This is a genomic window from Acinetobacter sp. OYA S30 (assembly GCF_033599315.1).
GTDB lineage: Bacteria > Pseudomonadota > Gammaproteobacteria > Pseudomonadales > Moraxellaceae > Acinetobacter > Acinetobacter baumannii.
On the sequence record NZ_JAWVAV010000010.1, the window covers coordinates 1 to 57671 of the forward strand.

Below are 57671 nucleotides of genomic sequence, written 5' to 3' on the forward strand. Positions count from 1 at the left end.
ATGTGCAAAGCCAACTCCTTTTTATTGGGAGTTCTGCCAAACATTTATAGAATTATGGTGGCAGAACGAAAGAGGGTTGACAGACTGGTGAAAGATATAACCAGCACACCCGTAGGTGTCCCTCTCCCGTCCTACCGCTACGGGAGGAGACTAGGAGTTTACACATAAGAGTATCCCTCAGATGGAATAACTCTGATGCGATCTTTCATTCAGCCTGTCAAAGCCGGCTGGCAATGTGGCCAGCAGGCAAAGGATAAGCTTCACATTTATTGCAGTCAAGCACACAAAATGACATTTGCTTTAATTTAGAACATTAAAAAAGTAAGGCTAAATAATGATTAAGTTATTGTTTAAGAGGGGTTTATAAAGGTGGGGTTAGGGTAATAGTTTTATAGGGTAAAGTTTTGGAAGTGTAACCATTAAAAAAAGTTTAAAGGTTACAGGATTCTGGGCTTACAAAGACTGATAGAACTTTCCTAATTTTCATTAAAAATTCAATCATATTCAGATTTACTATTAGAGTGAAATTTTACTAGAGAAATAGCTCCATATATATTCTCTATGATCAATCTCATCATTTATAAGCGACTGGATAATAGAACTATCAATGATATATATAAGTAATCTCGCTTCTTCAATAGAAGCATTGCTTTTAATATTTAATAATATTTCTAGTATTATATTAATTAACCATTCTCTATACTTAATAACTACTCGATGAGCTTGAGGATATATTTTTTGTATTTCGAATATAGCCTTAAATATTAAATGGTAGTGAGTTTTTAAATCAGCATGCAAAAAATAAATTTCTTTTAACTTATCTAAATTTTGGCTTTTTAAGTTTGCACTTAAGATTGAACTTACTTGTTGCATTAAAGTTTCCTGATGAAACTCAAGACACAGCTCAATTAGTTTCTCTTTACTTTTGAAGTATTTATAAAAAGTCATCTTGCTAACATTTGACTCTTTAGAGATACGGTCTACTCCAACATTATGAAATCCATGTTGATCAAAAAGATATCTTGAAGTATGGATAATCATTGATGAACTAAAGGGAATTTCCATATTTGACATAAATAAACCGCACTATAAAAAGATTGAAAAAAATATATGCAAGAACTTCATATATTCCATATTTATAATTATAAAATATAAAAAACACAAAAGTCAGCCAAACAATGTTTGTTTTTCATTAATCTACATTTTAGAATTATTATACAAGTGCCTTAAATATAAAACATACATCCTTATTATTTATTTAACTTTCATTAATTTAAATTTAACTCAATATTAACCCATGACTTTTTCTCATGCATTCATGCAAATTAATCCTTTGAAAATAAGCTAACCACTACCTAATTTAAATATAACGTTCACTATACCTCCTTTCTATATGAGCAAAGCCCAAGACATTCTCAATACTGCCGAGAGACTTTTTGACTATCAAGGCTTTCATGCAACTGGAATTGATCAGATTGTTCGTGAAGCTGAGGTAACTCCACGAACTCTTTATCGACACTTTCACTCAAAGGAACAATTGATTTTAAAAGTCCTTGAGGAAAGAGAATTACGCTTTTTTAGAAAGCTACAGCAATGCATTGAGAATAAAGAAAACTCTATTCCAAATTGGGTAGCCGTTTTTAATGAGTTGGAAAACTGGTTCACAGAAGAAAGTGACAGAGGATGTTTATTTTTACGTGCTCTAGCTGAGTATCGTCATAAAGAGACTGAAATAGTGCAGACCGTGCTTATTCATAAACAACGCACACTAGATTTTTTAATGGGCCAATTTGCTAAAACTTCATCTGATCATTTTAAAGATAGAGCTGAAAGTTTGATGCTTATCATTGAAGGTGCCGTTGCCTTAGCTCCTGTAATCGGTGGTAAAGCAGCAATTCAAAGAGCCAGTAAGTTAGCCCATCAATTATTACAACCTACAACCCACCCACTACTTCACTAGGAGAAACATATGGTACTGCCTACTAAAATGCATGCTGTGCTATTAAAGGGACACGGTGGTCTTGACCAGCTTGAATATCGTACTGATGTAACAGTTCCTACCCCAGCAGATGATGAAGTTTTAATTCAAGTTTCTGCAGCTGGTGTAAACAATACAGATATTAATACTCGTATTGGTTGGTACTCGAAGACAAATGAACAAGCTACAAATACAGGTGGTGCTAATGGTCTTGAAAGTATTAGCGATGATGATGCATCTTGGTCAGGTACACCTCTTAAATTCCCATTTATTCAAGGTGCGGATTGCTGCGGAAAAATCGTTGCAGTCGGTAAAAATGTAGATCCATCTCGTATTGGTGAACGAGTCATTGTCCGCACTATGTTACGTGCTTACGTTGATTATCGTCCTTATGAGTGCTGGACTTTCGGTAGTGAATGTAACGGCGGTTTTGCTCAATTTGCTACAGTTAAATCTGCCGAAGCTTACAAAATCAATTCAGATTGGACAGATGAAGAATTAGCTTCTATTCCCTGCTCTTATTCAACAGCTGAAAATATGCTACACCGAATTGGATTAGGTGCAGAAACTGTATTAATTACAGGTGCATCTGGTGGTGTAGGTTCTGCAGCAGTACAGCTTGCAAAACGCCGTGGTGCTCAAGTTATTGCTCTTTGCTCATTACCTAAAGCTGATGAAGTATTAGCTTGTGGTGCAGATCGTGTAATTGACCGTAATGCTGACTTAGTTAAAGAGTTAGGTAAAGAATCAATTGATGTAGTCATTGATTTAATTGGTGGACCACAATGGCCTTCTTTATTAGAAGTCTTACGTAAAGGTGGGCGCTATGCAAATGCTGGGGCAATCGCTGGTCCTATTTCGCAGATCGATCTACGTACTGTGTATTTAAATGATTTGACTTTGATGGGCTGTACATTCCAAGAAGATGAAGTGTTTACCAACCTCATTTCATATATCGAGAAAAATGAAATTCGTCCTTTAGTGGCTAAGACTTATCCCCTCAATGAAATCGCTAAAGCTCAAGAAGAGTTTCTAAGCAAGAAACACTTGGGCAAGCTGGTTTTGACTGTTCCAACAGTTGAAGCATAGATCGGATCTAAGTGAATGGTGTTACTTATGCTTCATTCTAATCAATAGAGATGTCATCAGTAACACCAAGAATAAATAGTCTTAAAGACAAGGATATATTCATGAAAATTTCTGAGATACATCTCTATCAATATGATTTACCTGTTGCTAATGCCCCTTACAAAATGGGACATGCTGAACTCTATAGCTTATCTACAATACTAGTGAAAGTCGTTGCTGATAATGGATTATATGGATGGGGGGAGACTTGCCCGTTGGGTTCAACTTATGCTGAGTCTTATCCGGAAGGAGCTTTAGCTGCTTTAAGTTTTATCGCAAAAGGGCTTATTGGCACAGAGATATTACCCATTAATCTTCATCATCGTATGGATAGTTTACTTAATGGGCATAATTATGCAAAAGCAGCATTTGATATCGCAGCCCATGATCTTTTAGGTAAACATCTCAATTTAAGTGTATCGGATCTTTTAGGTGGTGCTCTTACAGATCGGGTACCTTCCTATTATGCTCTTGTAATACGCAAACCAGAGGAGACTGCTCAACAAGCTGCAGAAAAATGTGCTGAAGGCTATCCTCGACTACAAATTAAAGTAGGAGGCCGAACAGTTGAAGAGGATGTTGAGACAATTCAACAAGTTTGGCAGGCTATACGTGGTAAAAATGTTCGGCTTGCAGTTGATGGCAATCGCTGTTTAACAAGTCGTGATGCTATTCACTTAAGTCAGGCGTGTGCCAATGTACCATTTATTTTAGAGCAACCTTGTAACACAGTGGAGGAGTTACAAAGGATTCGCTCTCAAATCAACCACGCTTTGTATATGGATGAAAACAGCACCAGTTTAAATATTGCCGTAAATGCAGTTAGTTCTAATTTAGTAGATGGCTTTGGAATGAAAGTTACTAGAATTGGCGGGTTACATCGAATGCGAACATTCAGAGATATATGCGAAGCTTATAGCCTCCCCCACACTTGTGATGATGCATGGGGTGGCGACATTCTTGCAGCTGCATGTACACATATTGGAGCAACTGTTAGTCCTAAATTACTTGAAGGTGTATGGATTGCTGACCCCTATATTGCCCAGCACTATGATGAAGAAAATGGTCCACGTGTTCAAAACGGCTATATTCAAGTTCCCAAAGGTCCTGGCCTAGGTATTGATCCAGACGTAACTCTCTTTGGCCATCCAGTAAATTCATTTTCATGATTAAATTTAGAATTAACTCTAGTTAAAATTTAGCTAGAGAAATAAAGCACTAAAAATATTTTTAAATACACCATTACAATGGTGTATTTACATTTGAATTTTAAAAAATAGTTTAAAAACTAAAATATAAAAAATTCAAATGTATGATTAAAACTCATCATATCTTGAAAATATATCCATTGAAGCGAACCGTACATTTCACCTATCTTGAGCATGTTTTAGTCAGGGAGAATACAGATGAAACAGTGGAATTATTCAAATGCTAGAGCACAACTTACCATGATTATGGATCAAGCTGTTGCTGGGCATCCTGTAGAAATTACTCGCAGAGGTCGGGAATCTGCAGTAATTATTAGCAAAGCTTCTTATGAGGCTTACAAGAAAGCCGAATACGATGTTGCTTACTATAAAATTTCAGCTTCTAAAGAAAATTCAGAAGCTTAAAGACATCTCCAAAAATATTCTTTATTCATGCAGCAAGGTTCCATGAAGCTCAATATTTCTTTAATTCAACTTGGTTCCTTGTTTGCATTTATCTCTGCATTTCTATTTAGCAGTAAAGCAATTTTTATTAAACAGGCATATAGTCTTACTCCATCATTAGATGCTATTACCCTAATGGCTATCCGTATGGGAATTGCTCTACCCTTCTTTTTAGTTATCTGTTGGTTTTGTCGCCATCAAAATCGGAATATCAAGCTAATAGATTTTCTATATCTACTTTCTGTTGGCTTGTTAGGCTATTACATTTCTAGCTGGCTCGATTTCTATGGACTCATGTTTATTACCGCATCACTAGAGCGAATTATTTTATTTTTATATCCCACTATGACCGTTTTAGCATCGAGTTTTATCCTCAAGCAAAAATTAAGTTCAAAAACGATATTTGCACTTGTCTTAAGTTATGGAGGAACAGTCATTGTGATGTTCCAAGAGCAAAAAACGCTTCCAGATCAACATAACTTCTGGTTTGGAGCAAGCCTAGTATTTGCTAGTGCAGTTGCTTTTGCTTGCTACCTTTTACTTACTCCACCATTAATCAAAAAATTTGGTTCATGGAACTTAACAGGACTATCTTTATCTGCAGCTTGTATTGGTACACTTATACATTTTCTAATGGTAACCAGTCATCCTGTACAACTACTTACTTCTTTACCTATACAAGTTATTTGGTACGGAATCTGTTTAGGTTTATTTGTTACGGTTCTACCCACCCTCTTATTAATATTGAGTATAGAGTACGTAGGTGCAACACAATCAGCAATTATTTCATCCATTAGCCCAATTGTTACTATTCTTTTTTCAGTCTTCCTTTTAAACGAGCATTTAAATACAATCCAGTGGCTAGGTTGTTTTCTTAATATTTTTGGTGTGATGCTGATTACACTTAAAAGAAAATAAGACCAACAATTAAATTATAAAAGATATATTTTAAGTATTTTTATTATTTATTTTTAATGATGATAAAAAGTCATTAACTCATGATTATTTATCGTGCTCGACTAACTATTAAAGTACCCATTTAAAAATTATGATTAGTTTTTTAATCGGGTCTATCGTATGAGCCGCCAAATCTCAACCTTAATCGGTGTTTCAGCTTTATTACTTTGGTCCACTTTAGTTGGCTTACTCAGGCTTTCTACAGAAAGTTTTGGTCCTATCTATACAGTGACTTATGTATATACCATCAGTGCTATTATTTTGTTCTTAACATATGGCCTGCCCGATTTAAAAAAGGTTTCAAAGAATTTTCTTATTTTATCTAGCTTGCTTTTTGTTGTTTTTGAATTATGTTTTGCCTTTTCAATTACTCTAGCAAATTCATCAGAAAAATCGATTGAAATGAATATTATTTTTAATATGTGGCCGACTTTAATTATTATTATGTTGGCAGTATTAAAAGAAGAAAAAGTAAACTTATTGACTATATTAGGAGTGATCGTAAGTTTTGCAGGAATAGTTATCATTAACTATCACCCTAATCTAAACTTTATTGATAACTTCTCAAAAAATCCGATTAGTTACTTGCTCATTTTTTTAGCTGCTATTCTTTGGGCCGTTTATTGTATTTATACCAAAAAGCAAAGTAATGGAACTAATGCTGTTTCGCTCTATTTTATATTAACTGCAATAGCTTTATGGATTCTTACTCTCTCTACTCAAGGTTTCCACCTACCCCATGCTCAAGGTATTAATGGCTATATATTTGTCTTAATTAATACTGTTTTTTTCTCTATGGGTTATCTGGCTTGGAATATTGGTATTATCAAAGGCAACATGCCCGTTTTGATTATGCTTTCTTATTTTTCTCCAATTTTCTCATCAGCATTCTCAGCTTTTGTTTTGAACTCCGATTTAACAATCAATTTTTGGTACGGTGCATTAACGGTTACTTTAGGATCATTAATCTGTTGGTACTCAATTCGAAAAAACCATGTTCAACATAACCAAGCGAAATTAGCTTCTTAATTTTTTAGTCACAGCCATACTATTTTGGCTGTGACTTTTTACTTTTATCAAACTTTATCAATCAAACGTGTAACACCATTTACAATCATATCGACTGCGATTGTTCCAATTAATAAAGCAGCTAACCTCCCTACAATATCAAAATAACGATCAATATATTTGGCATGGCTATAACGTAAGTGATCATGAGAAAATTTCATTGCTATCAAAACACTACAGCTCACAAATAGTACTAAAGCGATCACTATAGCCGCCTCTAAAAGAGACATACTCATGCCTGTCACTACAGCTGCACTAATTGTTCCAGGACCAATCATAAATGGCATAGCTACTGTGCCAGCCAAATGTTCAGGTGCTCCTCGCATTTCTCCAATAGTATCAGCACCCTGAAATACATACCGATATCCAATCACCAGAAAAATCAGGCCACCAAAAATTAGAAATGATTCAAACCTTACATTTAAGTACCGATTAAAAATTGCTTCACCACCCCATGCAAATAAAAGAAATACCACATATGCAATGAGGCTTCCTTGAATCAAAGCCTTATTAAACACTCTGGTTTCTGTATGACGGATTAGCCCAATCATATAGATACTCATGAGGAATGGATTAAGTAATGAGAAAAATAAAATAAATGTACTAATAAATGGTGAAGACATTTTTATTATTCCTAAACGACTTCAGGAAGCTTTTAAACTTCCTGAAAATTGACAAATGAAAAACCTGTACAAACTTTTAGAAGCTATAAATCAACATTAGATTGAGGAGTTTGTTCCACTTCCCATCATCACCTGCTGCAAGAGAACTACCATTGCCGCCAACAAATGGATCGTTTTTACTCATCACATATTCGGTATATAAAGAAATATTTTTATAGTCCCACGCCACTCCAACAATGTTGCGCTGAGAGTCATCAAATCCATTTTCTTTCTTGTTAAAACCACTAAAAACAACATACGGCGTAACATTGAGCGAATCTTTAACATTCTTAAAAACATAGCTCGTATCAACAGTATAGAAATATCCTTTGTTCGCAATGTCATATTCGCCATCAAAAGAACCGAAAGTTGAGCTAGCTGGGCTTAATGCATCTTTATTACTAATCGATTGTCGCCCTCCAGTAAGCACGACATTCAGATTTTTATAGTTAATACGGTTAAATAGCGCCCATGTATTTCTCGTACCATCTGCAGAAGTTTTTTTATTCTCAATGTCTGAATACCAATAACTTCCCCCCACCGATACTTTGAGATCATCTGTACTTAAAAACTTAAGATCTTGATCGACACGTGCCATCCACATGTTTTTTTCATTCAGGTTTGTTTTGAGTGGATCAGATGAGGTAACAACATTAGCCGTATAACGTGCTGAGTCTTTACTACTTCCGTGGTAGTTACCACCATCAGTTGCAAAATAAGCCAAATCTACTTTAGTAGCAAACGGTAATTCAAAGTGATAGTTCGCACCTAAATTGGAAGCATCTTGCAAACCCATTGTGTTGTTAATACCAGCATAAAAGCTGCTATCCCAAAAACGACCTGGACCAAAAGGAATGGGTTGCACACCTACAGTAATATGATCTGTCGCGTTTAAATGGTAGCCAGCATAGCCATAAACTAGAGTCGAGAAATCACAGAATTTATCGTATTGATAACAACGATATTCGACTTTTCCAAACCAGTCGGGTGACTCATAACCTAGCCTTAAAATAGCTGCATCAAATTTTATTTTCTGATCTGATGCAGACTCGCCGTAATCCTTATCTTGATAATTCCCACGTAAAGCACCTGAAATTGTTAAAGCACCCGTATCACTTTTAGGATCTCCAAAAGTTACTCCGGCAAAAGCAGGTAACGCCATTCCAACTGAAATTAACCCAAATCCAAGTGTTAAATAGACCTTGCTCATTTACAAATCCTTGTTTAAATGAAGATTTGCAGAAAACCTTTCCTGTCCTCTGCTTATTTTTTTCAGACAACACTTCCCTGTTCAGGAGAAGCTCCTGAAATTTAAAATTTTCGTTAATTTGTATTAGCCCTAATTCAGAGCTACGTTCTCATAAGAATAAAACGACCCACATTATTTTTTCCTGAACAATATGGGTCGTTTCTTTTATGCAATTCCGTGCAACTCTTTCCAGTTACCTGGATGTACTACGTAACCAAATACCGCATGTCCACCATAAATTAGCTCGGTTCCTTCAGGAATCCACAACATTTGTCCTGGACGAACTTCATATTTTTGACCGTTAGCAGTAAGTTCAAAACAGCCTTCAATTACAAAAATGACTTCGTCATAAAGTAATTTCCAACTTACCTCTGCCCCTTCCCAACGTGCAAAACCAATACCCATATTTGGGGAAACATCAGCTCCTAATGCTCTTGCAACATAAGCCGTACCATCTGGTGTTTCGCCACGTAAATTGAAATTAAGTTGAGCGCTATCAACTAACTTTACTTCTTTCATCTATTTCTCCCGCTTACAATTCACTACGACTGCGCCATTTTTCAAATCTGATACGTGTTCTAACACCTAAACCTAAGAACGGTTCTGGTGGATTTAAACTAGGCATACCAGTTACATACTGAATATCTTTTAAAGCTTGGGAATCTGAGCCAACAACGAGATCAGCCAATAACGTTCCTGAAATTGTGCCCCATGCTGCTCCTACACCATTGTCGCAAGCACTCGCATAAACGCCGTCTTCTAACTCCCCAAAGAAGTTAGTGAAGTTACGAGAAATCGCATAAACACCACCCCATGTATGGGTAAATGGAACATTAGCTAAATTCGGATAACGAGCTAAAAATGCCTTGCGATGATCTTCTTGTATCCAACGACGATTATCATCACTTACATTTGCACCGTATTTTGGGACATGCTTATAAGTGTTACGGATTAGAATACGGCGATCAGCTGTCATTCTTAACGTTGTACCAGCATGATCAGCTGGAGTAAGTCCCCAATCTAACTCACCCTGATAAACTTTCATCTCTTGGTCAGTTAATGGACGCGTCCAGCTCGCAAAGGTCATAACTGGTAATAAACGGTTCTTCAAATAACCAAATTCACGAGTAAAAATACTAGTTGCCAGCAATACTTTCGGTGTTGTGATTGACCCATGGTCACCCTGTAATAGCCATTGGTTATTACTTTTTTGCAAACTACGAATTGGTGATTGCTCTAATAACTCCACATTGTCTGGTAAGTGGTCACCCATACCACGCACTAAAGCTGCTGGTTGCATCAAATATGAACCAGGAGTAAAAATCGCACGACTATAAAAATCTGTACCTAAAACTTTTTTAAGTTCTGCTTTTTCAACCCAACGATATGGTTCACCTAAATCTTTCATTAGATGCTCAAAATGATTGAGATGTGCTTCACCACGCTCACCTACAGCACCTTGATATTTACCAGCTGCAGACCATTGGCAATCAATGTTATAGCGCTCTACTAGGCCTTGTAACTGAGCAATTGCTGAACGATTCAGACTTAATAACTTTTGCTTATGAGAAGAGTCAGGATGCGATAATGCAAACTTATGTGGTAAATCAATAACAAACCCTGAGTTACGACCAGAAGCACCTTCAGCTACACGTTGTGCATCAACTAGAATAATACGGGCATGCGGTTTGAGTTCAGCTAATCTTCGAGCTGCTGCCAATCCTGCAAAGCCTGCTCCAATAATGGCATAGTCAGCTTTTTGTAGACCTATTAACTTTTTAGCAGGACCGGCTGGAGGCAATGCTGCATACCACCCACAAGTATTATCATCATTTGGTAAAGCAATCATTTTGTTATTCCTTTAACTTAAACTGTGGATGGGCACGAATTTAATTTCTCAAGCCATTCAGTACGATGGTGTTGTAATTGACGACCGAGTAAGGCAAAGCCTATTAATTTATCTTGCTCATTGTAAAAACCAGCCGCCAACTCCCCATCGTGCTCTTCCACTCTCCACTCACCTGTTTCCATTGCTGGCAATACAGAAAGTGGCAAAATTGGGGTTTTTACTAAAACTGGGGTCGCTTTCAGATCTGCGTCAGTTGATTGACCTAAAAGATTATTAACTAAAGCAGGTAGTGCTTGAGTGATTGGATTGATATATGGTGCCCATTGTCCGTTCACTTCTGCACAGTCACCTAAAGCAAAAATTGAAGGATCACTACTACGATGATCCAGACCAGTACAGATACCACGTGCTGTCTCTAGACCTGCTTCTTGAGCAAGAGCAATATTTGGTCTTAAACCTACTGCACTTAATACCAAATCAGTTTCAATTATTTGGCCATCTTGTAGTGTTAACTGATAACAACCATTTGCAGATTGAATAGAGCGGATACTATTTTGTAATTTCCACTCTACTCCTAACTGGCTAAGCGCATTTTGTAGAGCATGACCTAAAGGTTCTGGAATAAGACGTTCCATTGCCCATTTACCAAGTCCGATGACAGTAACTTTAATCCCATGTGCAGCTAAATCATTAGCAAATTCACAGCCGATGAGACCATCACCAAGAATGGTGACATGTTTTTTATCTGCCAATTGCTGACGGAAACGACGGTAATCTGCCAGATCATTTACGCTTAATGTTGCAGACGAATCACCTTCAATAGGTATAACAATTGGCGTGGCACCAGTGGCTATCACCAATTTTCCATAATGGTAATCACCAATAGTGGTTTGAAGCTTTTTATTGGCGCGGTCAATATGAGTCACTTTCGTATGTGGATAAACACGGATATTTAAACGTTGCTCCCAACTAAGAGCAGATTCACGAACTAGACTATCTCCGTCTTTACCTAATGCTAGTGCATTAGATAAAGCTGGTTTGCTATATAAGGCGCCATCATCAGCAGTAAATACGGTAATAGACAAGTCTGGAGATTGTGCACGTAAATTCGAAGCTACATGATAGCCAGCATGGCCACTACCAATAATAACAACTGGTTCAATAACTGCAGCGGCTGCTACTTGAGGGATTTCGTCCTCTTCAATATCTGTGATATCAAGCATTTCGAAATCAGCTTTACCCACCTGACACTCTGGACACATCCAGTCATCTGGGATGTCTTCCCATTTTGTCCCTGGTGCTATCCCATCAGCAGGCCAGCCTTTAGCTTCATCATAGATCCAGCCACAGACAATACATAACCACTTTCTCATCTTGTCTATTTCCCTTATTTCTTACTAATTACACGCTATGTTTCAAACGGATACCGATATTGCGAGTTTGAACATAACTGTAGATGGCTTCCTGCCCTTTTTCGCGACCAAAACCAGATAAGCCCACACCACCAAATGGTGTTTCGATACCACCGGCAAACCATTCGTTTATAAAGACTTGACCGGCGATAAGACGGTTAGCTACTCGAAGTGTTTGATTCAGATTTTCACCAAATACACCTGCAACAAGTCCAAAGTCCGTACCATTTGCGATTGCAACTGCCTGGTCTTCGTCATCGAATGGCATAATCACCATTACAGGTCCAAAAACTTCTTCTTGAGCAATCGACATATCATCTTTTGCTTCAATAATTGTTGGCAGGACGAAGTAACCTTCTAGATCTGCAGCCTTCCCACCTGTTAAAACATTGGCACCTTCTTCACGTGCCTTATCAATCATGGCAAGAATCTGTTGTTGCTGATCTTTAGATACAACTGGAGTAAGTTCGGCATTACTTTCGCCAATACCTACAGTTAAGCTCTCTGCAAGATTAACAACAGCTGCTTTAACTTCTTCATAGCGACTGCGGTGAACCAATAAGCGAGACATCGCTGAGCAAACTTGACCAGAGTTATAGAAAATTCCGACTTTAACGCTACGCAGTAATTGCTCAAGATCAACATCAGCAAAAGCAATTGCAGCTGACTTACCGCCTAACTCCATAACTGAAGGTGTTGCACGTTCAGCCGCATCTTTCAAAATGCGTTGGCCTGTTGGTACTGAACCGGTAAATACGATTTGATTCGTATCTTGATGCTTAACAAGATGGGTACCAATTTCTGAACCTTTACCACAAAGCAAGTTCACTGCACCTTGTGGGAAACCAGCTTTCTCAATAGCTTTGATGAGTAAAATCATTCCTAAAGGTGAAACTTCAGGTGACTTAATTACAACCGCATTCCCAGCTGCTAAAGCAGGTGCTAATGAGCGTGCACAGATCGAAACAGGAAAGTTCCAAGGTACGATTTGAACCGATACACCCATTGGAATATATGAGGTGAAATCGACATAATCTTTACCTAAAGGTACCGAGATACCTTCAACTTTATCTGCCATACCTGCGTAGTATTCAAAATAGCGAGCGGCTTCATCGAACTCTTCACGTGCAGTATCAATATTTTTGCCATTTTCACGACATAGGATTAATGCACCCTCTTCAGCAATTTCACGAATCGCTTCTGCAGCTTTTAACATCCATGCAGTGCGCTTCGCAGGACGCACATCTGTTAAAGCTCCGCTATTCACACATCGACGTGCTGCAGCCATTGCAGCATCTGCATCTTCAATACTTGCACGAGCCACTGTTGCAAAAGCTTTGTCAGTTGCTGGATTGATAACTTCCAATTGGCGAGAAGCATCTCGCCATTGGCCATCAACGTAGTTGAGGTAATGTTGCATTTTATGCCTCCAAAGCTTTTTTAGCTTGAGTCGCCAACCATTTTTGGAAGAAGTGAGTTGGTAAATCCATCTCTGGAGAGAAAACTCCGCCACCAAAACCAGGTGAATGACGACCTTTTTGCATGGTTTCTACTGCAAACACATCTTCAGCAAATACAACTTTCCATGATTCTAAAGTTGCTTCACGGCATGCATCATATTTAGGGTCTAGTGACTCATCACCAACGTAATACAGGCGTAATTTTTCAATTGTTTGTTCTGGAGCAATTGGATCAATCATCATTGCAAATGCGTGATCAGCTTGAATACCTAACAATACGTTCGGGAATACAGCGACATATTCTGCATGACGCAATTGATCTTCTGGCCAACTTGGGAATTTTGGTAAATGGGTACCCGCTGTAGCTGACAAGTTATATTTATAACTGCCCTGACCAGCAAATCGATCTTCGAACATAATGTTGTAATGATCTTCAAGTTTTGAATACGTATTTAATGCTGGGTGTACCCATGGTAAGTGATAAGCTTCGCAATAGTTTTCAACTGTAAGCTTCCAGTTACTTTTTACAGGTAACTCAAAAGTTGAACCTACTTTACTGCTACGAATAAGCTCTAAACCGTTTTCACCCAAGAAAGGCTTCCAACGTTCAACTAGTGGTGCAATATGCTCTTCAAAAGTTGGTGCATCACCAGATATATTGACGAAAACCATATCCATCCAGATTGCTGAACGGAGAGCTTTTAAACCATGTTTTTCACATTTAAAGCGTTCATCTTTATGTTGGTTAATTCCGCCAACATGTGGAGTACCTTTTAAGTTACCGTTTAGGTCATAACTCCAAGAGTGGTATTGGCAACGAATCACACCCTCAATAGTGCCTTCTTCTTGCACTAAAATCATACCGCGATGGCTACAAACGTTATGGAAAACATGAAGTTCCCCTTCTCGGTTGCGCATCATTACCAAAGGCATACCCATGAAATTAACAGGCTTCACATAGCTCTTTTTAGGCAAATCTGATGCAAAACCTACGCACACCCATGTTTTGCTTAAAATATTGTCACGTTCAAAATTAAAATATTCGTTACTGGTATATGCTAAATTTGGCATACCATTTGATTCAGTAATAGGATTCAAAACGTTATCGACTTGCTGAACCGTAATTAATTGCTGGCTAACTCGACTATTCATCTGATGATCTCCATATATTTAAAACTAACGCAGAACTCCCTGCGTTGAGATGATTTGCACACTCTGCTATTTCTTTACAGATTGTGTTAAATATCGATTCGTCCGACAAACGACTTTTTAGCTAGGCATATATGAGTTTTTCTCATGCGTAAATAAGCGGATTTAGCCACTACGATTTTTATAAAAATAATTGTTATCTATGACTAAAACTCACTAGTCAGTGAGAATAAATCAGTTGAGCTATCTTCTCCCACCTCACTACCCTGTAATATTAGTATTAAGCAGCTAATCGTTTTTTTAGCTGTTGGAAACGCATCCAAGGAGTAGTTATGCGTACAACAACAGGAGTCATGAAAGGGCTTAATCCGACTGTTACTATTGTCTCAAAGTTATTACTCTTCATTTTTATCGCTTTTTGCATTTTTAAGGAAAAACAGGCAGGTGAATATTTTCAGCTGATATCAAATGCCTTATTACAAAATGCAAAATGGTATCTTCTTCTTTTAGCAACTTTCTTATTAGGATTTATCATCTATTTATGTATGAGCCGTTATGGCCATATCCGTTTAGGAAAGGATGACGAAAAACCCGAGTATAGTAATATTGCTTGGATCTGCATGCTCTTTTCATGTGGGATGGGTATTGGCCTAATGTTTTGGTCAGTAGCAGAACCAATCAGCCACTATGCAAGTAATCCGTTTACCAAAGGACTTTCAGATGAATCTGCCCGGATGGCGATGCAACTGACATTCTTTCATTGGGGATTACATCCATGGGGCTTATTCTGTTTAGTTGCAGTCGCTTTAGGATATTTTGCTTATCGTAAAAACTTACCTTTTGCCATGCGCTCAATTTTATATCCTTTAATAGGTAATAAAATTTATGGACCGGTAGGTAATATCGTCGACATCATAACCATCGTAATTACTGCTTTCGGTATTTCACAATCACTAAGTATGGGAATACTTGAATTAAATACCGGACTTAACCATACATTTGGCATTAGTGTAGATGTCAAAATTCAGCTCGTACTGGTAGTCATTCTTTGCGCCTTAGCTACCATTTCTTTGTTATCGGCAATTAGTAAAGGATTCAAGATCATTGCTGAAGGCAATATGATCATTTCTTATTTATTGGTCTTTATCATTATTTTCATTGGCTCAACTCACTATATTTTAAATACCTTCTTTGAAGGAATAGGTGATTATTTACAAAACATTGTAGGTATGAGTTTATGGAGTGATGCACAAAAAGATTCAGGTTGGCAAAATTGGTGGACTGCATACTATTGGCCTTGGTGGATGACTTGGGCACCTTTTGTTGGTCTTTTCATTGCACGTATTTCTCGTGGCCGCACGATTCGTGAAGTCATTCTAGGTTCACTTGCAGCCCCCACACTTTTGACCTTCCTGTGGATTGCTGCATTTGGTGGAGCTGCACTTAAAATTGAAAAAGCAAATCATCAACCAGTTGCTCAAGAAGTTGTTGTGACCACTTCTCATATAACCCCTCCTCCAGTAGCACCCGCTCATGAAATGACTATTGCAGAAGCAACTAAAAAGGAACCAGCACGAGCTGTGTTTGTATTTTTTGATCATCTTGCTTCTAGTCATAACACAAAAGTATTCTTGAGTGCTCTGCTCTGTCTATTACTAGCTATTCACGTCATTACGCTAGTTAACTCAGGCACACTTGTACTCTGCTTTTTGGATTCCAATGGTGCTACCAATCCATCTGTAGCTATCAGGTTAATCTGGAGCATAATCATTCCATTGATAGGCGGAGGGCTACTATTAACTGGTGGACTATCAGCTATTCAAACGGCTTGTGTCATTGCTGGTTTCCCGATATCAATTCTTTTAGGAATTACCTGTATTTCACTGATTAAAAGCTTAAGGGAAGATCCATTAGCTTGGGTCATGATGCCAGAACATGTTCGTCCTGATTCTTGTAAAACTGAGCAAAAATCAGTTGAGAAACCTAAAGAGAAAAGCTTAACGGAAGTAGATAATCAATATGTAACTGAAACTTAAACTAATTCTAAAAAAAATAGGGATGTTCTCATCCCTATTTTTTATATTTCTCTAAATTTTTATGAATTATTTGGCTACCAAATAATTAGTCCCCTCTATTTAAAAATTAATCAACCTATTACAAAAACTCAGTCATTAGTGAGAATAAATCGGTTGAGCTAACTTTGTACTCCTCATTACTCTGTAAATACAAATTCAACAGCTAAAGGTTTAGCTGCTTGTAGCGCATCCAAGGAGGAGTTATGCGTACAACAACAAAAGCCCTACAAGGGCTTAATCCAACCGTTACTATTGTTTCTAAAGTATTGCTCTTTATCTTTATCGCTTTTTGTATTTTTAAAGAAAAGCAAGCAGGCGAATATTTCCAGCTAATTTCAGACGTACTTTTACAGAATGCAAAATGGTATCTCCTACTCCTAGCTACTGCGTTACTAGCTTTTCTTATTTATTTATGTATGAGTCGTTATGGTCATATACGCTTAGGAAAAGATAACGAGAAGCCCGAATATAGCAATATCGCATGGATCTGTATGCTCTTCTCTTGCGGAATGGGTATCGGTCTTATGTTTTGGTCTGTAGCAGAGCCAATTAGTCATTATGCAAGTAATCCTTTTACAAAAGGACTTTCAGATGAATCTGCTAGAATGGCAATGCAATTGACTTTCTTCCACTGGGGATTACACCCATGGGGATTATTTTGTTTATCAGCTGTAGCATTAGGATATTTCGCTTATCGTAAAGATTTACCATTAGCTTGCCGCTCTATCTTACATCCATTTATCGGCGATAAGATTTATGGGCCCATTGGCAATTTTGTAGACATCATCACTATTGTAATTACTGCTTTTGGAGTCTCACAAGCAGTAAGTATGGGAATTTTAGAACTTAATGTGGGTTTAAATCATAGTTTTGGAATTAATATCGACGTTAAGATCCAATTAGTTTTAGTGCTTGTTTTAGGTGTCTTAGCAACTCTTTCGTTATTATCTGCAATTAGTAAAGGATTTAAATTTATTGCTGAAGGCAATATGGTTTTATCTTATTTCTTAGTCATTGCTGTTATCTTTATCGGCTCATCTAGATATATCTTTAATACATTCTTTGAAGGTCTAGGTGATTATTTCCAAAATATTGTAGGTATGAGTTTATGGAGTGATGCACAAAAAGATTCAGGTTGGCAAAGTGGGTGGACAGCTTACTACTGGCCATGGTGGATGACATGGGGTCCTTTTGTAGGTTTATTTATTGCCCGTATTTCTCGTGGCCGTACTATACGCGAAGTGATTCTAGGTTCTCTTGCTGCTCCAACATTACTTACCTTTATCTGGATTGCTGCATTTGGTGGCGCTGCACTCAAAATTGAAAAAGCCAATCATCAACCTGTTGCTCAAGAATTAGTTGTTACTACCACACAGTCGAATACTCCTGTAGAGAAAACGACTAAACATGAGATGACGATTGCTGAAGCAACTAAAGAAGATCCTGCACGTGCGGTATTCGTGTTCTTTGACCATATCTCAACCAATCATACAACTACACTGTTTCTTAGCGCGTTACTGTGTTTATTGTTATCTATCCACATTATTACTATTGCCAACTCTGGAGCTTTAGTTTTATGTTTCCTAGATACAAATGGTTCAACCAATCCCTCCGTAACTATTCGCTTAATTTGGGCCACTATTATTCCCTTAGTAAGCGGTGGATTGCTCTTAGCTGGTGGGCTATCAGCAATTAAAACTGCCTGTGTAATAGCTGGTTTCCCAATCTCAATCTTACTTGGAATAATGTGTGTTTCTCTTATGAAGAGTTTACGGCGTGATCCTCAGGCTTGGGTCATGATGCCAGAACATGTTCGTCCTGAATTCTGTAAAACTGAAACGCAGAATAAGGATGAAAAAGCAGAACAGAAAGTTCCACTGATTATTGAAAATTAAGTACCAATAAAAAGAGCTCTATTGAGCTCTTTTTTATTTCTTAAATTTTAATTTAAACCCTTTTGCCCAACTTGTCCTGGTAACTGATCTAGTAGCCAACTGCGGAAATGCTTAACACTAGAAGGAATCACTCCCCTATCTGCTGGTTCTAGCATACTGAAATTTGCTTGAGTACGAAGAACGGTATCAACTGGTCTAACTAAAGCACCACTTTGTAAATAATCATCCACGAGTGAACCCCACGCCAAAGCCACACCCTGACCATTAATTGCCGCCTGTAAAAGCATTGGATAGTTATTGATATTCACCCTATTTTTTGGTTTTACAATAGGATAATTTACTGCTTCAAACCACTCAGACCAAGTAATCCAATCCTTCTGGGCATCATCTAAGTATAATAAGGCTTTTCCAAAAATCTCTTCTGGAGAACTATCTTCTTTAAATTGAGCAAGATAATTTGGACTACAAACAGGAAAAACCTCTTCAGGAAATAAAGTAGTAACTCTCATACCTGCTGGAGGAACACGGCAATAAAATAATGCCAAATCGAAATCCATTTTGTGCAAATCTGAAATATTGTCTGTCGTTAAAATTCTTAAATCAACGCCCTCATTATTCTGTTGAAAAGCAGCAACTTTCGGTAGTAACCAAAGAGCAGCCATAGCATTGGTCGTAGCCACAGTTATTTGATGCTCTCCTTGCCATTTCTTGATTTCAGCAGTAGCCTGAGCAACATCTAATAAAGCACTATAGATCGTTTGATAGTATTGGAGTCCGGTAGGAGTTAGGGAAATATTTCGATTAGCTCTTAAGAATAATTCCTTACCTAAGTATTCTTCGAGCTGTCGAATTTGTCGACTGATAGCGCCTTGAGTAACATTCAATTCATTTGCAGCTTTTGTAAAACTGAGGTGGCGTGCGGCTGCCTCGAATACAATTAAGCTGTTCATTGGCGGCAATGGCTTAATTTTCATGGACACTCCTAATTTGTCCCATTTCTTAAAAACTCTTTTCCAACTCGAGTTCTTTTATCCAGCTATTTACTATAAAAACAAACTTTTAATATTGTAATAGTAAGTAGCCAGATATTCTCGTCACAAATGGTGTGAATTTCTTCAATTATGATCCATTTCTCAGGAAAGCCCTAAAATCTCATAAATATAATTTAATAAAAAGTGAGTAAAAGTATTCAATCTATGAGTTTTTCTCATGCAATATAAATAAATTTCATAGCTTCCCCAATAAAGATATAAACGCAAATCATTTATTTATTCTGTGCATTTATATTTTATAGGATTAAAAATAGATTTCTCTTTTCAATACAAAAATTTGTCTAATCCCTAACTTTTATATAAACCAATAAAAAAGCCCTAAACCATTATAGTTTAGGGCTTTTTCAGTCATATAAAGCGATTCGAGTTTATATGACTTTAAATCTTGGTAGGCATATCCAGACTCGAACTGGAGACCTCTACGATGTCAACGTAGCGCTCTAACCAACTGAGCTATACGCCTAAGATGGAAAGCATCATATTCATTTTTCAAAAGCAAAACAAGTGATTTACCAGTGAAAAAAATACAAATGAGCAGACTTTGAGCAAACTCTTTTTCATTTCCCAAAAAGTAAAACGGTACATGGTTCAACCACATACCGTCTTTATTTAGCCAAATATCAAGGTCAACTTAACAAGGGCACTTCTTCAAATTACCACCTGCAGATGGGTATCTTGCATCAACACAATGTCGATAGAAAGTTTGTGCATCCATAGGCGTTAAATCTGGATGATGGGCTTTCATATGCTCCAGATACGTTTGATAGTCCGGCACACCAACCATGAGTCGGAAGCTTTGCTGTAAACGCTGCCACAAGGTTGCGATACGTGACCAGTTCTTTGGAGAGAGCAATATCTCTTTTTGCGAAAGCACGGTCATTTTGATGATTTTCGCAATAATGACAGTACCATTTTTTGCAAATTTAAAATTCATCTTTATTCTCCTCGAGTCGTAACCACTTCAGGATCGGTATATACCGCAGGTGCTTCATTTACAGTCGGTGTTGGACTTGCTAAAGCACGGCGAACAATACCAATTGAGGCAATAATCATGACAATCGATACAATCATAAAGAAGCCACAAAGTGCAGCATTAATCTGGTTCGACATCACAATAGTTTGCATTTCGGCAATGGTTTTTGCAGGCTTAAGAATTTCACCGCGAGCAATCGCATCGGAGAACTTATGTGCTTGAGCTAAGAAACCGATTTTCGGGTTTTCGTGGAAAATCTTCTGCCACCCTGCTGTCATACAGGTAATGAACAAGAAAATGGTTGGAATGATCGTCACCCACACATACTTCTCTTTTTTCATTTTGAACAGAATCACGGTACCTAAAATGAGTGCCATCGAAGCCAGCATTTGGTTACCCACACCAAATAGAGGCCATAATGAGTTGACGCCACCAAGTGGGTCAATCACACCTTGATAGACGAAGAAGCCCCATCCACCTACCGCAACGGCTGTACCTAACAAGTTACCAAAGAATGAACCTGAAGATTTAACCGCCGGAATAACAATACCAACCGTGTCTTGCACCATAAAACGACAAGCACGTGTTCCTGCATCTACCGCAGTTAAAATGAACAATGCTTCAAATAAAATCGCAAAGTGATACCAGAATGCCATCATGGCACGGCTGTTAAAGATTTCAGAAATGATATGAGCCATACCAATAGCAAAGGTAGGCGCACCACCTGTACGTGAAAGGATTGAGCTTTCACCCACTTCTTGAGCTAAAACTGTCAACATTTCAGGCGTAACAACAAAGCCTAGATTACGTACAGCTTCCGCTGCAGATTCTACGGTTGTGCCGAGCACTGCTGCTGGCGCATTAATCGCAAAGTACACACCTGGGTCTAATACTGTCGCACAGATCATCGCCATGATCCCGACAAAAGACTCCATAAGCATACCGCCGTAACCGATCATGCGGATATTGACTTCATTATCAACAAGTTTTGGTGTCGTACCACTCGATACCAGCGCATGGAAACCTGAAATGGCACCACAGGCAATGGTAATAAATAAGAACGGGAATAAGCTACCTGAGAAAACCGGACCTGTACCGTCAATAAAATGGGTAACAGCAGGCATTTTAAGGTCAGGCAATGCAATCACAATACCGACTGCCAAACCAAGAATAACCCCGATTTTAAGGAAAGTAGATAAATAATCACGTGGTGCTAATAACAACCAAACTGGTAGTACCGATGCGATAAAACCATAAATGATGAGACACCAAGTGAGCTGTGTTCCAGTTAAAGTGAAGAACTCACCCCAATATGGATCTGCGGCAACATGTCCACCATACACAATTGCCAGCATCATTAAAACGAAGCCAATAATTGAAACTTCCGCAATGCGTCCCGGACGAATAAAGCGCATGTAAACGCCCATGAACAATGCAATTGGAATAGTGGCTGCAATACTAAAGACACCCCACGGACTATGTGCAAGTGCTTTCACAACCACTAAAGCCAATACCGCAAGGATAATAATCATTACCCCAAGTGCGCCCAACATGACCACAATACCGGCAAAAGGACCAAGCTCCTGCTTTGCCATTTCACCCAGTGAACGGCCATCACGGCGTGTTGATATAAATAAAACTAGAAAGTCTTGTACCGCACCCGCCAGAACCACACCAACCAATAACCAGATGGTGCCCGGTAAAAAGCCCATTTGTGCAGCCAAAATCGGCCCGACTAATGGCCCTGCGCCGGCAATCGCGGCAAAGTGGTGTCCAAACAGTACATACTTATTTGTTGGCACATAGTCTAAGCCATCGGCTAAACGATGTGCAGGAGTTAACCGTCTCGGGTTTAATTCAAATACTTTAGTTGCAATAAATAGACTATAAAATCGATATGCGATGCTATACACACATGCAGCTGCCAGTACCAACCATACTGCATTAACATGTTCACCACGACTTAGCGCCAGCATCCCGAAAGAAATAGCACCTATAATTGCTACTAGGCTCCAGACCAATTTGGAGGGAAGCGTAGATTTCGCTTGCATTGTGTCCATTCTTAACCTCTCAATAAATAATTACAGCAGTTTTATATTGTTATGTACTGTTCTCTGCTCAATCCTTGTGACTCTACTCCTCCTTTGTTCTTTTTCCTCTTATACTTTCGCATAAAAAAAGGGATGATTGACATCATCCCTTCGATAATAGTTTATTTTTTAACTATTATGCACGCTCTAAATACTCACCAGTACGAGTATCTACACGAACGCTTTCTTCTTGCTGAACAAATAACGGAACACGAACAACCGCACCTGTTTCAAGCTTAGCTGGCTTACCGCCACCGCCAGAAGTATCACCACGTACGCCCGGATCAGTTTCAACAACTTTCAACACAACGAAGTTAGGTGCATTTACGTTTAAAGGAACGCCGTTGAATAACATGATTGTACATGTTTCATTTGAGTCGTCTTTTAACCATTTAGCAGCATCACCCATTGCAGTTTTGTCAGCTGCAATTTGTTCGAAGCTTTCTGGGTCCATGAAGTGCCACATTTCGCCATCGTTGTATAGGTAGTTCATTTCTACTTCTACGATGTCAGCAGCTTCTAAAGTATCACCAGATTTAAAAGTTTTTTCTAAAACTTTACCAGTTTTAAGGTTACGTAATTTTACACGGTTGAACGCTTGGCCTTTACCCGGTTTTACGTATTCGTTTTCCATGATTGAACATGGGTTACTATCAAGCATGACCTTAAGGCCTGGCTTGAAATCATTTGTAGAATAATTGGCCATGACTGGCACACTCCAAACTTAACAAGTCAACTATGCGATATAATGCGCTGTTGCATTATCTTAATCGTGTCGCATGATAAACTATTTACACCAAGAGCAAAACTGGCAATCACAACTCAGTGACCTTATTACCGATCCTTTAGAGTTGTTGAACCTGCTCGAGTTATCCACTGATCAGCTATTATCAGGGGCGATTCTGGCTTCTGAAAAGTTTAAATTGCGTGTTCCGCGTGCGTTCGTCGGAAAAATGAACGCTAAAGATCCTCTTGATCCGCTTTTACTCCAAGTGCTGCCACATCATTTAGAACTTGAGGAACATCCTGAGTTTGTCACCGACCCTTTAGGTGAAGAAGCAGCCAATCAGTTACCGGGTGTTTTACATAAATATAAATCTCGTTTTTTACTGACTTTGACCGGTGCATGTGCGGTCCATTGCCGTTACTGCTTCCGCCGTCACTTTCCTTATCAGGAAAATTTACCTAAAAATGAAGATTGGCTAAACATTAAAAATTATATCGAGTCGAACCCCGATATTAACGAAGTGATTTTAAGCGGAGGTGACCCTCTTACGCTTTCTAACCGTAAATTAGCGCTTTGGCTAGAACGTTTATCATCTCTCAAACAAGTGAAGATTCTGAGAATTCATTCACGCGTTCCAATTGTCATTCCAAACCGTATCGACGAAGAGCTTATTTCTTTATTAAAAAACAGTAGGCTGCGTATTATTCTGGTGGTACACTCAAACCATGCTTCTGAACTCGATGACTTTACTTGTTCAAAATTGTTACAGCTATCTGAACACCACATTACTGTTCTAAATCAGGCAGTATTGCTTAAAGGGGTGAATGATTCTGCTCAAACTTTAACTGATTTAAGTTATCGTCTATTTGAAGCTCGCGTTATGCCATATTACTTACATGTATTAGATAAAGTAAAAGGCGCACAACATTTTGATTTAATACCATCTGAAATAGATGCGATATATCAAGACGTGTTAGCGAGCCTACCAGGATATTTGGTTCCTAAACTCGTCAGGGAAATTGCGGGCGAAAAGAATAAAACACCGCTTTTTGGGGCTACAACTTTTTGAGTTATATAATAAGTGATGATGAATAATGCACTTTCGGACATTTTTCACAATCAAACCGCACTTACTCGTGAACGGTTAAGCTTTTGTGAAGCCAACATTAAAGATCTTAATGAGTGGGTCACTACCCTTTCTATTATGCAATTGGGTGATACTTCAAAAGCGCTATTTACAGCAATTTTGGAGCTGAATGAGTTAAATTGTAGTGAAACCTTACGCTTTGACTTAATTCAGACACTTCACCCAACCATTAATAATGTGTTGGCGAGTTTAGAAAAAAACTTCTTTAACCAAGGCGTCATTAGTACTGACCGTAACGAGCATATTATTGAACTGGCCATGCTTCTGCGCTGTTATTTTGCCAGTATTTATTTAAATATTGCGCAAACAAGCCACGAACAGCTACAAAAACAGAAGTTTTCTTTGTTCTCTTTTAAACAAAAGAAAAATTTACAAACCGCACGAATTCTGGCGACATTCCACGCATTGCAGCAGTTGACCAATCTTTTATATCAACAGCATATGCTCTATAGCGAACCTGTCAAAGGTCAATGGTTAATTGCTCACCAGCTTTACGAAACAGCGGTTCAATACAAATATCATTTAACCAATATTAATCATATTCAAGGTGTACAGCATCCGCTAGCCAATATTACGCAGGCTTATGCACAGCTTATTTTATTAGATATTTTTAACACCAATCAGATTCGCCAGTCAGAAATTCAGGCCTTGTTTCAATGTAGTTTTGATTGGGCACGCATGATTCAGATCTTGCCGAAAGACACTGCTTCAACAAAGTATGTGGTCGACCCAACTAAAGATCATCCGCCTGTATATAACAAGAAACAAAGCTCAAATTTCAATCCAAGTATTTTTATTAGCACGCAAGCTTTGCTTGAGCATGTTACTGCCACCATGCATAAAAATGCTCAATATATGTCTAAAAATGAAAAGATTTATTTAAGTCCCGCATTAAAGTTTCACGTTCAAACGATTTTGGGCACCACAGCACAGCGCCGTCATGAGCGTTATGAATATAATGCAGCTTTACAAATTTGTTTTGGCTTAAGTACCGCACATTTCTATTTGTCTAAAGCCAAAAACTTTGAAGAAACGCTACAACTGAGTAATAACTATAATTTACAAAGTGAATCGAAAGTTTTATCCAATTTAGAGAAAAAAGAACAACAAACCTCGTCTTATCAACGCTTAAGCCGTGAGAGTAAAACCATTTATCAAACTACCGTGCTTGATATTAGTGTTAATGGCTATCGTATTAAATGGTCCGGCGAAGCACCTAAAAACTTAAGAACCGGCGAATATATTTTGGTGAAGGAAACGCTACATGGTCAGTGGCGTGGCGGTGTAATTCGCTGGATTAAGCAATCTACAGAAAAAAGTCTGGAACTGGGTTTAGAAATTCTTTCACAGGCCATGTTCCCTTGCGCTGTACATATTCAGGCAGAGCGTCATACGCGTAATTATCACCCTGCACTATTACTACAAACTCAAAACCTAGAAGAAATACAAAACACGCTTATTTTACCGGGGTCTCAAATTTTTAGAGAGCAACAAACAATTCATTTACGATTGGGGACAGAAGAAATCAAAGTGTATCTACTCAAAGCACAACTCATTACTCAAAGTTTTATTCAATTTCAATTTGAGCTTCTGAATGAGCAGCAACAGTACCTGCTTGATCAGTTCATGCTGAAAAAGAATAACACCGTGAATAGCCAAGATTTATGGGAAGCATTAAAGTGAGAAACTCTTTACTATCTAAAAGGTTAAAACGTACTGAAATACGTTTACTCATTATTGATGATAACCAGTTACGTTATAACCAAATTTTAAATTTATTATCGGGGAATGATTATCAAGTTAATGCCTTATTACTTGATGATTTAAAAAGTTTTGAAAAGCAGCTCAATACATCTTGGGATGTCATTATTTTTGGTCGCGCCTATGATTTGAAAATTGAACAAACTCTCTCCCTTGTTCAAGCCTCAGAACAGCCGCAGCTTCCAATATTACTTTTACAGCCAGATGATTACCAAGCGCAGCAATATCAAAGCTATATTCAAAAAGGGATTTATGATGTAGTCCCATTAGAACCGCTAGATTATTTCTATATTACGCTGGTTCGGGCACTGTCATACAGCCGCCTTTTACAGACGGAACAACGTCTTTTGGCCGAGCTTGATACCATTCATACGCATACGCAAACGCTGGTCGACAACAGCCATAAAGCGGTTGCTATTTTTCAAGAAGGCATCCACATTAAGGCAAATACCGAATATTTGAATCTTTTTGGTTTTCAACAAGAAGAAGACATTATTGGATTACCGATTTTAGATGTCTTACAGCCCAACGATTTAAATATTTTTAAACAGCGATTTAAGAAAATTTCTTTAGGCCAGTTTGATCAGGCACGCTTTGAAATCCAGAGTCAGCATCAGGCTATTTCGGGTAATAATGCGCTAAAACTCGAGTTTATTCCAAGCCAAGAAGAAGACGCGGTACAACTCACCATCGACTATCAAGTTGATCTAACTACTCCAGCAAATAGTGCTCCGTCCGAAAAAAGTGTTGGGTTGAGTGCAGCTTGGCCGCAGATTAATCGTCATTTATCGACCCACCCTGCCCAAGCAAACGCCGTTGTTTTATTTAGACTTGCACAGTGCCCAGAACGAATTTTTCAACAGGGTTGGCAAACTTTAGGACAATATTTCAATCAGCTCCATGGTTTTTTAAAAGACCATGCACAGATGCCGATTTTCCAAGTCGACTTGGGTAGTTATGTCGGGATTTTACAAGCCGAAAATAGTTCAGTTTTAAACTCACAGCTGACGAGTTTACAAACTTTGCAAAAAGAACATTTGTTAAAAGTGAATGAGCAAAACTTTTCAGTACAGTTAAAGCTTGGTTATGCTTTTCTCAACCAGCCCTTAACTGAGAACTCTTTTAACTCACTGCTGAATGAGGCTGAAAAACAGGATTTACCTCAGGTTACACCTCAACTTGAAGTAATGCCAACAGTAGAAAAAACGGTTTCACCGAGCATTGAAGCGGTTCCTCTTGATTTAACAATTGAACATTTTGACCATACGCCTCAGTCCTCTTTACTCCAGCAGTTAAGACAAAAATTAGCTCAGGGCGAAATACATCTGAAGTACCAGCAAATTTACGATAAGCATGACCAAGAAACTCACAACTATGAAGTGACAAGTGGTTTTATTGCGGGTGAACAATGGTATGACTTAAATGATTTAAGTGATCTTAAAGAAGATGCAGAACTTTCAATTCAGTTAGACCGCTGGATATTGGTAGAAGCGTGTAAACAGCTTCATAATTTCATTGCTCAGTATCCTAAAGCGAAACTCATTATTAACCTTAATATTGATATTTTGCTGAAAGATAAAACATTCCCTGAGCTGATTTCCAAACTACTAACTATTATCGGAAGTAAAATTGAAAGCCCACTGATTTTGCAATTTTCAGAACAAGCTCTTCAGCCTTATCTTCCAATTGCTCAACAGCACATTGCTCGCTTACGCCAACATGGTGCGGAAATTTCAATTCGAGATTTTGCTTCTTCTATGTATAGCGATTCAATATTACAGCAGCTTGATATTCAACTTGTAAAATTACAGTCCAGCAAAACTGATCTATTAAGCTCAGACCAAGGGCTTAATAACTTGCAAGAAAAAATATTGAACTATTTGACTGTAAAACCGATTGGAATTTTATTAGCTCACTTGAATGATATGAACCTGTTTGCCAATGCATGGAATGTAGAAGCGCGCTTTCTACAAGGTGATTATTTTCAGAAAAAACTTGACCGCTTAACAGACGTACAAGACCAATAATGGTCTTGTATATTAAAAACAAAAAACGGGCATAAGCCCGTTTTTTGTTTCGTTTTGAAGTATTAACGCTTGATAGAGCGAGACATACCAGCAAAACGTTGTTTGAATTTGTCGATACGACCACCAGTGTCTACATTCTTTTGTTTACCAGTGTAGAAAGGGTGGCAAGCTGAACATACGTCAAGGTAAATAGTTTCTTTACCTAAAGCAGAACGAGTTTCGATTACGTTACCGCAAGAACAAGTTGCAACTAATTTTTCATATTTTGGGTGAATATCGGCGCGCATCGTCGATTACTCCTAATTGAAGAAAGGCTTAAGCTGTCATCGCAATTGATCACTCTCAATTAAATTGAGGAAAGCTTTTACAAGCAGATCAACACCACAACAGACCATTCTTTTGGCCCACCGAAACCTCAAGGGTTAGAGCTAAGCACAACAAGTGGGCAGTATTATACGCCATATAATTTTTTTTTGCGAATTAATCTTGGGATTTAGCCAAGTAATTTGCAATCACCCCACAGACCATTAACTGGATTTGGTGAAAGATCATAATTGGTAAAACGATCATACCTAAAGGTTGGCCAATAAATAAGATTTGTGCCATAGGTACACCACTGGCCAAGGTCTTTTTTGAGCCACAAAAGAACACTGTAATTTGATCAGCTCGGTTAAAACCAAAAGCGCGCGGTAAATAAAGTGCAAGCAGCATAATAATGGTGAGTAAAATAGAACAAGCAATGGTCAAAAGCAGTAAGGTTTTCCAACTCACCTGATGCCAAAGCCCCGCAACCACTGCCCCACTAAATGCACCATAGACCACCATCAAAATTGAACCTTGGTCAAATGCTTTTACAATACTTGGTACTTTTGCCATATATGGAAAAACATAGGGACGAAGTAATTGCCCTAAAACAAAAGGCACTAATAGCAACAAAGTAATTTGTATAATTGAAGATGTAGGATCAAATCCGTGCTGACTTTGTCCTAAAATAAAGAAACTGACTAAAACTGGCGTAATAAACATACCTACCAAGTTTGAGAAAGATGCACTACATACCGCCCCTGCCACATTCCCTTTTGCAACTGAAGTAAATGCAATAGAAGACTGAACAGTAGATGGCAAGAAACACATAAACAAAAAACCCCAATAGAGCTGCTGCCCTAATAAAGGTAAAAGAATAGGTTTAGCCAATAAACCAATAGCAGGAAAAATAAAGAACGTAATTGCAAATACCAGTAAGTGCATTTTCCAATGCAAAATACCTTCAATGACTGCCTCACGAGACAGCTTGGCACCATGCAAGAAAAATAAAATAGCAATCGCGACTGTAGTTAATGTATTGAAATACTGCGCAGCTTGACCACTGACTGGAAAAAAAGTTGCTAGTAGTACCATGCCAACCAACAAAATTGTAAATCGATCAAGTGCCAAGAACTTCAGCATGTTCACATCCTATGATTATTTTAGATAAAGAAAAGCCCAGTTGATAAATTGACCATTTGGTCAAGCCTTCATCATACTGGGCTATAGAAATAAAGCTAGACTTTTAAGACCTAAATCTTAAAGCGCCTGAGTCATTTATTTAATTATTTCTAGCATTTGCGTCTTGTTGAATAAGCTCGACTTTGTAGCCATCCGGATCTTCAACAAATGCAATCACTGTTACGCCACCCTTCATTGGGCCAGCTTCACGAACGACTTTACCGCCACGTGCTTTGATTTCTTCACATGCTTTATAAGCATCTTCAACACCAATCGCAATGTGACCATAGCCATTTCCTAAATCATAACTTGAGGTATCCCAGTTATGAGTAAGTTCAAGCACGGTATTATTTTCTTCATCGCCATAACCAACAAATGCCAGTGTAAAGCGACCTTCTTCATAATCACGCTTACGAAGTAACTTCATCCCTAATACTTCGGTATAGAACTTTAAAGATTGTTCTAAATTGCCTACTCGCAACATTGTATGAAGCATTCGCATGTTTATTCACCTGCCTTTTCTATGTCATGTGTTTGATGATCTTTAAGCAGTTTTCCAACCCAAACAACTAAAATTAAGATTGGAATCCCGATCATTGTGGTCATCAAAAAGAAGTTTGGGTATCCAATATTACTCACTATGGTACCCGAATATCCACCTAAAAGTTTTGGGGTAAGGGTCATAAGTGAGCTAAAGATCGCATATTGAACAGCAGTAAATGACACACTGGTCAAACTTGAAAGGAACGCAATAAATGCCGCACCGGCTAAGCCTGAAGCCATGTTATCAACGACAATGGCAAAATAAAGCCATAGTGAGCTATAAGGTTTAATGACTTTACCACTAATCTCAACTTCTTGACCTGATTGAGTATCAATGTACGGTAAAGGATCTATATTCACATCTAATTCAGGTTTTGGTACAGAATTTGAAGCGACTTCATAGTGGTGAGTAATCGATAATATTTTTTGATTTCCATCGACAATTGAAGCAGTAAGTTGCTTACTTGGTGATGACAATAATTTTTGCATATCAATTGCTGCGTTAAACACACCCTTTTGATCTGTCATTTTTGCATCAAAATTTTGTCCATCAAGATTCATCACAATCTTTTGAGTAGGTGATAAGGCTTTACCAAAATACTGCCCACGAATCACGACACTGCCTTCGGAAGAGTTAGCCGATATCTGATCACTTCCCATTAAAGGTAAAATTTGTAAAGGAACACTCTCAGAGTGAGTTGTCACTAGAGGTTGAGCCCGAACGATAGTCTCGGCTTGTTGATCTTGCAAAGCATAACCAGCTTTGACATCAATTTGTTGGGTGCCATTAAAACTTGAGCTTGGCACTTTGAGCTTCCAATACCCCACTTCATCTGGCTTCACTTTATAATGGTTATTCCCAATTTGGACATCCACCATATCAAGCGGTTTTCCAGATTTTACTAAGCCAATGAAAATGAGATTAGTAGAGCTTGCCAATACAGCACCAACGAACATCAGTTTCATGATGTTCATACGTTGAGCTAATAAGCCACCTAAGAAACCACCCACCAAACTGAAAATAACACCATAAACTTTTACGGCTTCAGCAATTTGTTCTTTGCTAAAGTTCAGATCTTGATAAAAGACATTAGAAATCACACCAGCAATAATGTCTGAAATACGGAAGAACCCAATCAAGAATAGAAGTACTAAGGCAAGTTTGACACCATAACGTTTAAAGAAATCCAGAATTGGGGCAATCCAAGTTTCCTTAGCCATTTGCTGGTTCACCACACCTATTTTAACCAATAGATAACCAGCTAGAATGGCAACACCTGTCGCCGTTAAGAACCTTAAAGCTTCTAAACCAAATAAAGCAGCACTATCTTGAATATTGCCAGCTTTTGAAATTGCTTCGGTAACTTGGCCTGAGTAAATATAGGTTAATACAAATGAGATAACTGCAATAAAAAATACTAAAACCAGACGGTAATAATCACTTGATTTATAGTTTTTATATATACGATCAACTTTAGGTTCACGAACGAGTAAAGTTGTAATAATACCGACCAACATGACTGCTGCCATCGTTAAATAGGTCGTCTTCCAAGCCTCGTAAATATAATTTCCTTTTGCGGTCCCCAAATGCGCCGCTAAGAATAATGCACCAGCACCAGCTACAATCATACCGATCCGGTAACCCGCATTATAAGTTGATGCCAACACTGTCTGCATTTCAGTTTCAGCCAGCTCAATACGATAAGCATCAATCACAATATCTTGCGTTGCAGCCGAGAAGCCAAGTAAAACTGCGCCTGCCGCCATTTGAACAAGATAACTGTGACCTAAAGCAGGGTCGGCAAAAGCCATTGTACATATCGCAAGTACGATTAAACACTGCGCAATAAGCAACCATGCACGTCTTCGGCCTAAAGCTTTAGTCAAGACTGGTACAGGTAACTCATCAATTAAGGGAGCCCAAACAAATTTAAAGGAATATCCTAAAGCCGCCCAACTGAAAAAAGTGACGGCACTTTTATCAATGCCTGCTTCACCTAGCCATAAAGAGAGACTAGAGAAAATCAATAAAATGGGTATTCCGGCAGAAAAACCCAGAAATAGCATAATTAATGCACGACGGTCTAAAAATGCTTTAAACGCCGAGACCCAACCAGAGGTTTGTGTGGTCATTCGTTTTTTATTTTCCATAAATTATAAATGCGCCTATTCAATCGCTTCTTACAATTGCTTTCAAGATTCTTTATGCAATCAAGTTTTGTTTTGATGATAAAAACGGCAAGTTTGCTTGATATTTTATGCTAAACCTGTATACCTTTAATCTTCAACCTTCGTTTTCTTTTGCTGGATATCAACAGTGACACAAAAACTTGATCAAGTGACATCTTCAACTTTATCACTCGCTAAAACAAACACCACAAACGTCACAATAAATGCATTTCCTTCAGCTTTTGAGCAACCTGATATTAAAATGACTTTAGATAAAACAGCGTTAAAACCCGAACAACTTACGCATATTCCAAATTTTGAAAATATTCCAGCCTCAACAAAACGCATCAAGCCGCTCAACAACTTTTTAGGGCAAGACCGCGCCAAAGCTTCGGTAGAAGCTGGCATTTCCTTACCCTACTCTGGTTATAACATTTTTGCGGTAGGAACAGCAGGCTTAGGTAAACGCACCATGATTAAGCGTTTACTACAACAACATGCTAAAACAATGCCTACTCCAGATGATTGGGTATATGTTTATAACTTTAAACAAGCTCGTCAGCCTATTGCGCTACGCTTTCCTGCTGGACAAGGAACCAAGTTTCAACAAACTCTTCATCAAACTTGGCAAATTATTTTAAAGCAGCTTGAACGCCGTTTTAGTGCAGAAACTTATCATAACCGTATCGAGCGAATCCGTCAGGAAACTGGTGATGAACAGCAACAAGCACTTGTCGAATTAACAAAAGAAGGCGAAGAACTTGATCTAAAATTGATTTCTCGAAATGAGAAACATGGCTTTGTACCTGTACAGTTAAAAGATAATCAGGTTCAAGAACTGACTCAAACAGAAATTGACGCTTTAAATAGTAAACAGCGTGCTGAGATTGCAGCCAATATTCGCTATATGGATAAAAAGCTTGAGCGTCTTGGTTTGCATTTGGGCGACTTAGAAGATGATGCACGCGACAAAGTTTCTGTTTTAAATCGAGACATCGCCACTCAAGTGGTTATGCCACGCATGGACTTAATTTTAAATAAATATGGTCAAGTGAAAGGCCTTGAAGATTATTTAAAACAGTATGCTCAAGATATCATTGACAATGTTGAGTTAATTTTAGAACAAGAAGAAGATGACTTTGCTCCTGCTATGTTCAATCGCGTACCGGCGCGTTATCAAGCAAATGTGATTGTCTCAAACAAGCCAAATAGCGGTGCTCCGGTTATTTTTGAAGATTTCCCAACGCACTACAACTTGCTGGGTCATGTAGAACAACTCACCCACAACGGCACAATTACCACAGATTTCACTCTTATTCGCCCTGGTGCCCTACATCAAGCCAATGGTGGTTTTTTAATGCTTGAGGCCGAGCAATTACTCGAACAGCCTTATGCATGGCAAGGTTTAAAGCGTGCCTTAAAATCGGGCCAACTCAAGCTCTCTTCTCTTGAACATATGTTGACTTTAACCGGCAGTATCTCGATAGAGCCTGCTGCTATTCCACTTGATATTAAAGTGGTACTGATGGCAGAGCCTGAGATTTATTATGAAATTTTAGAAGTAGAACCAGAGCTTGGTAGCGTATTTAAAATTCGCGCAGATTTTACCGATACATTACAACGTAATGACGAAAATGAACAAGCTTATATGCAGCTGATTGCAGACTATGTACAAGCCGATAAACTGCTTCCATTTGACCGCAGTGCTCTAGCGGCATTACTGACAGACTCAAGCCGTCAGGCCGAAGACCAAAGCTCATTGTCGTTACATGCTTCAACGTTGGGTGATCTTATTCGTGAAGCGCATCATCATGCATTTAAAGCCAATGATAAGATGGTAACCGACCAGCACATTAACCTTGCCTTACAACACCGACAATATCGCTTAGGCTATTTAAGAGAACTTTACTGGCAAGATTTATCGCGTGGAACCCAGTTAATCGAAACTTCTGGCCATCGTTTAGGTCAAATTAATGCCCTCTCTGTCATTCACTATGCAGATGTTGAGTTTGGTTTACCTTCACGCTTAACTGCCTCGGTTTATCAAGGCGGTGGCGATATTCTTGATATTGAACGTAGTGTAGAACTAGGCGGTTCATTGCATGCCAAAGGCGTGTTACTCATGTCTAGCTTCTTAAAAGCTCACTTTGGCCGTGAACAGATTTTACATTTTTCTGCTGCTCTGGCTTTTGAGCAAAGCTACGGACAAGTGGACGGCGACAGTGCAACCGTTGCCGAGCTTTCTGCATTAATCTCTGCAATTAGCCAGTTACCAATTGATCAGTCATGGGCAATTACCGGTTCTATGAACCAGTTAGGTCAAGTTCAACCAATTGGTGGCGTAAATGCAAAAATTGAGGGCTTCTATGATGCATGTAAGCTACAAGGTTTAACTGGCAAACAGGGTGTCATTATTCCACGCCAAAACATGCAACACTTGATGCTACGTCAAGATGTGATTGATGCGGTGCGAATGGGTCAATTCCATATCCATGCAATTGATACAATTGATCAAGCACTTGAGATTTTAATGGCTCGCCCTGTTGGTACCCTCGACAAAAAAGGCAAATACAGTAAGCATTCTATTTATGCCGCTGTAATGGAACAACTTGAGTACTGGCAAGCGATTGAAGATGGCGCAGAAGTTGAAGAGGAGCCGAAGAAGAAAAAGAAAAATAAGAAAAAAATTAAAAAGCATGAAGAGCTCACAGCCGATGATCTTCCTCAAGAAACTCAAGAGGAAGTTGCTACGCTAAAGCAAAAATAACACTGACATAAAAAAGGGCTTGTAATAACAAGCCCTTTTTTATGAATGAGATAAAAGTTAACGAACAATCTGCATTGCTCTTCCGCCAGCCAACTGGCTGAAGTATTGCTTAAGCGCTTCGACACAACGTTGAATTTTCATTGGCTGTTGATCGTGTTTTGCAATCTCTGCATATAAAGTGAAAGCTGGGAGTTTCCAATCTGGAAGGATTTCAATTAAAGAACCATTCTTCAGTTCTTTTTGAGCATCTAAATATAAAATTCTGGCAATTCCATGCCCTTGCTGGCATAGCGCTTTAGCCACTTGTAAATTATTACTTTGCAAACGGCTTGCCATCTCGATATTTAATTTTTCACCAGTTTTAGCGTGCTGAAAATTAAAACTACGTGAATCATTCATTGCATTGATAGAAAGCAACTCATGGTTGTTTAAATCATTTGGATGCAAGATTGGGCTTGTTTGATTGAGATAGCTGGGAGAGGCTACCAAAATCTGATCGACAAAAGCCATAGGAATAACAGAGTCGCTCTCTTCTACCGCTGTAGAACTCATGCGCACTGCAATATCAATTCGCTCTTCGATTAAATCGATATATCGATGCCCCACTTCAAAATGAACAGATAGACCACGATGGGCAGACATCCAGTGAGATAAAGCAGGAATAATGTGCTGAACCGCTAAATCAGGGGTAGTTGCAATACGCAAGTCACCAATCAAATCATCTCGCAATTCATTGATTCTGATTTTGCCTCTTTCTGCTGCTGCCAACATTTCTTGGCAACTTGAGAAAAAAGCCTGCCCTGCCTCAGTCAAACTAAGTTTTCGCGTAGAACGATGTAATAAAATTACATCCATTTCATTTTCAAGAGAACGGATTTGCTGACTTACAGCACTTGTTGTAATGCCTAATTCACGTGCCGCACCACTAAATGAACTTTTTTCAACCACACAAGCAAAAACACCCATCGCACGAAGCTGATCTAACATAGGTTTCCTCAAATCTAATTCTAAATTTATAAAAAATGCTTATTGTTGTAATGAAAGCAACCAATTGTATTATACGAGGAAACCTATATTTAATGCATTAGCTAATTTGGTAAAAGATTTGCGGGGTTGATCGGTTTACCGTCAAGGCGAATTTGGAACTCAAGCATAACGCGAGATGCCCCTGAAGACCCCATTTCAGCAATCTTTTGGCCTGCGGTTACATTGTCACCACTCTTCACCATCATCTTGCTATTGTGGGCATACGCACTGATGTAACCATCAATATGTTTAATTAAAACCAAGTTACCATATTCTTTCAGACCATCGGCTGCGTATACAACTTGACCATCAGCCGCCGCATAAATCGGGTCACCTTGGTTACCACCGTAACGGATTCCTTTGACATTATTCGCCAAATTAAAGCCTTGAATAACCGGACCGTTATTTGGTTTCACCCAACGTAAGCTTGAGCTTGGAATAGATGCTCCCACTGTTGTATTGGTTGATGGCGCAACAGTTGCTGGCGGTGGAGTGGTTGGTGCAGTAGTTGTCGGTAAAGCAATTGTTTGACGCTTAATTGGTTCCGGTTGCGCCATGACTTGTGTCGACACGGTTCTTGGTGAAGAAGATTTCTTCAATCGTAATGATTGATTAACATAAATACGATATGGCGGTGCAATACCATTCATCTCTGCAATACTGAGATAGTCCAGACCATAGCGCATTGCAATACCACTTAAAGTATCACCTGAACGGACCGTGTAATAGTTAGGAGCCATTGCATAGCGAGAACTATTATTAATTTGTGGTTTAGAAGCACATCCTGCCATTGCAACAGTAAAACCTACAGCTACAGACAACATCATAATTTTCATTATTTTGTCTCTTTGAATATGCAATCTGCTTTGTTGCCCAGTTAAATGCATCGATCTCCCTCACTAAATGCTACAAATCATTTCGGCTAAGAGTACCAAAAAAGTAAGAGGAAACATGTTCCTCTTTTTCTTTATTCACAAAGTTATAACATTCGGCTCAGTTTATTACCCCAAACTAGCCTGCAAATCTTCTAAAACCGCATAGTTTGTTGCATCCATCTGAATTGGCGTCACGCTCACAAAACCATTCGCGACCGCAAAAAAATCAGATTGTATTTGACTAGCAATACGCTGTGGATCAGTTACCGCCTCACCAGCAAGACCAATCCAGTAAACCTGTCTTCCTCTAGGGTCTACATGGCTGGTGATAGGTTTAGATTGGGCACGGCGGCCTTGGTAAGTAATTTGTGTACCTTTAAGCTGAGGTACATCTGGAATATTAATATTAAAAATATGTCGCGGTGGCAGTGCAGGTAGACCTTTTGCAATAAAGTCATGTACCCATTTGGCAGCTTGCGCATAATCATCTTTATGGTCGTATGAACGTACATCAGGCCCGGCCAAAGAAACCGCAATTGCCGGTTGTTTCATTAAACGACCTTCAAAGGCGGCGCCAACAGTTCCCGAATATAAAACATCATCGCCTAAATTTGCGCCACTATTGATTCCACTAACAACCAAATCAAATTCGAAGTCAAATAATCCATTCATGGATAAATAAACACAATCGGCTGGTGTGCCATTAACAGCCCATACATCTTCAGCAATTTGAATAGGACGTAAAGGACGATCTAAAGTTAAGGCACTCGAAAACCCGCTTCTTTCACTTTCTGGAGCAACCACCACAACACGGCCTAGTGGTTTTAACGCGTCAGCTAAAGCTTGTATACCTGGTGCAAATACACCGTCATCATTGGCAATTAAAATATTCACAAAAAATCTTTCTCGACAAATAAACCCAGAGGTTTTCTCAATTGAATTATTTGTTGAATTATATATATTTATGCCTCCATAGCATTATAAAATTGTGAAAAAATGAAAACTTTCGCTCCTTTTTTTCAAGTATTGGGGATCAGTATCACATTGTGTACTCAAGCGGTTTTTGCTGATGAGGGTATCTCAACACAAGAAGCTGACAGCTTAATTAAAGATGACATTGCCTCGACTCAAGTCTTACAAGAAATTTGCCCTAATTTTGTTGGCGCAAATAAAAAACTTGAAACCAATACCCAAAAGATTATTGCAATGTATCTGGGTGGTTATTCCAATAAATCAATTACCTTCTCTGCGCTGCAAAATGATTCAGAATATAAAACCCTGTTAAGTGAAGCACGTCAGGCTGCCAAAGAAATGGATCATCACGAACAACATGAACTTTGTGAGGAAGTGGTAAATTACAAAGATTAAGAGCTTAGCTCAATCAGTACGCTTATCTTTGGGGTTTTCTGTTGAGATAAAGCAGAAAACCTACATAACAATACATTTTTTCCATTTTTTTAGCGTTTAAATTGTTTAAGCTATCGGCATATTTCAAATTTTTGTTTCAGGTTATCCATGTTTATGAAAAAAAGTTTAGTTCAAGCACTTTCTGTTGTTTTACTCATGACAATGGCAACAGTGGGTTATGCTGCTGACAAGAAAAAAACAGCTGAAAAGAAAACTGAAAATGAAAATGTTGTTGAAGTTACACCGTCCAAAGGTACTACACCGGAAGAATTAGCAGCAATTCAAGTACTTTCTGAAATTTGCCCAAGTTTAATTGGTAAAAAAGATGCCGAATTTGCTCAAGGTTATGAGCGTCTTGTAAAAGACTATTTGCCAAATGAAGCCGATCCAGTTGCAGCTTTAGAAAAACGTAGTAAAGACAAGAGCTTCAAGAAAGTCTTAAAAGAAGCACGTAATGATGCAAAAGCTGCTGGTAACGAACAAAATACGTTAGTTTGCCAAGACGTGAAAGCTTATCAATCGCAAAACTAAATTAGTTAAAAACTCTCTAGTTACAATACTGTTTGAAAAAGCCGACTTCCCCCATAGAAGTCGGCTTTGCTTTATCCTAAAATGCTAGGCTCTTCTGCTTCATACAAGATATTGGAATTACCTAGAATGACTCGAAAAAGCGCTATTGCTGCACTCCTCCTCTTACCAAGTTTTTCTTATGCAGCAACTGTCTTATCAGCTCCGCCAGAATTAAATAATAAGTCTTATGTATTAATGGATTACGAGACAGGACAAATTCTCGCTTCTAAAAATGAAAATGAAAAGCTTGCTCCTGCTTCTATGACTAAAATGATGACAAGCTACATCATTGAACAAAAATTATTAAAAGGTGAGCTTACCGAAAATGAACAGGTTCGTATGAATGAATCTGCTTGGTGTAAAGGCAGTAGTTCTGAATCATGTATGTATGTTCCATTAAATGGTACAGCAACTGTTTTAGAAATGCTTCGCGGCATTATTATTCAGTCAGGTAATGATGCATCAAAAGCAATGGCTGAACATATTGCTGGAAATGAAGGTACTTTTGCTCACATGATGAACCAAGAAGCAAAACGTATCGGAATGACCAATACCCAGTTTATTAACTCAACTGGTATGCCAGCTGAAGGTCATTACTCAACTGCAAAAGATATGGCTGTTTTAGCACAACATATTATTAAAGACAGCTCAAAATACTACCCGATTTATTCTGAAAAAGAATTCACATTTAACGGTATCAAACAAGGCAACCGTAATGCTTTACTTTACACTGACCCAAGTGTTGATGGCTTAAAAACAGGCCATACTGATGAAGCTGGTTACTGCTTAACGACTTCAAGTAAACGCGGTCCAATGCGTTTAATCTCAGTTATTTTTGGTACACCAAGCATGTCTGAACGTGCTGACCAAACTCGTGCATTATTGGCGTGGGGTTTTGCAAACTTTGAAACTGCAAATGTACAACCTGCAAACCAAGTTCTTGCAAAAGCTAAAGTTTGGTTTGGTAAAGAAAATGAAGTTCAGGTTGGTTTAGCTGAAAACTTCAATGTAACTATGCCTAAAGGCAAAGCGGACGGCATTAAAACTCAATTGGTTGTTCAACCGAACCTAAATGCACCACTTCAAAAAGGTCAAGTCGTTGGTAAGCTTGTTGCAAGTTTAGATGGTAAAGTTATTGCTGAAAAACCATTGGTTGCTTTAAAACCTGTTGAAGAAGCTGGTTTCTTCGCACGTTTAATTGACCATATCAAACAATTCTTCAGCAACTTATTCTAAATTTAAATAATTTTAGAATAGTTGAATTAAGCACTCATGCTATTAGCGTGAGTGCTTTTTTATTTTATACTTTTACTAAATTTTCTATTGATACTACTCATGGCAAAAAACATCCGTCCTTATTTAGACCATCACCCACAAATTGATCCAAGCTGTTACATTGATGAAATGTCCGTGGTTGTAGGTGATGTTAAATTGGCCGAAAATGTTTCGGTGTGGCCTTTTGCAGTCATTCGCGGAGATGTAAATAGTATTCAAATTGGTAAAAACAGTAATGTACAAGATCATTGTATGCTACATGTCAGCCATAAAAATGATGCAAAACCTAATGGTTCACCTCTTATTATTGGTGAAGATGTGACAGTAGGCCATCATGTCACCTTACATGGCTGTACTATTGGTAACCGAGTTTTGGTTGGGATCAATACGGTTATTTTAGATGATGTTGTTATTGAAGATGATGTGATGATTGGTGCGGGAAGCTTAGTTCCGCCTCGTAAAGTCTTAAAAAGTGGTTATCTTTATGTTGGAAGCCCCGTACAACAAGTACGTCCTCTAACCGAAAAAGAATTGGCATTTTTACCTTACTCAGCAAGACATTATGTAAAAGTGCAAAATAACCATAAAGATAATCAAATAAATTAAAACAAACCGAGTTTTTCAAACGATAGAGTTATTCGCATGCTCTATCGTTTGTAAGATGACCGTAGCCAAAAACCCCTAAATTTCGTATCATACGACTTTTAAATTCATGGTGCTTTTTTATGGCCGCATGGACTCCTCATGTCACTGTCGCTACAGTCGTAGAAAAAGATGGACGCTATCTTTTTGTCGAAGAACATAGCGAAGGTTTTGTACACACAGTGTTTAATCAACCTGCTGGTCATGTGGAATGTGGTGAAACACTAACAGAAGCAGCGATCCGTGAAACGCTTGAAGAAACAGGACATCATATAGATATAGATGCCCTAATTGGTATTTATACTTATACCCCCCCTATGTTTCCGGACCGTACTTATTATCGCTTCTGCTTTTTAGCGCATGTGACCCACGTCGAAAGCGACCCAAAACTTGATACAGGTATTGTTTCTGCTGTCTGGATGACTCTAGATGAACTTAAAGAATCTGCCCGTGCACGTAGTCCTCTTGTCATTAAAGCCATTGAAGACGCCATGAAAGGACAACATTATCCTTTAGCTCTTATTTATGAGCACCCTTTCTCTCCCTCATTAACTTCTCATTTGGATGCCTAGTCCTATGCAACAACGTGTCATCGTCGGTATGTCTGGTGGCGTAGATTCCTCTGTTTCTGCGGCGCTCTTACTTCAACAGGGTTATCAAGTTGAAGGCCTTTTCATGAAAAACTGGGAGGAAGATGACGGCACGGAATACTGTACGGCAATGGAAGATTTAGCCGATGCTCAAGCAGTCGCAGATAAAATCGGTATTAAACTTCATACTGCAAACTTTGCTATGGAATATTGGGACCGCGTATTCGAACACTTCTTGGCTGAATATGCAGCCGGTCGCACTCCAAATCCAGATATCTTATGCAATAAAGAAATTAAGTTTCGCGCATTTTTAGATCATGCCATGACCTTAGGTGCAGATTTTATTGCAACAGGTCATTATGCTCGTCGTGCTGAAACTGCTTATAACTCTAAAGGTGAGGCATATGCACCTTTATTACGTGGTTTAGATAACAATAAAGACCAAACTTATTTCTTACATGCAGTACATGGCCGTGAAATTAACAAAACGCTCTTCCCGGTAGGTGAAATTGAAAAACCGGAAGTTCGTAGAATTGCCGAAGAACTAGACTTAGCAACTGCGAAGAAAAAAGATTCAACTGGTATATGTTTTATTGGTGAACGTCGCTTTAATGACTTCCTTAAACAATATTTACCCGCTCAACCAGGTAAAATTGTACTTGATAACGGCAAAGAAGTTGGTGAACATCACGGTCTGATGTACTATACGCTCGGTCAACGTGGCGGTATTGGTCTAGGCGGTATGAAAGGTGCATCAGAAGGTGCATGGTTTGTACTTCATAAAGATGTTGCCAATAACCGTTTAGTGGTCGGCCAAGGACATGATCACCCACTTATGCAAAGTACACAGCTTTGGAGTGAGGCCATTGACTGGGTGGCAGGCGAGCAAAATATTCCGGCTGAAGGATTACGTTGCACTGCTAAAACACGCTATCGCCAGCCTGATCAAGCTTGTACAGTGTTTATTGATGAAAATAGTGAGCATGGTGTTCGTGTTGAGTTTGATGAACCTCAACGTGCAGTTACACCAGGTCAAAGTGTTGTATTTTATTCGGATGAAGTTTGCCTAGGCGGGGGTGTTATTCACCATACAAACGCCCCTACACCAAATTTTATTTAAGGGAATGAATGGCATGGTGGAGTTACCCTTTCAACAATCACAAGCCTTGAATGTTCGCCAAAACCGTGCCCTTGCCTTGGCTGGGGTATTTCAAGCGACCCAGCTTACGCATATGACCGCCATGACAGGTCAGCAAAGTATTGGTGAAAGTGGTAACTTTTATTTTGAGTTATTAATAAAGGCGAGTTTAAATATTCGCCCTACAACAAATAATAATGCTGTTCAGACGTTGGATTTTTTCAATCAATTGGCTGATATTTCGTTGGGTCTTAAAACTCTTGAAAATTGTATCACTCAGCCTTTTACCAATGCGCCTAAATCTCGTTTGCCTAAAATGCGTAGTGCAAAGCTTCCAATGTCTTATGCGATGTCACTTTTGCAGTTAGAGAAAAAGGTCTATAGCAATCCTGAATATGTGGCGATTATTGAAAAAGCGCAGCAGAAGATTTTAAAACAGCTTTCTTTTTTTGATAATAACTATTTACACCCAAGTATTTTAGCCAATTTGGCGCAAACCTATGTTGATACTGCCGGACAGATTAATCCACGTATTCTTGTTCGTGGTAATGCTGAGGCATTTAAAGATACCAACCATACCAACCGTATTCGTGCTTGTCTGTTTACGGGGCTACAAATGGCCCATTTATGGCGACAACTCGGCGGTAGTTCATGGAACATGATTTTTAGCAAACGTAAATTGCTACAGGATATTCAAGCACTTGCTCGTTTACAGTACCAAGTTATCTAAGGCTGTAACGAGATTATTTTTGTTTTATGTTTATTCCAGCATTAAGGAATCGTTATGAACGCTTTAACCGCACTATCACCATTAGATGGACGTTATGCCAGCAAATGTGATGCGCTACGCCCTTTTCTTTCTGAGTTTGGTTTAATTCATGCTCGTGTCACTGTGGAAGTGCGTTGGTTACAAGCGCTTTCTAACCGTCCAGAAATTGTTGAAGTTGCTCCTTTCTCAGCTGAAACAAATGCAGCACTAGATGCAATCGTAAGCAACTTCTCTGAAGAAGATGCGAACCGCATTAAAGAAATTGAACGCACAACTAACCATGACGTAAAAGCAGTTGAATACTTCTTGAAAGAGAAAATTGCAGGTATTGCTGAATTACAAAATGCAGGTGAGTTCATTCACTTTGCTTGTACATCAGAAGACATCAATAACTTGTCTCATGCACTTATGCTTAAAAACGGTCGTGAAGTTTTAGTATCAAGCATGAAGCAAATTTTAAATGCAATCTCTGCTTTAGCTACAACTCACGCTGAACAACCGATGTTGTCTCGTACACATGGTCAAACTGCTAGCCCAACAACTTTGGGTAAAGAAATGGCGAACGTTGCATATCGTTTAGCTCGCCAAATCAAACAATTTGAAAATGTTGAATTATTAGGCAAAATCAATGGTGCAGTAGGTAACTACAATGCTCACCTTTCTGCTTATCCAAATGTGGATTGGCCAGCGCATTCACAAGCTTTTGTTGAATCTTTAGGTTTAACATTTAATCCATATACAACTCAAATTGAGCCACACGACTACATGGCTGAATTATTTGACGCGTTACGTCGTTTCAATACAATTTTGATCGACTTTAACCGTGACGTATGGGGTTATATCTCTTTAGGTTACTTCAAGCAAAAACTTAAAGAAGGTGAAGTTGGCTCATCAACTATGCCGCACAAAGTTAACCCAATCGACTTTGAAAACTCTGAAGGTAACTTAGGTATTGCAAATGCAGTGTTGGCTCACTTAGGCGAAAAATTACCAATTTCTCGCTGGCAGCGTGACTTAACTGACTCAACTGTACTTCGTAACATGGGTGTTGGTTTTGCTCAAAGCTTAATTGCTTTTGATGCTTGCTTAAAAGGTATTGGTAAACTTGAACTCAATGCAAACCGCTTAAATGAAGATCTTGACCAAGCTCAAGAAGTTCTTGCAGAGCCAATTCAAACAGTTATGCGTCGTTATAACGTTGAAAAACCATATGAGAAGTTAAAAGCATTAACTCGTGGTCAAGCAATGACGCGTGACATGATGGTTGACTTCGTAAATGGTAACGAACTTGCTCAAGTACCAAGTGAAGAGCGTGCTCGCTTAGCTGAGCTTACACCTGCAACTTACACAGGTAATGCTGCTGAACAAGCTAAACAAATTAACGAATTAATTAGCAAAATCTAATTAAAAAAGTTATAAAAAGCGAAGCTTAGGCTTCGCTTTTTTATTACACTCATACAAATCAGAATAAAGACTTATTTATAAAATGATCGAAAAAGAATTCAAAGTTAAACACTATATTGCGCTTGGCCTGCTTTTTATTGCCATTATCATTTCAGGTATTCAACCACTTGAGTTTGAGGCTTATTTGCTTCATCAAGCTGGCACTGTTTTTATGGTGATTCTGCTTTTTATTATTTTCAAAAAAATTGGTCTCGATTTCTTAAGTTTTACTTTTTATCTACTGTTTTTATTAATCCATATTATTGGTGCTCACTATCTCTACTCCTACGTTCCATACAATGACTGGATACAACAGGTGTTCCATTTCAACCTAGATCAATATATGGGCTGGTCCCGCAATATGTATGATCGTTTAGTTCATCTTGCCTATGGTGTTTTGCTCTATCCTCTTATTTATCGTGTATTCCAAGTATGGTTACCCACTGCACGTCCTTTTTCTTTATTCTTACTTGTAGTCCAGTTTGTGATGGCGTCTAGTGTCTTTTATGAACTGATCGAATGGGTAATTGCAATCGGGCTATCACCTGAACAAGCTGAAAATTATAATGGGCAACAAGGTGATATGTGGGATGCACATAAAGACATGTTACTCGCTACAATTGGCGCAATCCTCTATGGGCTAATCGCTCTTCTCACAACACCAAAAAATCAAACAATAAATTAAAAAAGCGCTCATTGAGCGCTTTTTACATATTGTCTCAAATACCCTAAACAACTGGATAAGTTTGATCTAAAAGGTTTTGTAAAACCGAAGAAGTTGTATCAGGTAAAGGATGATCAGGATTTGATGTTGTCTGACCAACTGATGCATTTACTTCGATTGGCTCAGATGCCTGAGTCGTTTTTAACGCTGTTGATGAGAGAAGCTTTGCGATTGGGTCTGATTCACTAGCCGTAGAACTTTTTAATAAATCATCTAAAGGAACCGATTTCTGCGGGTTATTCGTCTCAGTTGTTGTATTTTGCGCTACCTTTAAAGTATGCAATCCGACACTATCTGCCAAAGATGGCCCTTCTGTACTTAAAGTATCTACTGAAGTTTCAGACAGGCTCGCAGCTTTCGGTGCAACTACATAAAAGGTAAATGGAGAACTTGCCTCACTGGTAAGGCCTGCCGCATCAGTTTGAGTCAAAGTAATAGTATGCTTACCAAGAGCTAAGTCTTTATCAAATGTAAATGACCAAGATCTACCACTTGTTACCGTCACAACTCCAATTGCAACACCATTATCATAAATCGTAAGAGTTGCATTTGCTTCACCTGAGCCTGTAAGTTTTGGTCTAGCATCGTCAGTTTCAGAACCAGCCGTTATAGCTCCTTTAACAGCGCCTACATCATCATCTACGCTATTTAATATAGGTTTTGCTGGTGGTGTTGTATCTTTTGTACCTACAATATCAACAACTTCAGACTTATTTCCAGCATTATCTATAGCTGATACCGAAGCATGTTTATTATCCGTTAAAGCTGGTGAAATAGAAATTGTAAATTTTCCATTCGCATCTGCTGTTCCACTACCAATTACCTTCCCTGTTGTATCTTTAATTTCAATTTTGGCATTGGCCTCAGCCGTACCGGTTACAGAAGTACCATCTGTATTAATTTGAACAGTCGGTTTATCTGGTGCAATCGAGTCAAAGCCTGGCGTAATTTCAACTGGTTTAGATACATTACCAGCAGCATCTTCCACAACCACTATGCCCTTTTGCGCCTCTTTTAAAGCAGGTGAAAGTGTAATTTGAAATTCACCTTGAGCATCGGCGGTCCCACTTCCAATCACTTTACCATCGGCATCTTTTATTTGAACTTTTGCATTTGCTTCAGTTTTACCATGGATTACCGATCCTTCTTTATTTACTTCAACAAAAGGAGATGCTGGTGGTATGGTATCTTTACCTGCAATAATTTTAACTTCCTCAGATTTATTACCCGCAGCATCTTCGGCAACCACTTTACCGCCCGCTTCACTGGTTAATGGTGGAGTAAGTTTTAAAGAATAGATACCATCTTTATTCGCAAAAACAGTTCCTAATACTTTGCCAGTGGCATCATAAACAGTGATTTTTGCATTTGCTTCTGCTTTACCTGTCACTAAGGAACCATCATCACTCAATTGAGCTTGTGGAACATCTGGGGCAATTGTATCTTTTGTTCCTGTTACCACAGTAACTTTAGAATTATTTCCAGCCGCATCTTGAGCAATAACATTTAATTTATCCCCATTCACTAACGGCTTATCTAATTTAATCGTGTAATTTCCGCTCGCATCAGCAACACCAGAGGCCACTGTATTACCTGCTGCATCTTTAATATAGATTTTCGCATTTGCTTCAGTTTTGCCAGTCACTGTCACAGTATCATCAGCAAGCGTAGCTGTAGGAGCAGCAGGTGCTATTAAATCGGGAGTACTGGGTGTATCATCTTTATCATCTTTATCAAATGCCCAAAGATATAAACCTTCAGCGGCTAAAACTGCTAAGCCTGCTTTTAGTACATTACCCATTGAAAAGCTTGGATCATTATCAACGGCCATTGTTGCAGCTGAAGGACTCGTACTGGTATAGGCCAAATCCGTAACATGATTTAAGCCTCTATAATCTATAACCTTACCTTGAGCATCAAATTGTGCTTCAACAAATTTTCCTTGTTCAGTTGGAAAAACGAGTGAATGCTCTGTTGTATTCGTTGCTTCATTAAAGAAATTTTCTAAGACAATTGTTTCTCCATTTTTTAAATGGATGACTAGACTTCCACCCTGCTTTTCCATCGATGCGATATCTTTTTGACTTACACCAATTTGAATAATAGTAGGTTGGTTTAAAACCACCTTATTGAGCTGACCATCTTGCAGAACGTCCAAACCCTCTTTGGATGCTACAATTATTCTTGTCATTATTTCCTGTCCTAAATTTCAGTTATATTTTTAAATGTTTATCTTTTAAATGGATCATCTAAAAGCTATTTTATTGTTGCCTAAAATATCAAAATCACTTATTTATCACAATTCAATAAGTATATTTATCAACAATTTTTTTTGAATCTTTATTCAATATCTATTTTTTATAAAAATGAATTGTCGTTCCGGCAATTCAAATCAAATTCTTTTAATCTTTCGCATAAAAAAGAGCACCCCTAAAAGGCACTCTTTAATTTGAAAATATATCTTAATTAAAATTTAGTATCGCGCATTTGAACTAAAGTTGAATTCGCTTTTGCTAAAGTATCAGCCACTTTATTCATTACAGCCGGAATCAGGCTATCTGCCATTTGAGCTGCTTGCAAACCTAATTTTTCACCCAAAGTTGCTTTTTTACGGGTATTAATTACATATACGTCATGCTGAGGTAACAACGCTAATAGATACTCATCGGAAGTTTGTAGTTTATCTACAAGGTTTAAATCAAGTGCATCCTGACCATACCAATGTTCACCTGTAGCAACCTTGTCTACATTAAGCTGTGGACGATATTTCTCTACAAAGTGCTTAAACAACACATGCGTTTGTTGTAGCTCTTCTTCAAATTTCGCTTTACCTTCAGGAGTATTCTCACCAAACATGGTGACAGTACGTTTATATTGCCCTGCTGTGTAAAGTTCGAAGTCCACGTTATGTTCTTTTAAAAGTCGATTAAAATTTGGTACCTGAGCCACAACACCAATCGAACCCACGACAGCAAACGGTGCAGAAATAATTTCATTTGCAATACAAGCCATCATGTAGCCGCCACTTGCCGCAACCTTATCCACACAAATCGTTAAATGAAAACCTGCGTCACGCAAACGAACCAATTGAGCTGCCGCCAATCCATATCCATGAACCATACCACCAGGGCTTTCAAGACGTACCACAACACGGTCACGTCCAGCTTTAGCCGTTGCTAAAATAAGGGTGATTTCTTCACGAAGATTTTCAACCGCAGATGCCTGAATGTCACCTTTAAAATCTAAAACAAAAATTTTCTGGTTGTTCTTACGGCGAATTTTAGCTTCTTTTGCAAGTTGTTGAGCCAATTGTAAAAGCTCTAAACGGCTTGCTGTGGTTTGTGCAATTTTTTTTCTCTGTTCATTTACACGTGCATTTAAATGACTAACACGTATTTCCGCAGGGAGTTTAGGCAAATGGAATAACATAAAATTCTATGCTCATAAGTTTGTCTTTATAGCCTTAAGATGTGGTTCTTTTGATTAAAATTCAATAGCGATTTTGCAAAATAGAGTCATTTTCATTTATTAAATAAAAAAAGAGCACTAGGCTCTTTTTCTTTTACAACGATCAATTAACCAAAACGACCAGTAATATATGCTTCTGTCAATTGGTGGTCAGGCTGAGTAAATACTTTCTCTGTAGAGTTTACTTCAATCAAATCACCTAAATGAAAGTAAGCTGTACGGTCTGAAACACGCGCTGCTTGTTGCATAGAGTGCGTTACAATAACGATTGTGTATTGATCAGAAAGTTCAGAAATCAGCTCTTCCACTTTCGCCGTTGCGATTGGGTCAAGCGCAGAACAAGGTTCATCCATCAAGATCACTTCTGGACTTACTGCAATTGTACGTGCAATACATAAACGTTGTTGCTGACCACCAGATAAGCCAGTACCCGGTTGGTTTAAACGATCCTTCACTTCTTCCCATAGACCTGCTTTACGCAAGCTATTTTCAACAATTTCTTCTAGGTCATATTTGTCACGTGCTAAACCGTGTAGCTTCGGACCATATGCCACGTTATCAAAAATAGATTTAGGAAATGGATTTGGCTTTTGGAACACCATACCAACTTGTGCACGCAGTAATACAACATCCAGATTTGGATCATAGATATTTTTGTTATCTAGAGTGATCTTACCTGTCACACGACAGCCATCAATCGTGTCGTTCATACGGTTTAAAGTACGCAGGAAAGTCGATTTACCGCAGCCAGATGGCCCAATAAAAGCAATTACTTCATTTTGATAAATATCTAAATCGATGCCTTTAATCGCTTCAAAGTCACCATAATAAACATGCGCATCTTGTGCACTGATCTTGATTTCGGTTGAGTTTGGCTTTTTTGAAGCATGTGGTTCAAAATGCGAAACATACGAAGTGCCATGATGCAGTTGTGTATCTGTAAGTTGAGATTGTTCAGTATTCACTAACTTATCCTTTTCTAAGGAATTCGTAATATCAATAGTATTCATGATTTATCCTCTATTACCAACGCACTTCGAACTTTTTACGTAACCAAATTGCAAGGCTGTTTAAACCAATCATTAATGCAAGAAGTACGATAATCGCAGCAGCAGTACGGCCTTCGAAGAAGTTACGCAACTCATTACCTTGCCATAGATAAACTTGGACAGGTAAAGCAGTTGCTTGATCAAATGGGGTGGTTGGAACACTTGCAACGAATGCACTCATCCCGATTAAAAGTAAAGGTGCAGTTTCACCGAGTGCGTGTGCAACACCAATAATTGCACCCGTCATGATGCCGGGCAACGCTAGCGGTAAAACATGATGGAAAACGGTTTGTACTTTAGACGCACCTAAACCTAGGGCAGCTTGTCGAATTGAAGGTGGCACAGCTTTTAAAGAAGCACGTGTTGTAATAATGACTGTTGGTAGTGTCATTAAACTTAATACCAAACCACCGACAAAAGGAGCTGACAACGGTAAATGCATCCAACCAATAAAGATTGCAGCACCCAACAAACCAAACACGATTGAAGGTACAGCAGCAAGGTTATTAATGTTGACTTCAATAATGTCTGTAATGACATTCTTTGGAGCAAATTCTTCAAGATAGATTGCGCTGGCAACACCGATTGGAATCGAGATAATGATCACAATCAGCATCATGAATAATGAACCCATGAATGCGCCTGCAAGACCACTAATCGCTGGTGAACTACGAGAGTCAGGATTCTTAAATAAAGTCGTATTAAAGGTATTTTCAAGTACACCTTTTGCTTTAAGGTCATCTGCCAGCTTGCGGATTTCCGGATCAAGTTGTTGTTGATCGTCTGGTAATGAGCGGTCAATATTACCCTTCAGCCATACATCTACATTGGCATCACCCAAGAAAGTTAGGTTCTCTTTTTTCCCAATGAGTGATGGGTCAGCAAACACCATATCACGTAAGCGATAAGCTTCAGAACTTGCATAAAGGCTACTTAAATAATCGCGTTGTGATGCAAGTGAAGGATCTTTAGCAATCATGCCATTTACGATCAGGCTATCCCAATCGACCATACCCATTTTCGTTTGCCAATCGACATAACGTTCTTGGTAATGTGCAGGTGTTTCACCTTGTGTGCGTACTGGCACTGGACCTGCATCAATTACTTTAGGATCGAAGTAGACTGGTACATTCATACTGGTTTGCCAGAATGCTGGTAACCCTTTTGCCAAAATACTGCCAAACAGTAGCGCAACGAATGCAAGACCAATAACAACTGCTGACAAACCTGCAAAGCGGAAAGCTTTTTCTTTGCGGTGACGTTTAGCCAGTGATTTTTCAATCACTTTTTTACGGCGATCACGTGCCTGAGCAGCAGCTTGTGGATCAAATACGTTCTGATCCATAGGAGACGATGTATTTGATGTACTCATTCGTATTGCTCACGGTATTTACGCACAATGTACAGTGCAACAATGTTTAATCCTAAAGTGATCACAAAGAGTGTTAATCCCAGTGCAAATGCCACCAAGGCCTGTGGGCTCGCAAAATCAGTATCACCCGTTAACTGTTTTACAATGGTTACGGTAACTGTCGAAACAGCTTCAAACGGATTTGCATGTAGAAGTGGACTGTTCCCTGCTGCCAAAACCACAATCATGGTTTCCCCTACGGCACGCGAAACAGCCAATAAAAATGCCCCTGTAATACCCGGTAAAGCTGCTGGTAAAACCACTTGGCGAATCGTTTCTGATTTGGTTGCGCCCAGTCCTAACGAACCATCACGAAGTGCGCGAGGAACTTGAGTAATAATGTCATCAGACAAAGATGAAACGAATGGGATAATCATAATTCCCATTACAAAACCGGCAGTCAAAGCACTAGTTGCATTAATTTCAATACCGACATACGCACCAGCAGCTTTAAAGAATGGCCCAATAATCATCATGGCAAAAACACCATAAACAATTGTTGGAATACCCGCTAAAACTTCAATGGTAGGTTTTGCCCATGAACGTAACCACGGCGAAGCATACTCAGCTAAATAAATAGCAATCATTAAGCCAACAGGTACAGCAACTAATAAGGCAATACCACTGACCATGAGCGTGCCCCATAGTAATGGTAATAAACCATAACTACCTTCTGCATTACCTGAAGTACTAAAGCCAGGGTTCCATTCTGTACCAAAGAAAAAGTCGATTGGACTTACAAAATGGAAGAAGTGCATTGCCTCACCAAACATCGACATTACAATGCCGATCGTGGTTAAAATTGCAACGCCAGAACATAAGATCAAACCAACATTAATTGCACGCTCAACTTGGTTACGTGCGCGATATTCTTGGCTGATTTTTTTCTTTGCCCACACTAAGCCCAACAAAGCGGCACAGACAACAACAGCAAATTTGGCAAAAGAGCCAATAGTTTGAAATTTTGCATATTGCTGAGCAGCAGCCAACTCATAAGCTGCGGGATGATCACTTACCCCAAAACCAGAAGCGATCGCTTGAACTCGATCAACAAGTACACTTCTTGCTGCTTCATCTAGAGAAGCTGTCACAGAAGCAGGTACGTTGTTAAAAATAATATGATTTAAAATACTTGGCTCAACCAAGTTCCAAATGATCAAAATTAAAAAAGCAGGGATACCGCACCAAAGCCCAACCAGTGCGCCATAATAACCAGGACGAGAATGTAATGTCGCCGAGTTGCTTCCCTTACCTGCTAGGTGGCGGCTCTTTCTCAGCCCAAGTTGATATGCAATTGCCACAAGGGCTAACAACACACCGATAAGTAGCAGATTCATGTATTCTCCACTGTTTTCTCAATTGTCATAATTTGGGAAAAACGTGTTAGACAAAAAGGCTGATGATCGCTTGAGATCACCAGCCCCTATTCAAACCAACTTATTTAACAGTTTTACCTGCTTTAAAGTCAGCTAAAACTTTAGCGCGTTCTGCATCAGACATCGCGATTAAACCATCACGCTCAGCTTTAGAACCTTTACCAGTCGCTTTTTTGCTTAGGAAGTATTCTACGTATTGTGGTAAACCTTTAACTGATTTTAAGTGCTCGCCTTTTACATAGAAGTATAGTGGACGAGATACAGGGTATGTACCATTTAACACAGTTTTCTCAGAAGGAACTACGTTGTTTACTGTCGCTACACGTAACTTGTCACGGTTCATGTCATAGAAACTCAAACCAAATACGCCTACTGCACTTGGAGAAGTTTTTAAGCGAGCTAGAGTTTCTGTATAGTCACCAGCAATTTCAATTACACGACCGTCTTTACGGAAAGTAGAACATGCTTTCTTTTGAGCGTCTTTGTCTAGGCTCTTGAAGTATTCATACGCTTCGCAACCAGCTTCAACCATTTTTTCTTGGAAAACTTCACGCGTACCGTGGTTAGACGCAGGAATAACAAGCGTAATAGGCTCATTAGGAAGTGATTTGTCAATTTGGTTCCAGTTTGTATAAGGGTTTGGAACCAATTTACCTTTTGAAGGTAACTGTGCAGCTAAAGCAGCAAACACATGGTAAGGTTTTAATTTATAAGCTGCTTTGCTTGAGCTAGACGCAAATACAATACCGTCATAACCAATTTTGATTTCTTGAATTTGTTTTACACCAGCTTTGTTACAAGCTTCGATTTCAGTGCTTTTAATTTTACGAGAAGCGTTTGCAACGTCGATTGTGTTGTCACCAACACCTTGACAGAACTGTTTTAAACCAGCAGAAGAACCACCAGAACCTACAACAGGAGTTTTAAATTGAGGGAATGTATTACCAAACTCTTCAGCTACAACGCTGGCAAATGGTAATACAGTTGAAGAACCAGCAATTTGAATCGTATCACGAGCTGCATTTGCAGTCGTTGTTACAGCGGCCCCAGTTACTGCTAATGCAATTGCGATTTGACGTGGATTTAAGCGCATTCTGTTCTCTCTCATTAATGCAATAGGTTGTACGTCACTTTTTGTTGAGTGCTTGTACGCTCTTCGATAGCTGCATTGTGAATAGAAAATATGACAAATAAGTTACAGTATTATGACGCTTTCATGATTTTTATAATGTTCATTGTCACATTTTTAAATCTATTTTATATCAATTATTTAAGATGATTTTATAAGTCCTTTGATATTTAGATTTAATGGGAAATATGACAAACGTTTAAAATAATAAAATTGTAATTATGCTTAAATTATAAAAACTTAAGTAATTTAATGAATTGATGCTACAAAATTATTTTATTGACACAATTCTCAATTTTTTACGTGTCACCTTTATTTTTAAAAAATTATTTCGCCCGAACATGTATTTTTAAAAAATTATTTCGCCCGAACATGAAAATATTATGACAAAACAAAAACGGTTACCTGCCTTATGTCAGATAACCGCAATATCACTGTAAATTTAGCTTATTAGTTTGATTGTACTTCCGGCATTGCGACCATTTTTTTACGATACTTAAAGAAATACATAATCGCTAAAACAGCAAGCCAGATTGGCCCCAAAATAACAGCGAGTCTCATATCTGGTGTCATCGCCATAATAATGAGAATGAAACATACAAAGCTAATAGTTAAATAATTACTCCATGGGCTCATAATGCTTTGGAATTTGGTTTGACGCTTTTGCAATTTCATTGCTTTGGTAAATTTCAAATGCGTGACTGAGATCATAAGCCAGTTAATAACAAGCGCAGCCACAACCAACATCATAAAGAGCTGAAAAGCTTGACCTGGAATTAAATAGTTGACCACTACACAGACGGCTGTAATTGAAGCAGAAACAACTGCTGCTGGAACTGGAATACCGCGGCTGTTTACTTTTTTCAAAATTGCCGGAGCATTACCCTGCTCTGCCAAACCATGCAACATACGACTATTACAATAGATACAACTGTTATAAACCGAAATAGCAGCAATCAAGACCACAAAGTTTAGAACGTTCGCAACACCATTACTATTGAGTGACTGGAAAATTAAGACAAACGGGCTACCGCCTTCTGCCACCATATTCCATGGATAAAGACATAAAAGAATACCAATTGCACCGATATAAAAAATCAGGATGCGATAAACAATCTGGTTTACTGCCTTTGGAATTGTTGTTTCAGGTTTTTTCGTTTCAGCCGCAGCAATACCGATAAGTTCTAGACCACCGAATGCAAACATAATGACAGCCAAAGCCATAATAAAGCCATGAATACCATGCGGGAAGAAACCACCGTGTTGCCATAAATTTGCAACACCCGCTTGCGGACCTGCTGAGCCTGAAAGTAAAAGATAAGCACCGAAGCCAATCATACTTAAAATCGCAACAATTTTAATGCAGGAAAATAAGAACTCCGATTCCCCAAAAAAGCGGACATTTACCAAGTTAATGCCGTTAATTAAAATAAAGAAAAATAGAGCGGTCAGCCATGTCGGAATTTCTGGCCACCAAAACTGAATAAAAGTACCAATCGCACTCAGTTCGGCCATACTTACCAGTACATACAAAACCCAGTAGTTCCAGCCAGACATAAAACCAGCCATTTTGCCCCAGTATTTGTTCGCAAAATAACTAAAAGAACCACTTACCGGTTCTTCAACAACCATTTCACCTAAATGACGCATAATCAAAAAGGCAATAATTCCTGCAATTGCATATCCCAATAAAATTGAAGGACCTGCCAGTTTAATTGTTTGTGATAGACCTAAGAATAACCCTGTTCCGATCGCCCCTCCGAGTGCGATGAGTTGAATATGCCGATTGGATAAGCCTTGTTTTAACTCGTGCTTATTATTTGCATCCATAACATTATCTCCAATGTTGGTGTCACTTCCTGTACACCTTTATCCAGCACCATATCCGAAGGCCAGAGACCGGCCTTCGGACATAAGTTGCTTTAGTATGAGTCCATTTAATTTTTGAGAAGACGTGTCCTATCTTCTATTTAAAAAGAGATTGCATCCTTACATTTAACTGGTTGGGAACGCTCCTTTAAAATTTCGTAGCCGCGATCACCGTAGTCAAAACGTGCAATCACAGAAGCAAATTTTTTCAAACTTACCGGCGCATCCATTGCTGGTAGTTTCAATTCAATGAAAGTTAACTGATCATTTTGCTGAACATTATCTAAAACGCTCTTCAGTTGGCCAGCAGTCTCAACCACGTAAGTGGTATGGCCTTTTTTACCGTTAAATACCGCTGGAATTTCGGTGTATTTCCAGTTTTGCACGTCGTTATAGGCAGCGTTTTCACCCATAATTAAACGTTCAATGGTGTAGCCGCCATTGTTCAACAAGAAAATAATTGGTTTTAAACCATGGCGGATAATCGTAGAGAGCTCTTGTACCGTAAGCTGGAATGAACCGTCACCAATAAACAAAATTTGACGACGCTCAGGAGCAGCTAACAAACTACCAAGCAAAGCTGGCAAGGTATAACCAATAGAACCCCAAAGCGGCTGAGCAATATATTTAGCTGTAGCAGGAAGTTTGATACCTGACAAAGCAGAGTTTGAGGTCCCTACTTCACCAATAATCACATCATCTTCTTTTAAGAACCCTGAAATGTAATTCCAAAGCACATCTTGACTAAGCTTCTGTTGAGCTGGCGCTTCAATTACTTTCTGAGGTTGTTTTTCAAGAAGAGGTATTGACGATTTACGTGGCGCAACTTTTTTATTTAGCTCGACAAGTAATTGTCCAATTTCAATACCCGGAAAATCCTGACCAAAAATATTTAAGCCATAAGATTTAATTTCGATGTAGTTCTTGGTCTCAATTTGATGCGTAAATACAGCTGAGCCTACATCGGTAAAGCGTGCGCCAACACCAATTAAACAGTCAGACTGTTCAATGATATTTTTCACATGCGGTTGGCTTGCCCCACCCACATAAGTGCCAATGTAGCGTGGTGAGCCTTCATCCATAATATTTTTTGCAGTATTCATACCTGCAAATGGAATTGAGCATTTTTGAGATAAATCATTTAAAAGTGAAGTTACACCAAACACTGAGGCTTCATTATCAATTAAAAGCGCTGGACTTTGAGCATTCTCAATAATGTCACAAAGTTTGCTTACCACACTTTGCAATAATTCAGGTTCAACAGCTGGATAGCTTAGGTCAAGCGGACGCTCAGACACTTCAATTTTAACGTGAGTAATATCACCAGGTAGTTGGATGTGTACAGGACGGCGTTCAAGGAAACACTGACGCAATACACGGTCAATTTCAGAAGCTGCATTTGCAGGAGTTAAACGAGTTTGGGCAACTGTGAACTCTTTCATACAGTTCATAATATTGTCGTAGTTACCATCAACTAACGTATGATGTATGAGAGTACCCTTTTGAACTGCATGTAAAGGTGGAATACCTGAGATATGAATAAGAGGTACATTTTCTGCATAGGCACCGGCAATACCATTAATAGCACTTAAGTCACCTACACCATAAGTGGTTGCCAAGGCAGAAAAACCGTTA

Annotated in this window: 48 protein-coding genes, 1 tRNA gene and 1 pseudogene (1 of these 50 running past the window's edge); 21 read left to right on the plus strand and 29 right to left on the minus strand. The window is 38.7% G+C overall.

Features of this window, described 5'->3' with window-relative positions:
- Positions 1-516 precede the first annotated feature (516 nt).
- On the minus strand, positions 517-1074 hold the full coding sequence (locus R5R67_RS07090) for a TetR/AcrR family transcriptional regulator (protein WP_002041096.1): 558 nt from the start codon (positions 1072-1074) through the stop codon (positions 517-519).
- 319 nt (positions 1075-1393) lie between these two features.
- Between R5R67_RS07090 and R5R67_RS07095 the strand changes: the two genes are divergently transcribed.
- From R5R67_RS07095 to yddG, 6 genes are all read left to right on the plus strand, one after another.
- Positions 1394-1960 (plus strand): TetR/AcrR family transcriptional regulator, encoded by a 567-nt coding sequence (locus R5R67_RS07095; protein ID WP_000030498.1) that lies wholly within the window; start codon positions 1394-1396, stop codon positions 1958-1960.
- Between the two features lie 9 nt (positions 1961-1969).
- Complete coding sequence (locus R5R67_RS07100) at positions 1970-3067, plus strand: alcohol dehydrogenase family protein (RefSeq protein ID WP_000244007.1); 1098 nt, start codon at positions 1970-1972, stop codon at positions 3065-3067.
- Positions 3068-3168: 101 nt separating this feature from the next.
- Positions 3169-4275: a mandelate racemase/muconate lactonizing enzyme family protein gene (locus R5R67_RS07105; RefSeq protein WP_000703051.1), complete on the plus strand. Its 1107-nt coding sequence runs from the start codon at positions 3169-3171 to the stop codon at positions 4273-4275.
- A 237-nt stretch (positions 4276-4512) separates the two neighbouring features.
- Positions 4513-4719: a type II toxin-antitoxin system Phd/YefM family antitoxin gene (locus R5R67_RS07110; RefSeq protein ID WP_000816059.1), complete on the plus strand. Its 207-nt coding sequence runs from the start codon at positions 4513-4515 to the stop codon at positions 4717-4719.
- 42 nt (positions 4720-4761) lie between these two features.
- Positions 4762-5676 (plus strand): DMT family transporter, encoded by a 915-nt coding sequence (locus R5R67_RS07115; RefSeq protein ID WP_002040118.1) that lies wholly within the window; start codon positions 4762-4764, stop codon positions 5674-5676.
- 159 nt (positions 5677-5835) lie between these two features.
- On the plus strand, positions 5836-6744 hold the full coding sequence (gene yddG, locus R5R67_RS07120) for an aromatic amino acid DMT transporter YddG (protein ID WP_000089891.1): 909 nt from the start codon (positions 5836-5838) through the stop codon (positions 6742-6744).
- Positions 6745-6791: 47 nt separating this feature from the next.
- On the opposite strand, the gene R5R67_RS07125 is transcribed toward yddG, so the two are convergent.
- The 8 genes and pseudogenes from R5R67_RS07125 to R5R67_RS07160 all read right to left on the minus strand — a co-directional run bounded on the left by R5R67_RS07125 (position 6792) and on the right by R5R67_RS07160 (position 14567).
- Positions 6792-7406 (minus strand): MarC family protein, encoded by a 615-nt coding sequence (locus R5R67_RS07125; protein WP_000097917.1) that lies wholly within the window; start codon positions 7404-7406, stop codon positions 6792-6794.
- Between the two features lie 76 nt (positions 7407-7482).
- Positions 7483-8655, minus strand: a complete 1173-nt coding sequence (locus tag R5R67_RS07130; RefSeq protein ID WP_000049452.1) for a hypothetical protein — start codon at positions 8653-8655, stop codon at positions 7483-7485.
- Positions 8656-8859: 204 nt separating this feature from the next.
- Positions 8860-9213, minus strand: a complete 354-nt coding sequence (locus tag R5R67_RS07135; protein ID WP_000665859.1) for an ethanolamine utilization protein EutQ — start codon at positions 9211-9213, stop codon at positions 8860-8862.
- 13 nt (positions 9214-9226) lie between these two features.
- Positions 9227-10543 carry an NAD(P)/FAD-dependent oxidoreductase gene (locus R5R67_RS07140; protein WP_000561085.1) on the minus strand — a complete coding sequence of 439 codons (1317 nt, stop codon included), beginning with the start codon at positions 10541-10543 and terminating at the stop codon, positions 9227-9229.
- Between the two features lie 17 nt (positions 10544-10560).
- A complete protein-coding gene (locus R5R67_RS07145; protein ID WP_227502014.1) occupies positions 10561-11766 on the minus strand; it encodes an NAD(P)/FAD-dependent oxidoreductase in 1206 nt (401 codons plus the stop codon).
- Positions 11755-11916: pseudogene (locus tag R5R67_RS07150) on the minus strand (rubredoxin); the annotation flags it as partial. The gene R5R67_RS07145 and the pseudogene R5R67_RS07150, both read right to left, overlap by 12 nt.
- Positions 11917-11944: 28 nt before the next feature.
- Complete coding sequence (locus R5R67_RS07155; protein WP_001165065.1) at positions 11945-13375, minus strand: aldehyde dehydrogenase family protein; 1431 nt, start codon at positions 13373-13375, stop codon at positions 11945-11947.
- Position 13376: 1 nt separating this feature from the next.
- The gene (locus tag R5R67_RS07160) at positions 13377-14567 is read right to left on the minus strand and encodes an aromatic ring-hydroxylating oxygenase subunit alpha (RefSeq protein ID WP_001088749.1); all 1191 of its coding nucleotides are present in this window, start codon (positions 14565-14567) and stop codon (positions 13377-13379) included.
- Between the two features lie 329 nt (positions 14568-14896).
- On the opposite strand from R5R67_RS07160, the gene R5R67_RS07165 reads away from it, so the two are divergent.
- Together R5R67_RS07165 and R5R67_RS07170 are read left to right on the plus strand one after the other, a co-directional pair.
- The gene (locus R5R67_RS07165; RefSeq protein WP_001261040.1) at positions 14897-16600 is read left to right on the plus strand and encodes a BCCT family transporter; all 1704 of its coding nucleotides are present in this window, start codon (positions 14897-14899) and stop codon (positions 16598-16600) included.
- A gap of 242 nt (positions 16601-16842) precedes the next feature.
- Positions 16843-18534, plus strand: coding sequence for a BCCT family transporter (locus R5R67_RS07170; RefSeq protein ID WP_001261048.1), 1692 nt, complete (start codon positions 16843-16845; stop codon positions 18532-18534).
- A gap of 47 nt (positions 18535-18581) precedes the next feature.
- Here the strand turns inward: R5R67_RS07170 and R5R67_RS07175 are convergent, their stop codons facing one another.
- The 5 genes from R5R67_RS07175 to efp all read right to left on the minus strand — a co-directional run bounded on the left by R5R67_RS07175 (position 18582) and on the right by efp (position 23355).
- Positions 18582-19508: a LysR substrate-binding domain-containing protein gene (locus R5R67_RS07175; RefSeq protein ID WP_000695008.1), complete on the minus strand. Its 927-nt coding sequence runs from the start codon at positions 19506-19508 to the stop codon at positions 18582-18584.
- Between the two features lie 464 nt (positions 19509-19972).
- Positions 19973-20049: transfer RNA gene (locus R5R67_RS07180), tRNA-Val, on the minus strand.
- A gap of 168 nt (positions 20050-20217) precedes the next feature.
- Positions 20218-20520, minus strand: a complete 303-nt coding sequence (locus tag R5R67_RS07185; protein ID WP_001009532.1) for a YbdD/YjiX family protein — start codon at positions 20518-20520, stop codon at positions 20218-20220.
- 2 nt (positions 20521-20522) lie between these two features.
- Positions 20523-22619, minus strand: coding sequence for a carbon starvation CstA family protein (locus tag R5R67_RS07190; protein WP_000380470.1), 2097 nt, complete (start codon positions 22617-22619; stop codon positions 20523-20525).
- Positions 22620-22785: 166 nt separating this feature from the next.
- Positions 22786-23355, minus strand: coding sequence for an elongation factor P (efp, locus tag R5R67_RS07195; protein ID WP_000035083.1), 570 nt, complete (start codon positions 23353-23355; stop codon positions 22786-22788).
- Between the two features lie 73 nt (positions 23356-23428).
- Between efp and epmB the strand changes: the two genes are divergently transcribed.
- From epmB to R5R67_RS07210, 3 genes are read left to right on the plus strand one after another with little or no spacing between them, the layout of a single operon-like run.
- Positions 23429-24445 carry an EF-P beta-lysylation protein EpmB gene (epmB, locus tag R5R67_RS07200; protein ID WP_000611579.1) on the plus strand — a complete coding sequence of 339 codons (1017 nt, stop codon included), beginning with the start codon at positions 23429-23431 and terminating at the stop codon, positions 24443-24445.
- Between the two features lie 15 nt (positions 24446-24460).
- Positions 24461-26206, plus strand: coding sequence for a hypothetical protein (locus tag R5R67_RS07205; protein WP_000981543.1), 1746 nt, complete (start codon positions 24461-24463; stop codon positions 26204-26206).
- Positions 26203-28311 (plus strand): EAL domain-containing protein, encoded by a 2109-nt coding sequence (locus tag R5R67_RS07210; protein WP_002040112.1) that lies wholly within the window; start codon positions 26203-26205, stop codon positions 28309-28311. The genes R5R67_RS07205 and R5R67_RS07210 overlap by 4 nt, the downstream gene beginning before the upstream one ends.
- 62 nt (positions 28312-28373) lie before the next feature.
- Here the strand turns inward: R5R67_RS07210 and rpmE are convergent, their stop codons facing one another.
- From rpmE to R5R67_RS07230, 4 genes are all read right to left on the minus strand, one after another.
- Entirely contained in the window at positions 28374-28598 is a 225-nt protein-coding gene (gene rpmE / locus R5R67_RS07215) for a 50S ribosomal protein L31 (protein WP_001200845.1), read from the minus strand.
- 193 nt (positions 28599-28791) lie between these two features.
- Complete coding sequence (locus R5R67_RS07220; protein WP_171061237.1) at positions 28792-29763, minus strand: bile acid:sodium symporter family protein; 972 nt, start codon at positions 29761-29763, stop codon at positions 28792-28794.
- Between the two features lie 133 nt (positions 29764-29896).
- The gene (gloA, locus tag R5R67_RS07225) at positions 29897-30298 is read right to left on the minus strand and encodes a lactoylglutathione lyase (protein WP_001242511.1); all 402 of its coding nucleotides are present in this window, start codon (positions 30296-30298) and stop codon (positions 29897-29899) included.
- 2 nt (positions 30299-30300) lie between these two features.
- Positions 30301-32490, minus strand: coding sequence for an AmpG family muropeptide MFS transporter (locus R5R67_RS07230; protein WP_000428300.1), 2190 nt, complete (start codon positions 32488-32490; stop codon positions 30301-30303).
- Positions 32491-32656: 166 nt separating this feature from the next.
- Between R5R67_RS07230 and R5R67_RS07235 the strand changes: the two genes are divergently transcribed.
- A complete protein-coding gene (locus tag R5R67_RS07235) occupies positions 32657-35275 on the plus strand; it encodes a Lon protease family protein (protein ID WP_000192286.1) in 2619 nt (872 codons plus the stop codon).
- Between the two features lie 57 nt (positions 35276-35332).
- Here the strand turns inward: R5R67_RS07235 and R5R67_RS07240 are convergent, their stop codons facing one another.
- From R5R67_RS07240 to surE, 3 genes are all read right to left on the minus strand, one after another.
- Positions 35333-36262, minus strand: coding sequence for a LysR family transcriptional regulator (locus R5R67_RS07240; protein WP_000886770.1), 930 nt, complete (start codon positions 36260-36262; stop codon positions 35333-35335).
- Positions 36263-36363: 101 nt separating this feature from the next.
- Entirely contained in the window at positions 36364-37188 is an 825-nt protein-coding gene (locus tag R5R67_RS07245) for a peptidoglycan DD-metalloendopeptidase family protein (RefSeq protein WP_002040117.1), read from the minus strand.
- Positions 37189-37302: 114 nt separating this feature from the next.
- On the minus strand, positions 37303-38070 hold the full coding sequence (gene surE, locus R5R67_RS07250) for a 5'/3'-nucleotidase SurE (protein WP_001023216.1): 768 nt from the start codon (positions 38068-38070) through the stop codon (positions 37303-37305).
- Between the two features lie 102 nt (positions 38071-38172).
- On the opposite strand from surE, the gene R5R67_RS07255 reads away from it, so the two are divergent.
- From R5R67_RS07255 to R5R67_RS07295, 9 genes are all read left to right on the plus strand, one after another.
- Complete coding sequence (locus R5R67_RS07255; RefSeq protein WP_000846418.1) at positions 38173-38544, plus strand: MCR_0457 family protein; 372 nt, start codon at positions 38173-38175, stop codon at positions 38542-38544.
- Between the two features lie 147 nt (positions 38545-38691).
- Positions 38692-39114: an MCR_0457 family protein gene (locus R5R67_RS07260; protein WP_002040156.1), complete on the plus strand. Its 423-nt coding sequence runs from the start codon at positions 38692-38694 to the stop codon at positions 39112-39114.
- Between the two features lie 126 nt (positions 39115-39240).
- Positions 39241-40389 (plus strand): D-alanyl-D-alanine carboxypeptidase PBP5/6, encoded by a 1149-nt coding sequence (gene dacC / locus R5R67_RS07265; RefSeq protein WP_000197255.1) that lies wholly within the window; start codon positions 39241-39243, stop codon positions 40387-40389.
- Between the two features lie 99 nt (positions 40390-40488).
- On the plus strand, positions 40489-41034 hold the full coding sequence (locus R5R67_RS07270; RefSeq protein WP_001107199.1) for a gamma carbonic anhydrase family protein: 546 nt from the start codon (positions 40489-40491) through the stop codon (positions 41032-41034).
- 119 nt (positions 41035-41153) lie between these two features.
- A complete protein-coding gene (locus R5R67_RS07275) occupies positions 41154-41642 on the plus strand; it encodes an NUDIX hydrolase (RefSeq protein ID WP_000741962.1) in 489 nt (162 codons plus the stop codon).
- Positions 41643-41646: 4 nt separating this feature from the next.
- Positions 41647-42780 carry a tRNA 2-thiouridine(34) synthase MnmA gene (gene mnmA, locus R5R67_RS07280; RefSeq protein WP_001187604.1) on the plus strand — a complete coding sequence of 378 codons (1134 nt, stop codon included), beginning with the start codon at positions 41647-41649 and terminating at the stop codon, positions 42778-42780.
- A gap of 13 nt (positions 42781-42793) precedes the next feature.
- Positions 42794-43528 carry a high frequency lysogenization protein HflD gene (hflD, locus tag R5R67_RS07285; RefSeq protein WP_000229971.1) on the plus strand — a complete coding sequence of 245 codons (735 nt, stop codon included), beginning with the start codon at positions 42794-42796 and terminating at the stop codon, positions 43526-43528.
- A gap of 54 nt (positions 43529-43582) precedes the next feature.
- Positions 43583-44971: an adenylosuccinate lyase gene (gene purB / locus R5R67_RS07290; RefSeq protein WP_000993080.1), complete on the plus strand. Its 1389-nt coding sequence runs from the start codon at positions 43583-43585 to the stop codon at positions 44969-44971.
- An 82-nt stretch (positions 44972-45053) separates the two neighbouring features.
- On the plus strand, positions 45054-45695 hold the full coding sequence (locus R5R67_RS07295; RefSeq protein WP_000570324.1) for a DUF2238 domain-containing protein: 642 nt from the start codon (positions 45054-45056) through the stop codon (positions 45693-45695).
- 43 nt (positions 45696-45738) lie between these two features.
- On the opposite strand, the gene blp2 is transcribed toward R5R67_RS07295, so the two are convergent.
- From blp2 to R5R67_RS07335, 8 genes are all read right to left on the minus strand, one after another.
- On the minus strand, positions 45739-47925 hold the full coding sequence (gene blp2, locus R5R67_RS07300) for an Ig-like repeat protein Blp2 (protein ID WP_000196840.1): 2187 nt from the start codon (positions 47923-47925) through the stop codon (positions 45739-45741).
- A 275-nt stretch (positions 47926-48200) separates the two neighbouring features.
- Positions 48201-49163 (minus strand): protease SohB, encoded by a 963-nt coding sequence (sohB, locus tag R5R67_RS07305; RefSeq protein WP_000897185.1) that lies wholly within the window; start codon positions 49161-49163, stop codon positions 48201-48203.
- A 146-nt stretch (positions 49164-49309) separates the two neighbouring features.
- Positions 49310-50212 carry a phosphate ABC transporter ATP-binding protein PstB gene (pstB, locus tag R5R67_RS07310; protein WP_001091973.1) on the minus strand — a complete coding sequence of 301 codons (903 nt, stop codon included), beginning with the start codon at positions 50210-50212 and terminating at the stop codon, positions 49310-49312.
- A 13-nt stretch (positions 50213-50225) separates the two neighbouring features.
- Positions 50226-51623, minus strand: coding sequence for a phosphate ABC transporter permease PstA (gene pstA, locus R5R67_RS07315; RefSeq protein WP_000107954.1), 1398 nt, complete (start codon positions 51621-51623; stop codon positions 50226-50228).
- The gene (gene pstC / locus R5R67_RS07320; protein ID WP_001050723.1) at positions 51620-52999 is read right to left on the minus strand and encodes a phosphate ABC transporter permease subunit PstC; all 1380 of its coding nucleotides are present in this window, start codon (positions 52997-52999) and stop codon (positions 51620-51622) included. Before pstC ends, pstA begins: the two co-directional genes overlap by 4 nt.
- 100 nt (positions 53000-53099) lie before the next feature.
- The gene (locus tag R5R67_RS07325; RefSeq protein ID WP_001238909.1) at positions 53100-54131 is read right to left on the minus strand and encodes a substrate-binding domain-containing protein; all 1032 of its coding nucleotides are present in this window, start codon (positions 54129-54131) and stop codon (positions 53100-53102) included.
- A gap of 486 nt (positions 54132-54617) precedes the next feature.
- Positions 54618-55997 (minus strand): amino acid permease, encoded by a 1380-nt coding sequence (locus tag R5R67_RS07330; RefSeq protein WP_000339848.1) that lies wholly within the window; start codon positions 55995-55997, stop codon positions 54618-54620.
- A 140-nt stretch (positions 55998-56137) separates the two neighbouring features.
- Positions 56138-57671 carry the 3' portion of an alpha-keto acid decarboxylase family protein gene (locus R5R67_RS07335; RefSeq protein ID WP_000469459.1) on the minus strand. The gene runs 188 nt beyond the window's last position, so only the last 1534 of its 1722 coding nucleotides appear in the window; its start codon lies beyond the right edge, outside the window; its stop codon occupies positions 56138-56140.

What these genes read in the sequence shown, in the direction of transcription:
- R5R67_RS07090 (WP_002041096.1), bottom strand. Translation starts at nt 1,074, where the DNA reads ATGTCAAATATGGAAATTCCCTTTAGTTCATCAATGATTATCCATACT.
- R5R67_RS07095 (WP_000030498.1), top strand. Translation starts at nt 1,394, where the DNA reads ATGAGCAAAGCCCAAGACATTCTCAATACTGCCGAGAGACTTTTTGAC.
- R5R67_RS07100 (WP_000244007.1), top strand. Translation starts at nt 1,970, where the DNA reads ATGGTACTGCCTACTAAAATGCATGCTGTGCTATTAAAGGGACACGGT.
- R5R67_RS07105 (WP_000703051.1), top strand. Translation starts at nt 3,169, where the DNA reads ATGAAAATTTCTGAGATACATCTCTATCAATATGATTTACCTGTTGCT.
- R5R67_RS07110 (WP_000816059.1), top strand. Translation starts at nt 4,513, where the DNA reads ATGAAACAGTGGAATTATTCAAATGCTAGAGCACAACTTACCATGATT.
- R5R67_RS07115 (WP_002040118.1), top strand. Translation starts at nt 4,762, where the DNA reads ATGAAGCTCAATATTTCTTTAATTCAACTTGGTTCCTTGTTTGCATTT.
- yddG (WP_000089891.1), top strand. Translation starts at nt 5,836, where the DNA reads ATGAGCCGCCAAATCTCAACCTTAATCGGTGTTTCAGCTTTATTACTT.
- R5R67_RS07125 (WP_000097917.1), bottom strand. Translation starts at nt 7,406, where the DNA reads ATGTCTTCACCATTTATTAGTACATTTATTTTATTTTTCTCATTACTT.
- R5R67_RS07130 (WP_000049452.1), bottom strand. Translation starts at nt 8,655, where the DNA reads ATGAGCAAGGTCTATTTAACACTTGGATTTGGGTTAATTTCAGTTGGA.
- R5R67_RS07135 (WP_000665859.1), bottom strand. Translation starts at nt 9,213, where the DNA reads ATGAAAGAAGTAAAGTTAGTTGATAGCGCTCAACTTAATTTCAATTTA.
- R5R67_RS07140 (WP_000561085.1), bottom strand. Translation starts at nt 10,543, where the DNA reads ATGATTGCTTTACCAAATGATGATAATACTTGTGGGTGGTATGCAGCA.
- R5R67_RS07145 (WP_227502014.1), bottom strand. Translation starts at nt 11,766, where the DNA reads ATGCTTGATATCACAGATATTGAAGAGGACGAAATCCCTCAAGTAGCA.
- R5R67_RS07155 (WP_001165065.1), bottom strand. Translation starts at nt 13,375, where the DNA reads ATGCAACATTACCTCAACTACGTTGATGGCCAATGGCGAGATGCTTCT.
- R5R67_RS07160 (WP_001088749.1), bottom strand. Translation starts at nt 14,567, where the DNA reads ATGAATAGTCGAGTTAGCCAGCAATTAATTACGGTTCAGCAAGTCGAT.
- R5R67_RS07165 (WP_001261040.1), top strand. Translation starts at nt 14,897, where the DNA reads ATGCGTACAACAACAGGAGTCATGAAAGGGCTTAATCCGACTGTTACT.
- R5R67_RS07170 (WP_001261048.1), top strand. Translation starts at nt 16,843, where the DNA reads ATGCGTACAACAACAAAAGCCCTACAAGGGCTTAATCCAACCGTTACT.
- R5R67_RS07175 (WP_000695008.1), bottom strand. Translation starts at nt 19,508, where the DNA reads ATGAAAATTAAGCCATTGCCGCCAATGAACAGCTTAATTGTATTCGAG.
- R5R67_RS07185 (WP_001009532.1), bottom strand. Translation starts at nt 20,520, where the DNA reads ATGAATTTTAAATTTGCAAAAAATGGTACTGTCATTATTGCGAAAATC.
- R5R67_RS07190 (WP_000380470.1), bottom strand. Translation starts at nt 22,619, where the DNA reads ATGGACACAATGCAAGCGAAATCTACGCTTCCCTCCAAATTGGTCTGG.
- efp (WP_000035083.1), bottom strand. Translation starts at nt 23,355, where the DNA reads ATGGCCAATTATTCTACAAATGATTTCAAGCCAGGCCTTAAGGTCATG.
- epmB (WP_000611579.1), top strand. Translation starts at nt 23,429, where the DNA reads ATGATAAACTATTTACACCAAGAGCAAAACTGGCAATCACAACTCAGT.
- R5R67_RS07205 (WP_000981543.1), top strand. Translation starts at nt 24,461, where the DNA reads ATGATGAATAATGCACTTTCGGACATTTTTCACAATCAAACCGCACTT.
- rpmE (WP_001200845.1), bottom strand. Translation starts at nt 28,598, where the DNA reads ATGCGCGCCGATATTCACCCAAAATATGAAAAATTAGTTGCAACTTGT.
- gloA (WP_001242511.1), bottom strand. Translation starts at nt 30,298, where the DNA reads ATGCGAATGCTTCATACAATGTTGCGAGTAGGCAATTTAGAACAATCT.
- R5R67_RS07230 (WP_000428300.1), bottom strand. Translation starts at nt 32,490, where the DNA reads ATGGAAAATAAAAAACGAATGACCACACAAACCTCTGGTTGGGTCTCG.
- R5R67_RS07240 (WP_000886770.1), bottom strand. Translation starts at nt 36,262, where the DNA reads ATGTTAGATCAGCTTCGTGCGATGGGTGTTTTTGCTTGTGTGGTTGAA.
- R5R67_RS07245 (WP_002040117.1), bottom strand. Translation starts at nt 37,188, where the DNA reads ATGCATTTAACTGGGCAACAAAGCAGATTGCATATTCAAAGAGACAAA.
- R5R67_RS07255 (WP_000846418.1), top strand. Translation starts at nt 38,173, where the DNA reads ATGAAAACTTTCGCTCCTTTTTTTCAAGTATTGGGGATCAGTATCACA.
- R5R67_RS07260 (WP_002040156.1), top strand. Translation starts at nt 38,692, where the DNA reads ATGTTTATGAAAAAAAGTTTAGTTCAAGCACTTTCTGTTGTTTTACTC.
- dacC (WP_000197255.1), top strand. Translation starts at nt 39,241, where the DNA reads ATGACTCGAAAAAGCGCTATTGCTGCACTCCTCCTCTTACCAAGTTTT.
- R5R67_RS07270 (WP_001107199.1), top strand. Translation starts at nt 40,489, where the DNA reads ATGGCAAAAAACATCCGTCCTTATTTAGACCATCACCCACAAATTGAT.
- R5R67_RS07275 (WP_000741962.1), top strand. Translation starts at nt 41,154, where the DNA reads ATGGCCGCATGGACTCCTCATGTCACTGTCGCTACAGTCGTAGAAAAA.
- mnmA (WP_001187604.1), top strand. Translation starts at nt 41,647, where the DNA reads ATGCAACAACGTGTCATCGTCGGTATGTCTGGTGGCGTAGATTCCTCT.
- hflD (WP_000229971.1), top strand. Translation starts at nt 42,794, where the DNA reads ATGGTGGAGTTACCCTTTCAACAATCACAAGCCTTGAATGTTCGCCAA.
- purB (WP_000993080.1), top strand. Translation starts at nt 43,583, where the DNA reads ATGAACGCTTTAACCGCACTATCACCATTAGATGGACGTTATGCCAGC.
- R5R67_RS07295 (WP_000570324.1), top strand. Translation starts at nt 45,054, where the DNA reads ATGATCGAAAAAGAATTCAAAGTTAAACACTATATTGCGCTTGGCCTG.
- blp2 (WP_000196840.1), bottom strand. Translation starts at nt 47,925, where the DNA reads ATGACAAGAATAATTGTAGCATCCAAAGAGGGTTTGGACGTTCTGCAA.
- sohB (WP_000897185.1), bottom strand. Translation starts at nt 49,163, where the DNA reads ATGTTATTCCATTTGCCTAAACTCCCTGCGGAAATACGTGTTAGTCAT.
- pstB (WP_001091973.1), bottom strand. Translation starts at nt 50,212, where the DNA reads ATGAATACTATTGATATTACGAATTCCTTAGAAAAGGATAAGTTAGTG.
- pstA (WP_000107954.1), bottom strand. Translation starts at nt 51,623, where the DNA reads ATGAGTACATCAAATACATCGTCTCCTATGGATCAGAACGTATTTGAT.
- pstC (WP_001050723.1), bottom strand. Translation starts at nt 52,999, where the DNA reads ATGAATCTGCTACTTATCGGTGTGTTGTTAGCCCTTGTGGCAATTGCA.
- R5R67_RS07325 (WP_001238909.1), bottom strand. Translation starts at nt 54,131, where the DNA reads ATGCGCTTAAATCCACGTCAAATCGCAATTGCATTAGCAGTAACTGGG.
- R5R67_RS07330 (WP_000339848.1), bottom strand. Translation starts at nt 55,997, where the DNA reads ATGGATGCAAATAATAAGCACGAGTTAAAACAAGGCTTATCCAATCGG.